Source organism: Microvirga calopogonii (assembly GCF_003347665.1).
Classification (GTDB): Bacteria; Pseudomonadota; Alphaproteobacteria; order Rhizobiales; family Beijerinckiaceae; genus Microvirga; species Microvirga calopogonii.
The window spans coordinates 338883-396553 of record NZ_QDGA01000001.1; the positions used below are offsets into that span (position 1 = coordinate 338883).

Annotated in this window: 45 protein-coding genes (2 of these 45 cut by a window edge); 33 read left to right on the top strand and 12 right to left on the bottom strand. The window is 64.3% G+C overall.

Annotated features, from left to right (window positions below; translation table 11 throughout):
* Positions 1–159, bottom strand: partial view of a LacI family DNA-binding transcriptional regulator gene (locus DDF70_RS01585; protein WP_114943098.1) — the start only. Its footprint begins 900 nt before the window's first position; the window shows 159 of its 1059 coding nt (coding positions 1–159); the start codon lies at positions 157–159; its stop codon lies off the left edge, out of view.
* Positions 160–414: 255 nt separating this feature from the next.
* On the opposite strand from DDF70_RS01585, the gene DDF70_RS01590 reads away from it, so the two are divergent.
* From DDF70_RS01590 to DDF70_RS01620, 7 genes are all read left to right on the top strand, one after another.
* A complete protein-coding gene (locus DDF70_RS01590; RefSeq protein ID WP_114943099.1) occupies positions 415–1935 on the top strand; it encodes a sugar ABC transporter ATP-binding protein in 1521 nt (506 codons plus the stop codon).
* Positions 1932–2930 carry an ABC transporter permease gene (locus DDF70_RS01595; RefSeq protein ID WP_114943100.1) on the top strand — a complete coding sequence of 333 codons (999 nt, stop codon included), beginning with the start codon at positions 1932–1934 and terminating at the stop codon, positions 2928–2930. Before DDF70_RS01590 ends, DDF70_RS01595 begins: the two co-directional genes overlap by 4 nt.
* A 66-nt stretch (positions 2931–2996) precedes the next feature.
* Positions 2997–3947 carry a substrate-binding domain-containing protein gene (locus DDF70_RS01600; protein WP_114943101.1) on the top strand — a complete coding sequence of 317 codons (951 nt, stop codon included), beginning with the start codon at positions 2997–2999 and terminating at the stop codon, positions 3945–3947.
* Positions 3948–4203: 256 nt separating this feature from the next.
* Positions 4204–5265 carry a sugar phosphate isomerase/epimerase family protein gene (locus DDF70_RS01605; RefSeq protein WP_114943102.1) on the top strand — a complete coding sequence of 354 codons (1062 nt, stop codon included), beginning with the start codon at positions 4204–4206 and terminating at the stop codon, positions 5263–5265.
* A gap of 17 nt (positions 5266–5282) precedes the next feature.
* Entirely contained in the window at positions 5283–6458 is a 1176-nt protein-coding gene (locus tag DDF70_RS01610; protein ID WP_114943103.1) for a Gfo/Idh/MocA family protein, read from the top strand.
* A 112-nt stretch (positions 6459–6570) separates the two neighbouring features.
* Positions 6571–6981 carry a Fur family transcriptional regulator gene (locus tag DDF70_RS01615; protein WP_114943104.1) on the top strand — a complete coding sequence of 137 codons (411 nt, stop codon included), beginning with the start codon at positions 6571–6573 and terminating at the stop codon, positions 6979–6981.
* 202 nt (positions 6982–7183) lie between these two features.
* Entirely contained in the window at positions 7184–7636 is a 453-nt protein-coding gene (locus DDF70_RS01620; RefSeq protein WP_114943105.1) for a Fur family transcriptional regulator, read from the top strand.
* Between the two features lie 201 nt (positions 7637–7837).
* Here DDF70_RS01620 and DDF70_RS01625 read toward each other — a convergent pair whose 3' ends face one another.
* The gene (locus DDF70_RS01625; protein ID WP_114943106.1) at positions 7838–10921 is read right to left on the bottom strand and encodes an efflux RND transporter permease subunit; all 3084 of its coding nucleotides are present in this window, start codon (positions 10919–10921) and stop codon (positions 7838–7840) included.
* A gap of 9 nt (positions 10922–10930) precedes the next feature.
* Positions 10931–12064 (bottom strand): efflux RND transporter periplasmic adaptor subunit, encoded by a 1134-nt coding sequence (locus DDF70_RS01630; protein WP_114943107.1) that lies wholly within the window; start codon positions 12062–12064, stop codon positions 10931–10933.
* Between the two features lie 164 nt (positions 12065–12228).
* On the opposite strand from DDF70_RS01630, the gene DDF70_RS01635 reads away from it, so the two are divergent.
* Positions 12229–12801, top strand: a complete 573-nt coding sequence (locus tag DDF70_RS01635; RefSeq protein WP_114943108.1) for a TetR/AcrR family transcriptional regulator — start codon at positions 12229–12231, stop codon at positions 12799–12801.
* A gap of 15 nt (positions 12802–12816) precedes the next feature.
* On the opposite strand, the gene DDF70_RS01640 is transcribed toward DDF70_RS01635, so the two are convergent.
* The 3 genes from DDF70_RS01640 to DDF70_RS01650 are packed head-to-tail and all read right to left on the bottom strand — an operon-like array spanning position 12817 to position 16014.
* Positions 12817–13989, bottom strand: a complete 1173-nt coding sequence (locus DDF70_RS01640; RefSeq protein ID WP_114943109.1) for a CaiB/BaiF CoA transferase family protein — start codon at positions 13987–13989, stop codon at positions 12817–12819.
* 4 nt (positions 13990–13993) lie between these two features.
* Positions 13994–14800, bottom strand: coding sequence for a 4-hydroxy-tetrahydrodipicolinate reductase (gene dapB, locus DDF70_RS01645; protein ID WP_114943110.1), 807 nt, complete (start codon positions 14798–14800; stop codon positions 13994–13996).
* Positions 14801–14817: 17 nt separating this feature from the next.
* Entirely contained in the window at positions 14818–16014 is a 1197-nt protein-coding gene (locus tag DDF70_RS01650) for an acyl-CoA dehydrogenase (RefSeq protein ID WP_114943111.1), read from the bottom strand.
* 134 nt (positions 16015–16148) lie between these two features.
* Here DDF70_RS01650 and DDF70_RS01655 point away from each other — a divergent pair, with 134 nt between their 5' ends.
* Positions 16149–17051, top strand: a complete 903-nt coding sequence (locus DDF70_RS01655) for a LysR family transcriptional regulator (protein WP_170316011.1) — start codon at positions 16149–16151, stop codon at positions 17049–17051.
* On the opposite strand, the gene DDF70_RS01660 is transcribed toward DDF70_RS01655, so the two are convergent.
* Positions 17042–18229: a multidrug effflux MFS transporter gene (locus DDF70_RS01660; RefSeq protein WP_114943112.1), complete on the bottom strand. Its 1188-nt coding sequence runs from the start codon at positions 18227–18229 to the stop codon at positions 17042–17044. The genes DDF70_RS01655 and DDF70_RS01660 overlap by 10 nt on opposite strands.
* Before the next feature lie 489 nt (positions 18230–18718).
* Here DDF70_RS01660 and bcsN point away from each other — a divergent pair, with 489 nt between their 5' ends.
* The 18 genes from bcsN (at position 18719) to DDF70_RS01750 (ending at position 44546) form a co-directional block, all read left to right on the top strand.
* On the top strand, positions 18719–19591 hold the full coding sequence (bcsN, locus tag DDF70_RS01665; RefSeq protein ID WP_162820181.1) for a cellulose biosynthesis protein BcsN: 873 nt from the start codon (positions 18719–18721) through the stop codon (positions 19589–19591).
* Positions 19592–19752: 161 nt separating this feature from the next.
* Positions 19753–21948 carry a UDP-forming cellulose synthase catalytic subunit gene (gene bcsA, locus DDF70_RS01670; protein WP_114943114.1) on the top strand — a complete coding sequence of 732 codons (2196 nt, stop codon included), beginning with the start codon at positions 19753–19755 and terminating at the stop codon, positions 21946–21948.
* A 9-nt stretch (positions 21949–21957) separates the two neighbouring features.
* Positions 21958–24528 carry a cellulose biosynthesis cyclic di-GMP-binding regulatory protein BcsB gene (locus DDF70_RS01675; protein WP_114943115.1) on the top strand — a complete coding sequence of 857 codons (2571 nt, stop codon included), beginning with the start codon at positions 21958–21960 and terminating at the stop codon, positions 24526–24528.
* The gene (locus DDF70_RS01680; RefSeq protein ID WP_425374039.1) at positions 24525–25637 is read left to right on the top strand and encodes a family 8 glycosyl hydrolase; all 1113 of its coding nucleotides are present in this window, start codon (positions 24525–24527) and stop codon (positions 25635–25637) included. The genes DDF70_RS01675 and DDF70_RS01680 overlap by 4 nt, the downstream gene beginning before the upstream one ends.
* A complete protein-coding gene (locus DDF70_RS01685; protein ID WP_114943116.1) occupies positions 25613–27742 on the top strand; it encodes a tetratricopeptide repeat protein in 2130 nt (709 codons plus the stop codon). The genes DDF70_RS01680 and DDF70_RS01685 overlap by 25 nt, the downstream gene beginning before the upstream one ends.
* Before the next feature lie 98 nt (positions 27743–27840).
* Positions 27841–28347 (top strand): chemotaxis protein CheW, encoded by a 507-nt coding sequence (locus DDF70_RS01690; RefSeq protein ID WP_114943117.1) that lies wholly within the window; start codon positions 27841–27843, stop codon positions 28345–28347.
* Positions 28347–29786, top strand: coding sequence for a CheR family methyltransferase (locus DDF70_RS01695; protein WP_114943118.1), 1440 nt, complete (start codon positions 28347–28349; stop codon positions 29784–29786). Before DDF70_RS01690 ends, DDF70_RS01695 begins: the two co-directional genes overlap by 1 nt.
* 2 nt (positions 29787–29788) lie before the next feature.
* On the top strand, positions 29789–30388 hold the full coding sequence (locus tag DDF70_RS01700; protein ID WP_114943119.1) for a chemotaxis protein CheW: 600 nt from the start codon (positions 29789–29791) through the stop codon (positions 30386–30388).
* Between the two features lies 1 nt (position 30389).
* Complete coding sequence (locus DDF70_RS01705; RefSeq protein ID WP_170316012.1) at positions 30390–32066, top strand: methyl-accepting chemotaxis protein; 1677 nt, start codon at positions 30390–30392, stop codon at positions 32064–32066.
* A 24-nt stretch (positions 32067–32090) separates the two neighbouring features.
* Positions 32091–34310, top strand: coding sequence for a hybrid sensor histidine kinase/response regulator (locus DDF70_RS01710; RefSeq protein WP_114943121.1), 2220 nt, complete (start codon positions 32091–32093; stop codon positions 34308–34310).
* Between the two features lie 10 nt (positions 34311–34320).
* The gene (cheB, locus tag DDF70_RS01715; RefSeq protein WP_114943122.1) at positions 34321–35397 is read left to right on the top strand and encodes a chemotaxis-specific protein-glutamate methyltransferase CheB; all 1077 of its coding nucleotides are present in this window, start codon (positions 34321–34323) and stop codon (positions 35395–35397) included.
* Positions 35394–37118: a response regulator gene (locus DDF70_RS01720; protein WP_114943123.1), complete on the top strand. Its 1725-nt coding sequence runs from the start codon at positions 35394–35396 to the stop codon at positions 37116–37118. Before cheB ends, DDF70_RS01720 begins: the two co-directional genes overlap by 4 nt.
* A complete protein-coding gene (locus tag DDF70_RS01725) occupies positions 37115–39031 on the top strand; it encodes a response regulator (RefSeq protein WP_114943124.1) in 1917 nt (638 codons plus the stop codon). Before DDF70_RS01720 ends, DDF70_RS01725 begins: the two co-directional genes overlap by 4 nt.
* 242 nt (positions 39032–39273) lie before the next feature.
* Positions 39274–40875, top strand: a complete 1602-nt coding sequence (locus tag DDF70_RS01730; RefSeq protein WP_114943125.1) for an ABC transporter substrate-binding protein — start codon at positions 39274–39276, stop codon at positions 40873–40875.
* Positions 40876–40940: 65 nt separating this feature from the next.
* Entirely contained in the window at positions 40941–41951 is a 1011-nt protein-coding gene (locus DDF70_RS01735) for an ABC transporter permease subunit (RefSeq protein ID WP_114943126.1), read from the top strand.
* On the top strand, positions 41948–42862 hold the full coding sequence (locus DDF70_RS01740; protein WP_114943127.1) for an ABC transporter permease subunit: 915 nt from the start codon (positions 41948–41950) through the stop codon (positions 42860–42862). The genes DDF70_RS01735 and DDF70_RS01740 overlap by 4 nt, the downstream gene beginning before the upstream one ends.
* A 2-nt stretch (positions 42863–42864) precedes the next feature.
* Entirely contained in the window at positions 42865–43719 is an 855-nt protein-coding gene (locus DDF70_RS01745) for an ABC transporter ATP-binding protein (protein ID WP_114943128.1), read from the top strand.
* Positions 43719–44546, top strand: a complete 828-nt coding sequence (locus DDF70_RS01750) for an ABC transporter ATP-binding protein (RefSeq protein WP_114943288.1) — start codon at positions 43719–43721, stop codon at positions 44544–44546. The genes DDF70_RS01745 and DDF70_RS01750 overlap by 1 nt, the downstream gene beginning before the upstream one ends.
* Before the next feature lie 109 nt (positions 44547–44655).
* Here the strand turns inward: DDF70_RS01750 and DDF70_RS01755 are convergent, their stop codons facing one another.
* Positions 44656–46680 carry an AI-2E family transporter gene (locus tag DDF70_RS01755; protein WP_114943129.1) on the bottom strand — a complete coding sequence of 675 codons (2025 nt, stop codon included), beginning with the start codon at positions 46678–46680 and terminating at the stop codon, positions 44656–44658.
* Between the two features lie 281 nt (positions 46681–46961).
* Here DDF70_RS01755 and DDF70_RS01760 point away from each other — a divergent pair, with 281 nt between their 5' ends.
* Both DDF70_RS01760 and DDF70_RS01765 read left to right on the top strand, forming a co-directional pair.
* Positions 46962–47666, top strand: coding sequence for a dienelactone hydrolase family protein (locus DDF70_RS01760; RefSeq protein ID WP_114943289.1), 705 nt, complete (start codon positions 46962–46964; stop codon positions 47664–47666).
* A 45-nt stretch (positions 47667–47711) separates the two neighbouring features.
* On the top strand, positions 47712–49790 hold the full coding sequence (locus DDF70_RS01765; RefSeq protein WP_114943290.1) for a M3 family metallopeptidase: 2079 nt from the start codon (positions 47712–47714) through the stop codon (positions 49788–49790).
* A 33-nt stretch (positions 49791–49823) separates the two neighbouring features.
* On the opposite strand, the gene DDF70_RS36350 is transcribed toward DDF70_RS01765, so the two are convergent.
* From DDF70_RS36350 to DDF70_RS01780, 4 genes are all read right to left on the bottom strand, one after another.
* On the bottom strand, positions 49824–50000 hold the full coding sequence (locus DDF70_RS36350) for a hypothetical protein (RefSeq protein ID WP_162820183.1): 177 nt from the start codon (positions 49998–50000) through the stop codon (positions 49824–49826).
* An 86-nt stretch (positions 50001–50086) separates the two neighbouring features.
* Positions 50087–51088: an aldose epimerase family protein gene (locus DDF70_RS01770; RefSeq protein WP_114943130.1), complete on the bottom strand. Its 1002-nt coding sequence runs from the start codon at positions 51086–51088 to the stop codon at positions 50087–50089.
* A 6-nt stretch (positions 51089–51094) separates the two neighbouring features.
* Positions 51095–51976, bottom strand: a complete 882-nt coding sequence (locus DDF70_RS01775; RefSeq protein ID WP_114943131.1) for an SMP-30/gluconolactonase/LRE family protein — start codon at positions 51974–51976, stop codon at positions 51095–51097.
* Between the two features lie 76 nt (positions 51977–52052).
* Positions 52053–53246: an amidase gene (locus tag DDF70_RS01780; RefSeq protein ID WP_114943132.1), complete on the bottom strand. Its 1194-nt coding sequence runs from the start codon at positions 53244–53246 to the stop codon at positions 52053–52055.
* A 156-nt stretch (positions 53247–53402) separates the two neighbouring features.
* On the opposite strand from DDF70_RS01780, the gene DDF70_RS01785 reads away from it, so the two are divergent.
* From DDF70_RS01785 to DDF70_RS01800, 4 genes are all read left to right on the top strand, one after another.
* Positions 53403–54608, top strand: a complete 1206-nt coding sequence (locus DDF70_RS01785; RefSeq protein WP_114943291.1) for an ABC transporter substrate-binding protein — start codon at positions 53403–53405, stop codon at positions 54606–54608.
* Positions 54609–54685: 77 nt separating this feature from the next.
* A complete protein-coding gene (locus tag DDF70_RS01790; protein WP_170316013.1) occupies positions 54686–55114 on the top strand; it encodes an endonuclease domain-containing protein in 429 nt (142 codons plus the stop codon).
* Between the two features lie 3 nt (positions 55115–55117).
* Positions 55118–56965, top strand: a complete 1848-nt coding sequence (locus tag DDF70_RS01795; protein ID WP_114943133.1) for an ABC transporter permease — start codon at positions 55118–55120, stop codon at positions 56963–56965.
* A protein-coding gene (locus DDF70_RS01800) for an ABC transporter ATP-binding protein (protein WP_114943134.1) crosses the window boundary here: on the top strand, positions 56962–57671 show its 5' portion. The gene runs 67 nt beyond the window's last position; only the first 710 of its 777 coding nucleotides appear in the window; the start codon lies at positions 56962–56964; its stop codon lies off the right edge, out of view. The genes DDF70_RS01795 and DDF70_RS01800 overlap by 4 nt, the downstream gene beginning before the upstream one ends.

Consider the following 57671-nt stretch of genomic DNA (forward strand, 5'->3'; position numbering starts at 1 on the left):
CCGCGCACGAGCCTCCGGCGAGACCCGCTCCGGGGTCGCAAGGGCCCGGCTGACCGTTGCGGTCGAGACGTCGGCGAGCTTGGCGACATCCTGGATCCGCGCTGCGCGGGCCGAGATGCCCTCACGCTCCGGCCTGTCCTTGTGCCCAATATCGTCCATAGACCTCCCCCTACCATGGTTCTGTTTGACAGAACCCGGCGTTTCGGTAAAGTTTCATGTAATCGATTACATGGGGCCGTTGTCGAGCCCTGCGATAACCCTAGATCGTCAATTGTCCCGGCAGAGGACAAGGCCGATAATCCAGGAGGAAACGAATGCCAGCTCACGCGCCGTCCAGCTGATCTCCACCGCAAAGCCGTTCGATGATCGTCTTCCCATGTGGAAGCGAGCGATGCCGCTCATCTGGAGCCGTTTATGGAATCCGTTCTTCGCGCAGAGAACATCTCCAAATCCTTCGGACCCATCGAGGTCCTGAGTGGTATTTCGCTGGACCTGAAGCCCGGCGAGGTTCATGCGGTCATCGGCGAGAACGGGGCCGGCAAATCGACCCTGATGCGGATTCTCTCCGGCCATATCGCGCCCACGAAGGGCAGCCTGCACCTGAACGGCCAGCCCATCACCTTCTCGGGGCCGGTGGATGCGGAGAGCCACGGCATCGTTCTCGTGCATCAGGAAATTCTCCTCGCGCCCGACCTGACGGTGGCGCAGAACCTCTTCCTCGGCCGCGAGATCAAGCGCTTCGGCTTCGTCGACGACAAGGCGATGCGCGAGCAGACGAGAAAGATCCTGCACGAACTCGGCACCAGGATCGATCCCGACCGGGAGGTCGGCCGCCTGTCCATCGCCGATCGGCAGCTGGTGCAGATCGCCCGCGCTTTGCTGGTGCCGCACAAGGTGGTCGCCTTCGACGAGCCGACCGCAGTGCTCACGCCCATCGAGGCCGAGAGCCTGTTCGAGATCATCCGCAAACTGCGCTCCCAGGGCGTGGCGGTGCTCTACATCTCCCACCGTCTGAACGAGGTGAAGGCGATCGCCGACCGGGTCACCGTGCTGCGCGACGGACGCCACGTGGCGACCCGGGACATCGAAGGCCTGGAGCCTCTCGAGATGGCGCGCCTCATGGTCGGCCGCGACATGTCCAAGCTCTATCCGGAAAAGCCCACGACCGCCTCCGACCAACCCCTTCTGAGCGTCCGCGACATGGCCGTGCCCGGCTATGTGGAGAATGCCTCCTTCACGCTCCATCGGGGTGAGATTCTCGGCTTCGGAGGCCTGATCGGCGCCGGTCGCACCGAACTGTTCGAAGCTCTTGTCGGCCTTCGTCCGGGGCACGGCACGGTCACCCTCGACGGCAGGCCGGTTCATTTCCGCGACGCCCGCGAGGCAATGGCGGCAGGTATCGTCTATCTCTCCGAGGACCGGAAGGGCAAAGGCCTGCTGCTGCAGCAGAACCTTCGCGTCAACCTGACCCTGGCGGCCCTGGAGAAGTTCAGCCGAGGCTCCTTCCTCGACGGGGGCGGCGAAGAGCAGGCGCTCGACAAGGCGATCAAGGATTTCGACATCCGCACCCGGCGCCGCGATCTTCTCGCCGGACAGCTCTCCGGCGGCAACCAGCAGAAGCTGCTGCTCGCCAAGATGATGCTGGTCGAGCCGCGCATCGTCGTCATCGACGAGCCGACGCGCGGCGTCGATATCGGCACCAAGGAGCAGATCTACCGCTTCATCGCCTCGCTCGCCGCCGAAGGCCGCGCCGTCGTCGTCATCTCGTCCGAGATGCAGGAGCTGATCGGCCTCTGCCACCGGGTCGTGGTGATGCGCAACGGACGCGTCGCGGGCGAAGTCGCTCAAGCCGACCTGTCCGAGGATTCCATCGTTTATCTCGCCACCGGCGTCCATGAAGAAAGGGCGGCGGAAATCGCCGCAGGCCACGCATGACGGAAACCGTGCTTCGCTCCACCGCCGAAAAGCGCCGGCTCAATCTCGACATGCGGGCTCTTTCGCCCTTCATCGCGCTGATCGTTCTCATCATCGCGGGCGCGCTGATCAATCCGGATTTCCTCACCGCGTCGAACCTGCTCAACGTGGTGACGCGCTCGGCCTTCATCGCCATCATCGCGGTCGGCGCCACGTTCGTGATCGCCGGCGGCGGGCTCGACCTCTCGGTCGGCTCCATGGCGGCGCTCACGGCAGGCGTCATGATCCTGACACTCAACAATCTCGGCGGCGGGGACGTGGGGACGCTCGCGCTCGGCATGCTGGCCGCCATTGCCTTGAGCGCGGCCTGCGGCCTCGCGAACGGCCTCATCGTCACCTTCGGGCGAATCGAGCCCTTCATCGTGACGCTCGGCACGATGGGGATCTATCGCTCTCTCGTGATCTGGCTGGCGGCGGGCGGCACCATCACCATGCGCAACTACGATCTGCGCGAGCTCTACCGGCCGGTCTATTTCGACAGCATTCTCGGCGTTCCGATTCCGATCATCGCGTTTCTCGTGGTGGCCGCCATCGGTGCGCTGATCCTCTACCGCACCTCCTTCGGCCGGCATGTGGTGGCGCTCGGCTCAAACGAGGATGTGGCGCGCTATTCGGGCGTGCCGATCTGGCGCGTGCGCACGCTCACCTACGTGATCCAGGGGATCTGCGTCGGCATCGCCGTGCTGGTCTACGTGCCGCGCCTCGGCTCTGCCACGCCGACCACGGGCCTCCTGTGGGAGTTGCAGGCCATCACGGCCGTGGTCATCGGCGGCACCGCGCTCAAGGGCGGCGTCGGCCGCGTGTGGGGCACCGTCGTCGGCGCCGTGATCCTCGAACTCGTCGCCAACATCATGGTGCTGTCGAACTTCGTCTCCGAGTTTCTCGTGGGCGCGGTTCAGGGCGCCATCATCATTATCGCCATGCTCGTGCAGCGGTCAGTCCACCGCGGGCGATGAAACCGGGCTTAAGCCCACCGGACAAGGGACAAAGGGCTTAGAATCAACTCTCCAGGGAGGAATGAGATGAAAGCAACGGTACTGAAGATCGCCATGGCGGCGGGCCTTATGGCCGGCGCCGCCACCGGCGCGATGGCCCAGCAGAAGAACGTGACGATCGGCGTCTCGATCCCGGCCGCGACCCATGGCTGGACCGGCGGCGTCGTCTATCACGCCCAGGAGACCGCCAAGCTGCTCGAGAAGGGCTATCCGGGCCTCAAGGTCATCGTGAAGACCTCCCCGGACGGCGCATCGCAGGCGAATGCCCTCGACGACCTGACCTCGCAGAAGGTCGATGCGCTGGTGGTGCTGCCCTTCAACTCCGACGAGTTGACGAACCCCGTCCGCGAGATCAAGAAGCGCGGCACCTTCGTCACCGTGGTCGATCGCGGCCTCAAGGATCCGTCGATCCAGGACATCTACGTCGCCGGCAACAATCCGGAATTCGGCCGTGTGGCCGGCAAGTACTTCGTCGACAACCTGAAGCAGGGCAATGTCGTGGTCTTCCGCGGCATCCCGACGGTGATCGACGAGGAGCGCGTGTCGAACTTCGAGAAGGCACTCGAAGGCTCGGGCGTGAAGGTGATCGACAAGCAATACGCCAACTGGAACCGGGACGATGCCTTCAAGGTGATGCAGGACTTCCTGTCCAAGCACCCGAAGATCGACGCGGTCTGGGCCTCGGACGACGACATGGCGCTGGGCATCATGGAAGCCATCCGTCAGGCCAAGCGCGAGGACATCAAGTTCGTCCTCGGCGGCGCCGGCATGAAGGACATGATCAAGAAGGTGATGGACGGCGACAAGATGATCCCGGCCGACGTCTCCTATCCGCCGTCCATGATCTCCACCGCCATGGGCGTCACGGCAGCGCACTTCTACAGCAACGCCCCCATGCGCGGAACCTACGTGCTCAACGCCCAGCTGATCACGAAGGACAACGCCAAGGACCACTACTTCCCGAACTCGCCGTTCTAATGACGTGCCCCCTTCCCTCCCCCTTGTGGGGAGGGATTGAGGGTGGGGGTGTGAGCGCCAGGATTTCAGAACGTGGCGTTGACACCCCCACCTCCAACTCCTCCCCACCGCAAGTCGGGTGTTCCCGACTTGCGGCAGACAAATACAAGTCTCGGGCAAGCCCGAGGCTTGTGGGGGAGGAGAGCCGTGTGAGCCAGGCTGAGGCGACTACCTCCTCCACCACCCATTTCTTTCACGCCACCTCGGGAGTTCACCCATGAAGACCATGAAGGGCCCCGGCCTCTTCCTTGCACAGTTCGCAGGCGACGAGGCTCCGTTCAACTCGCTCGACGCGATCTGCCGTTGGGCAGCCTCCCTCGGCTACAAGGGCGTTCAGATTCCCACCTGGGATCCGCGCCTCATCGATCTCAAGAAGGCCGCGGAATCGGATGCCTATTGCGACGAGATCGCCGGTGTCGTGCGCTCGCACGGCATGGAGATCACGGAACTCTCCACCCACCTGCAGGGCCAGCTCGTCGCGGTTCATCCGGCCTATGACGAGGCTTTCGATGGATTTGCGGCCCCTGAGGTGCGCGGCAATCCGAAGGCCCGGCAGGAATGGGCGGTGAATCAGATGCTCATGGCGGCGAAGGCCTCGAAGCGTCTAGGCCTGAATGCCAGCGTCACCTTCTCCGGCGCACTGGCTTGGCCCTTCATGTATCCCTGGCCGCAGCGCCCCGCCGGTCTCGTCGAGACCGCCTTCGAGGAGCTGGGCCGCCGGTGGAAGCCGATCCTCGACGCGTACGAGGATGCAGGCTGCGACGTCTGCTACGAGATTCATCCGGGCGAGGACATTCACGACGGCGCCACCTTCGAGCGTTTCGTCGACGCGGTCGGCGAGCATCGGCGCGCCTGCATCAATTACGACCCGAGCCATTTCCTGCTGCAGCAGCTCGATTACGTCGCCTTCATCGATCTCTACCATGAGCGCATCAAGGCGTTCCACGCCAAGGACGCGGAGTTCAACCCATCCGGACGGGTCGGCGTCTATGGCGGCTACGAGAGCTGGATCAACCGCGCGGGCCGCTTCCGCTCGCTCGGCGACGGGCAGGTGGATTTCAACGCCATCTTCTCCAAGCTCGCGCAGTACGACTACGATTCCTGGGCCGTGCTGGAATGGGAATGCGCCCTGAAGCATCCGGAAGACGGCGCGCGCGAAGGCGCCGAGTTCATCAAGGCGCACATCATCCGCGTGACGGAAAAGGCCTTCGACGATTTCGCCGCCGGCGGAACGGATGAGGCGGCGAACCGTCGGATGCTCGGCATCGACGCCGGCTAAGCATAAAGGGGGCACACATGACGATTGCAGGATCACCGGATCAGAAGCTGAACCGCCGCTTGCGCCTGGGCATGGTCGGCGGCGGGCGCGGCGCCTTCATCGGCGCCGTGCACCGCATCGCCGCCCGCCTCGACGACCGCTGGGAACTGGTGGCGGGCGCCCTCTCGTCCGATCCGGAGCGGGCTAGGGCCTCCGGCGAGGACCTGCTCCTGAAGCCGGATCGCATCTATGGCGATTTCAACGAGATGGCCCGCCGCGAACGGCGCCTGAAGGACGGCATCGACGCGGTCGCCATCGTGACGCCGAACCACGCCCACGCGGCGGCTGCGCGCGCCTTCCTCAAGGCCGGCATCCACGTGATCTGCGACAAGCCACTCACGACCACGCGGCGGGAGGCGGACCAGCTCGCGAAACTCGCGCGCGAATCCGGTCTCGTCTTCGCGGTCACGCACAACTACACAGGCTATCCGCTCGTGCGGCAGGCCCGCGCCATGGTGCAGGCCGGCGAGCTCGGGGCGATCCGCGTGGTGCAGGTGGAATACGCGCAGGACTGGCTCGCCACCCGCATGGAGGAGACCGGCAGCAAGCAGGCGGAATGGCGCACGGATCCAGCCCGCTCGGGTCCTGCCGGCGCCGTCGGCGATATCGGCACCCATGCCTTCAACCTCGCCGAGTTCATCGCGGGCGACGAGGTCACGTCTCTGTCGGCGGAGCTGCACACCTTCGTGGAGGGCCGCAGGCTCGACGACAACGCGCACATGATGCTGCGCTTCGCATCGGGCGCCAAAGGCATGCTCTGGTGCAGCCAGGTGGCGGCCGGGCTCGAGAACGGCCTGAAGATCCGCATCTATGGCGAGAAGGCCGGGCTCGAATGGCATCAGGAGAACCCCAACTATCTCGTCTTCTCGCCCCTGGGCGAGCCGCCGCGCACCATCCGCCGCAACGGCTATGGCGCCGACGACGTCTCCCGCGCAGCCTCGCGCATTCCGGGCGGGCATCCGGAAGGCTATCTCGAAGGCTTCGCGCAGCTCTACACGGACGTGGCCGAGCAGATCGCCGCGCGGATGGAGAACCGCGAGCCCAGCCCCTTCTCTCTCCAGGTGCCGACCGTGGAGCACGGCGTGCGCGGCGTGCGCTTCATCGAGGCGGCCGTGCGCTCGTCGCAGCGCAAGGCCGCCTGGGTCGATTTATAGTCTGTCTGGAACAGGGGACCGGCCCTGCCGGTCTCCTGTCCAATTCCCTTGAAATCGCCTCCGCAATCATGACGTATAGGGTCATCGCCCATGCGGATCAGACGATTTCAAGATGGCTTCCACGCATCACCACCACGGCATCGAGGACCTGAACGACACCCAGAAGCGGGTGCACCGGATTCTGTGCTCCGCCGAGAACCCGCTCTCGGCCTATGAAGTTCTCGACAGGATGCGGGCCAAGGGCGCCGTCACGCCGCCGACCGTGTACCGGTCCCTCGACAAGCTGATCGAGAAGGGCCTCGCCCACCGGCTCGAGAGCCTCAACGCCTATGTGGCCTGCAAGCACCCTCATCACGAACACGAAATGGCGGCCTTCGCGATCTGCGAGAGCTGCGGTCTCGTCAAGGAATTCACGGACCCGCATATCAGCGAGCGCCTGTCCCATTGGGGCGACGACCATGCGTTCTGCACCAAGAAGGTGACGGTCGAGATCCGTGGTCTGTGCGAGACCTGTGCAAAGTAAAGCTTTTCCTCAGGAACATCGACCTATTATATATTGTTATATTATTTAATATTCCCTGTAATAAGCCGTGTTTTTGTGGAAACGCCAATTTCCTTTGCGGAATATGCACAGGTGCAAGCGTCTTCAGTAACGATAGCACATTGTCAGCCACACATTTTCCCTATATGAATATGTAGGTTCCGTAATAACAGGAGTGTGGCTCATGAGCACCAAGGCCCTCAGGAAAGAAGAAGAGGACAACCTCCTCCGTCGTGCAGACGATCTGTGCCGCCAGAACAACCTCAGGCTCACGCCGATTCGCGAGCGCGTCTATCGCGAGCTGGTCCAGAGCGGCGGCCCCGTCGGAGCTTACGATCTCGTCGACCGTCTCAGCAGCGAGAAGAAGCGCCTGGCCCCGGTCACGATCTATCGCGCACTCGACTTCCTGCGCGATGCCGGTCTCGTCCATCGTCTGGCGACCCAGAACTCCTATGTGATCTCCCACGGCCAGCCGGACGTGAACGCGATGAAGATCATGTTCGTCGATTCCAAGACGGGCGAGACCATCGAAGTTCACTCGACGGAGGTTGCAGAGGCCGTGAAGAAGGCCGCCGAGCAGGCAGGCTTCAAGTCCGTCTCCCCCTTCATGGAAGTCGAGGGCGAGATCGCCCACTGATTTCTAAGAATGGGGCAGGATCGATATCGGGATCCTGCCTCTCGGGCTCTAGAGCATTTTTCGGCGAAGTGGATCCGGTTCGCCGTCAAAAAATGCGACCCAGCAAAGAAGAGAGACGATTCCACGCAAGTGGAAACGGCTCTAGAAACTTAAAAGGCCGGGCATTGCCCGGCCTTTTCCTTGTTTCGATGAGCGGATGCCTCACTCGGCCGCGAGGGCCTGGCGATGGGGATGCGTGTCCTCGGCCCGGCCGGCCCGCACCGTCTCCTTCGAGATGAAGGTGTAGAACATCGGCACCACGAAGAGCGTGAAGATCGTGCCGATCGACATGCCCGAGGCGATCACGAGACCCATGGAGAAGCGGGCCGCCGCACCCGCGCCGTTGGCATAGAGCAGCGGCGCGACGCCGAGCACCATGGCGGCCGTGGTCATGAGGATCGGACGAAGACGCACGCGAGCAGCCTCCTCGATGGCCTCACGCTTGTTGACGCCGTGCTTAGCCTTCAGGTCGTTGGCGAACTCCACCATCAGGATGCCGTGCTTGGTGATCAGACCCACGAGGGTGATCAGCCCGACCTGCGTGTAGATGTTCAGCGTCGCGAGCCCGAGATTCAGGAAGATCATGGCGCCGAACATGGAGAGCGGCACCGACATCATGATGATGAACGGATCGCGGAAGCTCTCGAACTGCGCCGCCAGCACCAGATAGATCACGATGACCGCGAGACCGAAGGCGAGGAAGATCGAGCTTCCCTCCTGGATCTCCAGGCGCGACTGGCCGGCATAATCCTCGTAGAAGCCCTGAGGCATGACTTCCTTGCCGATCGCACGCAGCGTCGCCAGGCCTTCCGACGTGGTCACGCCGGGCAGCGGCAGCGCCGAGACGGTCGCCGAGTTGAGCTGGTTGAACTGCTCGATGACGGCCGGGGCCGCGTCCGTCTTGATGCTCACGAGCGCCGAGAGCGGAACCATGGACCCGTCGGAGGCGCGGACATAGTACTCGGCCAGGCGTTCCGGATTCAGGCGGTCCTGCTGCCGGACCTGGCTGACCACGTCGTAGCTGCGGCTGTCGCGGTCGAACTTCGAGATCGGCGCGCCGCCCACCAGGGCGCCGAGCGTGTTGCCGATCTCCGAGACCGGCACGCCCAGGGCGGCGGCCCGGTCGCGGTCGACCGTGATGCGGGCGCGCGGCGTCTCGTAGGAGATGGAGTTCTGAACCACGATGAACTTGCCGGACTTCATCGCGCGCTGGCGAATCTGCTCGGCCACCTCGTAGGCCTGGGACGAGTCGCCGATGGTCCGCAGCACGTACTGGACCGGGAGGCCGTCGCCGCCACCAGGGAGTGACGGAGGCGCAAAGGCGAAGGCCTGCACGCCCGCGTTCTCGTTCAGAAGATTCTGGATCTCCTGCTTGGTCACGGCGCCCTTCTTCGCGCGCTCGCTCCACTCCTTCAGCTTGAAGCCGAAGAAGCCGCCGCCGCCACCGTCGATGCCGACGATGAGGAAGCTGTCCTCGATCTCTGGGATCTTCTCGCCCGCATTCGTGAACTGCTTGGAGAAGGCCTGGGTGTATTCGGCCGTGGCGTATTTCGGCACGTTGACGATGCCGAGATAGGCGCCCTGATCCTCTTCCGGCGCGAGCTCGGAGGACGTCTTGGTGAAAAGGAACGCCGTGGTGCCGAGCAGGACGGCGACGATGACCAGCGTCACGCCGCGGTAATCCAGCGAGCCTTTCAGGCGCCGCCCATACCAGTTCTCGAGCTTGGTGAAGGTGCGGTCCACGAAGGCGGCGAACCGTCCCTGCCCACCATGCGCCTTCAGCAGCTTCGAGGACATCATGGGCGAGAGCGTCACCGCGATGATGCCCGAGATGATCACCGCGCCTGCGAGCGTGAAAGCGAACTCGCGGAAGAGCGAGCCGGTCAACCCTTGCGTGAACCCGATCGGCGCATACACGGCGGCCAGCGTGATCGTCATGGACACGATGGGAAGGAAGATCTCCTTCATGCCCACGATGGCGGCCTCGACGGGCTTGAGCCCCTCCTCGATGTGGCGATGGATGTTCTCCAGCACCACGATGGCGTCGTCGACCACGAGACCGATGGCGAGCACCATCGCCAGCAGGGTCAGGAGGTTGATCGAATAGCCCAGCGCATAGAGGAAGAAACACACGCCGACGAGCGAGAGCGGAATCGTCACGATGGGGATCAGCACCGAGCGGAAGGAGCCCAGGAAGAGCAGGATCACCACCACGACGATGAGGGCCGCCTCACCGATGGTCTTGAACACCTCCTCGATGGAGGCCGAGATGAAGTTCGACGCGTCGTAGACGATCTCGACGCTCATGCCTTTCGGCAGAGTCGGGCGGATCTCGTCGATGGCCTTCGTGACTTCGGCCGCCACGGTCAGCGGATTGGCCGAGGGCGTCGGCGTGATGCCGATGAAGGTGCCCTGGCTGCCGTTGAAGCTGACGATGGTGTCCGTGCTCTTGGGTCCAAGCTCCACATCCGCCACGTCGCGCAGGCGCACGACCTGATCGCCCGCCGAGCGGATCGGCAGCATGCCGAAGGTCTCAGGCGTCTGCAGCGTGGTCTGCATGTCGAGCCTATAGGCCACGTACTCGCTCTGCGTCTTGCCGGGCGCCGCGAGGAAGTTGTTGGCGTTGATCGCCTGAACGACGTCGCCCGCCGTGACGCCGCGAGCCGCCAGGCGCACGGGATCGAGCCAGACGCGCATGGAGAAGTCGCGCCCGCCGAGGATTTCGGCATTGCCGACGCCGTCGAGCGTCGCGAAGCGCGGCTGCACCACGCGGGTGAGGAATTCGGAGACCTGCTCCGGATTCATCTCCGTGCTGCCGAAGGTGAGATACATGAGGGCGAAGCTCTGGCCCGTGCCCTTCATGATCACCGGATCCTCGGCCTCCGAGGGAAGCTGCGCGCGCACCTGCTGCACCTTCGCGGTGACTTCGGTGAGGGCCGCGTTCGGATCCGTGTTCAGGCGCATGCGCACCGACACCGTGCTGATGCCGAGGCGGCTCTGCGTCGTCACGTAATCCACGCCTTCCGCGCTGGACACGGACTTGGCGATGGGCGTGCTGATGAAGCCCTGGATCAGGTCGGCACTGGCGCCCGTATAGGTCGTCGTGATCGTGATCGTGGTTTCCTCGACCTCAGGATACTGACGCACCTGAAGGCTCATCAGGCCCTGCGCGCCGAGCAGCAGGATCAGGAGGCTCACCACCATCGACAGGACGGGGCGGCGGATGAAAAGTTCGGTGAAACTCATGGCTTATGCCTATTGCCCGCTCGCGAGCTTCGACGCGTCGAGCTTCGTCACATCAATGGTGTTGTCGATCTTGACCGCCGCACCGGACTGCAGCTTGTTCTGCCCGGAGGCGACCACCTGCTGGCCCGGATTGACGCCGGAGACGATCTCGAGAGCGCCGCCGCGGCGGCGGCCGGTCTTCACGAAGACCTGCTTGGCGATCAGGACCGGCTTGCCGTCCTTCTGCTCCTCGTCGATCGTGTAGACGTAATCGCCGTAGAGGCTGGCGATCACCGCCGTCTGAGGCACGGTCATGACATTGGGCTGCGCCGGCAGGACCACCTCCACATGGAGGAACTGACCGGGAAGGATGGTCCCGTCCTTGTTGTCCTCGACCAGGGCCTGGACCGAGACGAGCCGGGTCTTGGGGTCGACGCGCGGATCCTTGCCGATGACGTGGCCCTTGAACGGCAAGTTACCCTCGGTGGTGCCGAGATGGATCTCCTGACCGAGCCTGACCTCGCTGGCACGCTGCTCCGGCACCGTGAAATCGACCTTCATGGACGACAGGTCCTGGAAGCTCGCAATCACCGTTCCCGGCTGCAGATACTGTCCGACATCGACCCGCGGAATGCCGATCACGCCCGAGAACGGCGCCTTCAGGGCTTTCTGCTCGATGGTCGCCTGCAGGCGTGCGAGGCGGGAGCGCGCCGCTGCGAGCAGGGCGCTGGCCTGATCGAGATTGGCTTCCGTACCGTAGCCGCGGGTCGAGAGCGTCTTGGCGCGCTCGAAGCTGCTCTCGGCGGTCTTGACGTTCGCCTGAACATCCTGGATGTCCGCACGTTCGACCGAGTCGTCGAGCTGGACGAGGACCTCGCCCTGGCGAACGTTCTGGTTCGCCTTGAACTTGATCTCGCTGACGATGCCCGCCGTCTCGAAAGCCAGCTCGACGCCGTTGGCGGCCTTGGCCGTTCCGATGGCGCTGATGCTCGGCGTCCAGGTCTTGGACTCGACCTTGGCGGCCGAGATCACCTGCGGCGGCTGCTGCATGGTGGCGAAGAACTGGGTGATCATCTTGTCGCGGAAGAAGTTGAACCAGATCAGGCCGGCGCAAAGTCCGATTGCAAGAATAAAGACGAGAGCAACTACAATGCGCCGTTTCATAGGCTTTTTCCGAGAGTTAGGGCTCAGTCCTTAGAGCCCTGTACGACTATGGTGGGTGCGGCAACAGCGTACTTTACCTTGACGCCCATGCCGTGAGAGGGAATTTATATACCGGCTGGACGGTTTAGTTGCAAGTGCGTCCGCGCACAAGACAAGAGATGTAGATGCTGTTTCCCTGTACCAGAGGCCGCAAGAGTTCCCGCGAGAAGATCCTCGACGCGGCGGCGGAACTCGTCGCCGAAATCGGCGCCGGCCGGCTCACCCTGGATGCCGTTGCCGAGAAGGCCGGGCTCAGCAAGGGCGGGCTTCTGTATAATTTCCCCACGAAGGAAGCCCTGTTGCAGGGCATGATCCAGCGCATGATCGACCAGGTCACCTCGGAGAAGGACGCCTTGAGGAGAACGGCCGAGCCTGGGCCGAACCTGGAAGCCCGCGTGGTCACGAAGACCCTGCTCAACATCTGCTGCGGCGGCAAGATGCAGGAATTCGCCACCGGCATGATGGCGGCCACGGCCGAGAATCCCGGCCTCCTCGACCCGGTGCGCCAGGTCATCAGCAACACGTTGGATCAGCTGAAGGCGAACTCGGACGATCTGGACGCCGCCCTGCTGGGCTGGCTTGCGACCGAGGGCCTCAGCAATCTCGAGATGCACAATCTCAGCCCGTTCTCGGACGAGGATCGCGAACGGATCGTGCAGGCCATCGACCGGGTCGTGGTCAAGGGCATCGCCGAGTAGAACCGCCCTCCTGTCTCAAGCCATCCAGGATGGATCGCTCAGGACCTCGTCGGTATGCTCGCCGAGACGCGGCGAGGGGCGGTTGGCCGCCATCGCCTGCCCATCCATCACGATAGGCGAGCGGACGGACGGGATGGCCCCTCCCCTTGCGGCCTGCGAGGGCAGGTCGATCCTCATGCCCCGGGCAATCACCTGCGGGTCGGCGAAGACATCCGCCACCGTGTTGATGGGCCCAGCCGGGACGCCCTGCCGTTCCAGGGCCGACAGGAGATCCTCGCGGGTAAATTTGAGCGTCAGCTCGGTCAGCACGGGAACGAGCTCGGCGCGGTGGCCGACGCGGCCCGCATTGGTCCTGAAGCGCTCGTCCTGCGCCAGTTCGGGCTGGCCCAGCACCGACGCGAAGCGGCCGAACTGGCCGTCATTGCCGACCGCCACGATCACATGGCCGTCGGCTACCGGAAACACCTGATAGGGCACGATGTTGGGATGGGCATTGCCCATGCGCCGGGGCGATTTGCCGGACGCCAGGTAGTTCATGGCCTGGTTGGCCAGCACGCTCGTCTGCACGTCGAGGAGCGCCATGTCGAGATGCGCTCCCTGCCCCGTGACGTCGCGCTTGCGCAGCGCCGCCAGGATGCCGACCACGGAATAAACCCCGGTGAAGATGTCCACATAGGCGACACCGATCTTCTGCGGCTCGCCTTCAGGGTCTCCCGTCAGGTCCATGATGCCGCCGAGGCCCTGGATCATGAAGTCGTAGCCGGCCCGGGAGGCATAAGGCCCGTCCTGTCCGAAGCCCGTGATCGAGCAATAGACGAGGCGCGGATTGACGGCTTTGAGGCTCTCGTAGTCGAGCCCGTATTTCTTCAGGCCGCCGACCTTGAAGTTCTCGATCACCACATCCGCCTGGGAAGCGAGCTTGCGCACGAGTTCCTGCCCGTCGGGGGATTCGAAATCAACCGCGATGGAGCGCTTGCCGCGATTGCAGGAATGGAAATAGGCGGCCGAGAGGTGGTCGCCCTCGGCGCCCTCCACGAAGGGCGGCCCCCAGCCGCGGGTGTCGTCCCCGGCGCCGGGCCGCTCCACCTTCACCACATCGGCACCGAGATCGGCGAGAAGCTGACCGACCCAGGGGCCCGCGAGAATGCGCGCGAGCTCCAGGACCTTGAGGCCTTCGAGCGGCTTCATGAGATCAATCCATCACGGCATCGAGGCCGCGCTTCAATCCGATGAAGGACGAAACGCGACGGGCGGCCAGAAGCGTGCCGGCCACATAGGGAGCGGCCGAGGAGCCTGCATCGTGGCGGATCACCAGCCGTTCGTTGTCCGCCCCGAACACGGCCTCGCAGGACAGGACGAAGGACGGCATGCGCAGGGAGTGGACCTGCACCGGCTCCTTCGCGCCCAACGCGCCGCCGCGTGTTTCCTGCACGCCGGCCAGTTCACCGACCGCCTTCGACGTTGCGGGCTGGCGCACCTCGCTGAGAAGCTCCGCCAGTTCCCGGGCCGTGCCGGAGGGCGTGTCGGGCTTCTTGGCGGACGCGTAATCGATGACCTCCACGTCCGGCACGTAGCGGGCCGCTTCCAGAGCGAAGCGGCGAAGGAGCGTCGCCGTGATCGAGAAGTTGCCGGCCGCAAGCACCCCACGCTCGGCCGCGAGCGCATACCGGTCGAGTTCCGCATAGTCCTCGGCCGAGAGACCGGACGTGCCGATGACCATATGCCGCCCCTGTGTCAGCGCCGTCAGGGCATGCGCCTTCACGGCTCCGGGCTTGGTGTAGTCGATCACCACGTCGGACGGCACGGTGAGCGCCTCCTCGAGGGTGGCGCTGACCGGAACACCGAGGCGTGACAGCCCGGCGGCCTCGCCCGCATCCTGGCCGGCGGCGCTGCGGCTGACCGCCGCCACGAGCGCGAGATCGTCAGCGGCGGCGATCGCCGCCACGAGGGCCTTGCCGACCCAACCGGTCGATCCCGCCAACGTGATCCGAAGTGACATGAGCTACCAGCCTTCTCTCAAAAGAACGCCTGCAGGCCCGTCTGCGCCCGGCCCAGAATAAGGGCGTGCACGTCATGTGTGCCTTCATAGGTGTTCACGGTTTCCAGGTTCTGCGCATGGCGCATGACATGATATTCCTCTTGGATACCATTTCCGCCGTGCATGTCGCGGGCCTGGCGGGCGATATCCAGGGCCTTGCCGCAATTGTTGCGCTTGACCAGCGAAATCATCTCAGGCGCCACCCGGCCCTCGTCGAAGAGGCGGCCGACCCGCAGGGAGGCGTGAAGACCGAGGGTGATCTCGGTCATCATGTCGGCGAGCTTCTTCTGCACGAGCTGAGTCGCGGCAAGCGGCCGGTCGAACTGCTTGCGGTCGAGCGTATATTGGCGCGCCCGGTGCCAGCAATCCTCCGCGGCCCCCAGGGAGCCCCAGGAAATGCCGTAGCGTGCCCGGTTGAGGCAGCCGAACGGACCCTTCAAGCCGGACACGTTGGGGAGCAGCGCATCCTCGCCCACCTCGACATTGTCCATGACGATCTCGCCGGTGATCGAGGCGCGGAGCGAAAGCTTGCCGCCGATCTTCGGCGCGGAAAGGCCCTTCATGCCCTTCTCCAGCACGAAGCCCCGGATCTGATTGTCGTGCGCCTCGGACTTCGCCCAGACCACGAACACGTCCGCGATGGGGGAATTGGAGATCCACATCTTGGAGCCGATCAGGCGATAGCCGCCATCGGTCTTCACGGCACGGGTCTTCATGCCGGCCGGATCGGAGCCCGCATCCGGCTCGGTGAGGCCGAAACAACCGACGAACTCGCCCGAGGCGAGCTTGGGCAGGTACTTCCGGCGCTGCTCTTCGGAGCCGTAGGCATAGATCGGGTACATGACCAGGGAGGACTGCACGCTCATCATGGAGCGGTAGCCGGAATCGACCCGCTCCACCTCGCGGGCCACGAGGCCGTAGGCCACGTAGGAGGCGCCTGCACAGCCGTAATCCTCCGGCAGGGTCACGCCGAGGAGGCCCAGCTCGCCCATCTCGTTGAAGATGCCACGGTCGGTCTTCTCCTCGCGATAGGCCTCGATCACGCGCGGCAGGAGCTTGTCCTGGGCATAGGCGCGGGCCGTGTCGCGGATCATGCGCTCGTCGTCGGTGAGGAGCTCATCGAGGAGGAACGGATCATCCCATTTGAACTTCGCATATTCCTGAGCACCGGCCATGACGGTCATCCTTCCCGAAAGAGTGCGCGGCCAGCCGTTCGGGCCGACCAAAGCCATTGAATTTGAGCGGCAAAATCGCGCTGGACAGGGAAAATGTAAATCGACATCTTCGCAGCAGGTTATTCTCAAATGGAATGAATGTGTTTCGTCGCGGCTTCCTGCCCAATGTGGGCAACCTTCTGGCCTTCGAGGCCACCGCCCGTCATGGCAGCGTATCGAGAGCCGCCGAGGAGCTGAACCTGACGCAGAGCGCCGTCTCGCGCCAGATCCAGCAGCTGGAGGAATCCCTCGGCGTCTCCCTGTTCAGCCGCTCCCGGCAACGGGTCGTGCTCACCGATGTGGGGCGCATGTATGCGTCCCAGGTCCGCACCACCCTGTCCGAGCTCTCGGACGCGACCCATCAGGCCATTGCGCTCTCGGGCACGAGCGGGGTCCTGAACCTCGCCACCCTGCCGACTTTCGGCACCCGCTGGCTCATTCCGCGCATTCCGGACTTCTTCGCCCGGCACCCCGGGGCGACGGTGAATTTCGGCGTACGCCTCGTGCCCTTCGATTTCGCAGCCGATCCCTTCGATGCGGCCATCCATTTCGGTGAGCCGCATTGGCCGGGCGCAGTCTGCGAATTGCTGCGGAACGAAGAGGTCGTGCCGGTCTGCAGCCCTGCCTATCGGGAGCGGGAGAACCTGCGCGCCCCGCAGGATCTCACCCGTGCCACCCTGCTCCAGCAGAGCACCCGCCCGACGGCCTGGGCGGAGTGGTTCGCCAGCGTCGGCGTGAGCGTCGGCAATCCGCTGCGCGGCCCGCGCTTCGAGCAATTCGCCATGGTGGCCCAGGCGGCCGCCGCCGGGCTTGGCGCCGCCCTCATCCCGCACTTCCTTATCGCCGACGAGCTGGCTTCCGGTCGTCTCGAGATCCTGTTCCCGCACAGCCTCGTCAGCGGCGGCGCCTATTACCTCGTCTATCCGGAGCACAAGGCGGAGACGCCGCTCCTGCGCTCGTTCCGTGACTGGATCCTGAGCGAGATTCGTCAGGGATAGACGCGCTTCGGCTTCATGATGCGACGGCTCAAGGTAAACGCGACGATCCCACAGACCACGATGGCGCTGACCATCGAGATCGGGGTGCCGTTGTAGAAGGCACTGACGAGCACGATCACCACCGCCCCCGTGCTGAGCTGCAGGGTGCCCATGAGCGCCGAAGCGGTCCCGGCCACCGGGCCATGCTCCTCGAGTGCCAGCACGGCCGTCGAGGGTATGACATAGCCCAGGCAGCCGAAGGAGACGAAGAGCAGCCCCCAGAGAACATAGACGTTGTCGACGCCGAGGACGGTCAGCACGAACAGCAGAGTCACCAGCACGGCAAAGCAGGAGATCGCGGTTCTCACGACCCGCTCGGCATCGAAGCGGCGCATGAAGAAACTGTTGAACTGCGCGCTGCCGATGAACGCGATGGCATTGGACGCGAAGACCATGCTGTAGGCGGACGGCGTGAGGCCGAAATGCTCGATGAAGATGACCGATGAGCCGGCGAGATAGGCAAAGAAGCTCGCCTGGCTGAAGCCGCCGATGAAGGCGAGACCCAGGAAGCGACGATCCTTCAGAAGACTTCTGTATGTCGAAAAGGCATGTCCGATGCCTTTGCGCTCCGCATTGGGCTTGTGGGTCTCCGGCAGGAGGAAGAGAACGACGGCAAGGCCGGCAAGACCGATCACGGCAATGGCCCAGAAGATCGCGCGCCAGCTGAAGAAGGCCGTCAGGGTGCTGCCGGCGAGCGGCGCCAGGATGGGAGAGACGCTGAAAACCAGCATGGTCGTGGCCATCAGCCGGGCCGCCTCATGGCCGGTATGCAGATCCCGGATGATGGCCCGAGGGATGACCATGGCCGCGCAGGATCCGACACCCTGCAGGAAGCGGAAGGCGATGAGGGTTTCCACATTGGGCGCGAAGCTGCAGCCGATGCCTGCTAGAATGAAAAGGCCGAGGCCGAAATAGAGCGGCGGCTTGCGGCCGAACCGGTCCGACAGCGGCCCATAGACGATCTGGCAGACCGCCACCGCCAGGAAGAAGCTCATCAGGCTCATCTGCACGGCGCTGACATCCACCTGGAACTCGCGGGCGATGGCTGGGAACGACGGCAGGTACATGTCGATGGCGAAGGGCCCGACAGCCGAGAGCATGCCGAGAACGAGCGCGTTGCGCAAAAAGGCGGACTTCATGGAAAACGGCTTTCGTAGCCCCGGCCGGCGCGCCGGGATTGAGAAAACGGCCTGTTCATCGGAGGAACAGGTCAAGCAATGTGGACTGAGAATGGCCCCGGCTCACTTAGCGCATCGTGCGGAAAAGTGGACCCGGTTTTCCGCACGATGCGCCAGCCGAAACGAGGAGCATCGTAGGATACGCGATGTTTTTAGGCCTTCCGGTGCCGAGGTTCAAGACGGCGGCCGCCTGTCATTGGATTATAGTCCGCTCTGGCTATAATCCTTACGGTTCGTTAACCATGAATGGTCATAGCTGATTAACCATCCTGCCGGGTGGGCCGATCCGCGAAGACCCGTCCCTCCTTCACGGCAGCCAGTTCAGCCGCCTGGCCAGTCCCAGAGATTTCACAATTCTTCATGACCGCCTCGATGCCTCCGAATCAGACGTGTCTCAGCATTCCGCATTGCGCATTGCGCACTGGTTCGATCCACGCGAGACCGGCCGGCGTGCGTAAGGCGCTGCACAGCCTTGCTGCCGGAGCCGTCCTGATGGCCTTGTCCGCCTGTGCGGGGCGCTCGGACCTGGGCTATGCGAGCCTCATGTCCGAAGTTCCGGCGACGCGGGCGATCGTCGTTCCTTCGCCCGGAGGCCCATCCGTGGTCGCCGTTCTGCAACAACAATACCAGGATGGCCTTTCGCAGGAGATCGCTCTCTCGACGGCCTCCCTGACCTCAGGACAGAACGCCTTTTACGTGAGCCTGCTCAACAACACCGCAGGCAACACGGAACTCCCGAACGCCCTGTCCTTGCCCTCCATGACTCCGGACCGCCTCCAGCGAGAGATGGAGGAACGGATGCCGGGCGTCGAGATGGAGACGTCTCTGGTCTATGTACAGAACCGGTTCGGGCCTTTCGGCTTTGCCACAGGGCGCTCCTCCGCGGGCGATCTGTGCCTGTACGCTTGGCAGCAGATCGAGCCGGGCGAACCCGCCGTCTTCGTTCCAGGCGGAGCGGTTTCCGTCCGTCTGCGCCTCTGCGATGCGGATGCCAATGTAGATCAACTGCTGCGTGTCTTCTACGGCTATACGATAGCTGCCTATTACCGTCAGGAGTCTTGGAATCCATACGGGGATCCGCCCTCCCCGCCCAAACAGCTCGGGGAGAAGGACGCCCCGATTTATCCGCGCGGCCTCGGCGACAGCAGAGGAAGCGCAACGATCGTCCGCCGGCGCAACGTCACCGAGCGAGACCGGCAGGTCACGAGTCCCGTGCAGGCTCCACGCCGCACCATCGACAAGGATATGATCGTCCCAGCCGTGCCGCTTGAAACCGCTCCGCCGAGCGGCTACCCGGTCGTGCCGCCGCCGCCCAGCCAATAACCGCACGAGTCTCAACGTAATGCTATTTCATATAAATAACATTACGTTTACCGCTGTGACATTAGGCCTAAGCTACACTATAGATATATTAATAGACCCGACTTTAGTCTTGAACTAAGCGTGGAATTCCCGCGCCAACTTTCGAGCCGAGAACCCAGACGATGCGAGCAGGTCTTATCGTGGCCTTTTGGGCTGTGGCGGCGGTATTGATCATCTCGATCGTTGCTCTTCCGATCAGCATCCAGGCACACCTCGTGGCAGGCCTCACGGTCGTAGCCTGCATGATCATCCTGAAGTTCTTCCGCGCCCAGGGCATCTGGCGGCTGATCGCACTGGCTCTCGGCACCGCCATCGTCCTGCGCTATGTCTTCTGGCGCACCACCAGCACGATCCCGCCGATCACCGAGGTCGCGAGTTTCATTCCGGGATTCCTGCTTTATCTGGCCGAGATGTACAGCGTCATGATGCTGTTCCTGAGCCTGTTCGTGGTGTCGAGCCCCCTGAAATCCCGCAAAGCGCCCCAGATCGACCCTCAGAACCTGCCGAGCGTCGACGTCTTCGTCCCAAGCTACAACGAGGGCGCCGACCTGCTGGCAACGACCCTGGCCGCAGCGAAGGCCATGACTTACCCCGCGGACAAGGTCACGGTCTGGCTTCTGGACGACGGCGGCACGGACGAAAAGTGCAATTCGAGCAACGCCAAGGCCGCCCAGGAGGCCCGCGAGCGCCGCGCAGAGCTGCAGGCACTCTGCGACGTCATGGAGGTGAAATACCTGACCCGGGCGCGCAATCTGCACGCCAAGGCGGGCAATCTCAACAACGGCCTCGAGAATTCGACCGGCGATCTTGTCGCCGTCTTCGATGCCGACCATGCTCCCGCGCGCAGCTTCCTCATGGAGACCGTCGGCTATTTCACCAAGGACAAGAACCTGTTTCTGGTTCAGACGCCCCACTTCTTCATCAATCCCGACCCGCTGGAGCGCAATCTCGGCACGTTTCAGACCATGCCGTCGGAGAACGAGATGTTCTACGGCGTCATTCAGCGCGGCCTCGACAAGTGGGACGCGGCGTTCTTCTGCGGCTCGGCCGCCGTGCTCCGGCGCGAGGCCCTTCAGGAAACCAACGGCTTCAGCGGCGTCAGCATCACCGAGGATTGCGAGACTGCGCTCGAGCTCCATTCGCGCGGCTGGACGAGCGTCTACGTGGACAAGCCCCTGATCGCCGGCCTGCAGCCGGACAGCTTCGCAAGCTTCATCGGCCAGCGTTCCCGCTGGGCGCAAGGGATGATGCAGATCCTGCGCTACAAGTTTCCGCCCCTGAAGCGCGGCCTGAAGATCTCGCAGCGCCTGTGCTACATGTCGAGCAGCATGTTCTGGCTGTTCCCGTTCTCGCGGTTCTGCTTCCTCATTTCGCCGCTCTGCTATCTCTTCTTCTCGCTCGAGATCTTCACCGCATCGGGCGGCGAGTTCCTCGCCTACACGTTCACCTACATGATGGTGAACTTCATGATGCAGAACTATCTCTACGGCCGCTACCGCTGGCCGTGGATCTCGGATCTCTACGAATACATCCAGACGATTTACCTGCTGCCGGCCGTGCTTTCGGTGATCGCCAATCCCAGCAAGCCCACCTTCAAGGTCACGGCGAAGAACGAATCCATGGAGGAGAGCCGCGTCTCGGAGCTGGGAACGCCGTATTTCATCATTTTCGGCATCCTGATCCTCGGCGTCATTGCCACCGGAATCCGCGTCTGGGCGGAGCCCTACAAGGCGGATCTCACCCTCGTGACCGGCGCCTGGAACGTCCTCAACCTCATCATCGCAGGCTGCGCCCTGGGCGTGGTGTCCGAGCGGGCCACGAGGCGCCATAGCCATCGTGTCCGGGTCGAGCGCCCCTGCCGCTTCATCATGGGCGACGAGACCATCGACGCAGTCCTGAGGGACGTCTCGGTCGGAGGCGCAAGGGTTCACGTTCCACCGTCGGCCGAGCCGAAGCTGAAGAAGGGGACCTCCGGCACTCTCGAGTTCCAGCCCTTCTCCAGCCTTCCCGTCCAGCACCTGCCCATGGAGATCCGCAAGGTCGGCATGGACGAAAAGGGCCTGCTGCTCGGTTGCCGTTTCCTGATCGAGCAGCCGGGGCATCGCCGGATGATCGCCGATCTGGTCTTCGCGAATGCCGATCAGTGGAGCGAATTCCAGAAGAACCGACACCACGATATCGGTGTTCTCCGGGGAACGCTCTGGTTCTTCATGGTCGCGTTCTACCAGACGGGACGAGGCCTCTCCTACTTCTTCGGTCTGCAGAAGATCGGCGCCTCGAAGCCTTCGGCGCCGTCCGTCGCTTCGGCTGCCAAATAGAGGTCTATCGTGCGTCGGGTCCTGATCTTCTCTCTGCTGGCCATTCAGGCGCTTGGCGCGCAGAGCGCTGTTGCGCAGACGCCATTCAGCATGTCGCCCGGCGCACCAAGCACGCCTCCGGCAGCCCGGCCCGCACCACAACAGGAACCGACGCAGCAGGCCCCCTCCACCGCTCCCTTCGAGATGCGTCAGCAAGGTGCGCCCCCCTCGGACCCGGCCACGGCACAGTCGGCCCCTCCGGGTCAATCCGCACCTCCTCTCGGTGGGACGTCACCGTTCACCATTGCGCCTCAACGCCCGGCTCCGGCAGCGCCTCCGGCTCAGGCCGCCTCCCCCGCCCCTGCCAGATCGCCCGCCACGGGGGCCCGTAACGCGACGCGGATCGAGCGCCCCATTCTTCCCTTCGAGACGATCCGCCTGGAGGGCGAGACCGATGCACGGTCGTGGACCGTCCACCTCACCCAGGATGAGGCCTCCAGCGGCGCCAGCATCGCGCTCGGATACAAGAATGCCGTCGTGGTCATGCCCGAAGGCTCGCGCCTGCGGATTGCGATCAATGGCGAATCCGTCGTCGATGCGCCGATCTCGTCGCCCGACGACATCAAGCGCCTGACGGCTTCCATCCGTCCCGGCCTCCTGCGGGCGGGACAGAACATCGTCCGCATGGAAGCCTTCCAGCGCCACCGGACAGACTGCACGATCGATGCCACCTACGAGCTTTGGACCGATGTGGACTCGGCCTCCACGAAGCTCGTCTTCGCCGAAGGCGCCACCAAGACGCTGCGCGGCCTGGACGATCTGCCTGCCGTCGGCGTTGACAATGCGGGAGTGACGACGATCCGCGTGGTCGCCCCCAAGATCTACCGCCCCGAAATCCGTGACCGACTGCTGCGTCTCGTGCAGCTCGTCGCCCTGCGCGGACGCTATGCCCATCCGGTGATCCAGGTGGTGGAGTCGGATCCGGGCCCCTCCCCGATCGGCACGATCAAGGTGGCCTTGGGCCTTTCCAGCGAGTTGCGCGGCCTGGTCGCGGGCGTGCCGGATGCCGCCTCGATCCAGCCGCTGACGATGATGATGCAGGAGCCGGGCTCCCTGGGCTCGACCCTGGTGGTCTCCGGACCGACCTGGCAGGATCTCGATACCGCCATCGGCATCGTCGGAACCCGCGGCCTGGGTGTCTCCCAGACCGAGCGCGGCATGATCGACACCGCCTCATGGCAGTGGCCGGAAGTGCCGACCGCCTTCGGCGCCCAGAACTTCCGCTTCGCCGATCTCGGCGTCCCGACGCAGGAATTCTCCGGCCGGCGGTTCAAGGTAGGGTTTTCCATCAACCTGCCACCAGATTTCTACGCCACCGAGTATGGCGAGACCGTCCTGCATCTCGATGCGGCCTATACATCCGCCGTTAAGCCGGGCAGTCACGTCAATGTGTTCGTCAACGGCATGATCAGCACGCAGATGACGATCACCTCGCAAGGGGACATCGTCCGTCGGCATAACATCCGCGTACCGCTCAAGAACTTCAAATCCGGGCTCAACCACGTCACCATCGAGGCTGCGCTGCTGACGGACGCCGATGAGCGCTGCACTCCAGGCGAGACCCTTTCCGAGACGAAACGCTTCGTCCTGTTCGATACCACCACGCTCGAATTTCCGACCTATGGGCGCATCGGGCGCCTGCCGGATCTCGCGGTCCTGAGTTCGGGCCGCTTTCCGGACGAGGATCTTCCGACGACCGTGGTGCTGGCCCGGCCCGATCCGCTGAACTATTCCGCAGCCGGAACCCTGCTCGCCCGCATGGCGCGCAGCGCCGGCACGCCGGTGCGCGCGCAGTTTGCCAATGCAGCCTCGGCGGACGACGAATCGGTGCTCTTCATTGGCGCAGTCGATCAGATTCCCCCGGGCCTGCTCAATCGGGTGAAGGTGTCGGAGCATCTGCGCATGATCTGGCCGTCGACGCCGACCGCGGGCGACCGGCCTGGACAACAGGCCGCCAGCACGGATTTCAGCATCCCTGCGCCCCAGACTTCTCCGGACCGGATGACGGCCGCCTCGACCGACGAAGTCCGCAAGCGATGGTCGGAGACGTTCCAGAGACGCGGCGTTCTTCAACAGACGATCGGCACGGTGCAGGACTGGATGGAAAGGACCTTCAGCCTTTCCCTCAATTCCCTGTCGCTGAATGAACGCATCGATGCGCCCTATGAGCCGCCGCAGAGGGCGTCCCTGCTCCTGGCGCAGAGCCGCACCGAATCGTCCGGTGTCTGGACTCTCGTGACGGCCCGCTCGGACAAGGCGCTGGCGGATGAAACGGCCCGGCTGGCGAATCCGATAATCTGGTCCCAGATCGCGGGCCGCGCCGTCGCGCTCGATCCCAGGGAGATGAAGCTGCAGGTCGAGCCCATCAAGGAATACCGCTTCGTGCAGACGCAGCCCCCGTCCCTGTCGAACCTGCGCCTGGTTGCGGCGAACTGGATGTCGGCCAACATCCTTCCCTATGCTCTTCTCATGCTGGCGTGCTGTACCTTCCTGGGCGTCGCGACCTCGCTGCTCCTGAACCGCCTGGGACGCCGCTCATGACGATCCGGATGCTTCGGCCTCTCCCGCTTCTACCCGGGCTCCTTGCCGCCTTCTTCCTTCTCACGGCGCCAATGGCATCCTCCCAAACTCTCTCTGTTCAGCCCTTGAACATGATTGGCAGCATCTCCCAGGCAGACTGGGAGGCCTACCGCTCGCGGTTCGTGGAGGACAACGGACGCGTGGTCGATACCGCCAACGGCAATATCAGCCACAGCGAGGGTCAGGGATACGGACTGCTGCTCGCCCTGGCCGCCGCCGACAGGAGCTCCTTCGAGAAGATCTGGAATTTCACCTTCACGGAGCTCCTCATTCGGGATGATGGTCTGGCCGCCTGGAAGTGGGATCCGGCCTCGAAACCGCGGGTGACGGACCGCAACAATGCCACCGACGGCGACCTGCTCATCGCCTATGCCCTGGCCAAGGCCGGAGCGGCCTGGCAGGAGTCCCGCTACACGAATGCCGCGCAGAAGCTCGCGAAGGCCATCGGCAGGACCACGTTCAGCCGCAATGGACAATCCCTGACTCTCCTGCCGGGTGCCCATGGCTTCGGGGCGTCCGACCGTCCCGACGGCCCGGTGGTCAATCTCTCCTATTGGGTCTTCGAGGCTTTTCCGGTGATGGCGGCCCTGGCGCCCGAGTATGAATGGAACCGCGTCTGGCGAGACGGCGTGATGCTGCTGCAGCAGGCGACCTCGGGCCGCGTCAGGCTCCCGGCCGATTGGATCTCGCTTCACAACGGACTGCAGCCGCAACCGGCGGATGGCTTTCCTCCCGAGTTTGGTTACAACTCGTTAAGGATACCGCTTTACCTGTTGAGAGCAGGAATGACTGATATGGAGTGGCTCAGGGCTCTCAGACAGCGCTGGTCTGCGGAGAACAAAGGAGTTGCCGTGGTCAATGTGGTGACCGGACACGTCCGGGAGCGGCTGACCGACCAGGGCTACGCCATCCTGCCCGCTGCTTTGGCCTGTGCTCTCGATGGAACGCCTATTCCCGAGACGTTGAAGACCTTCGAGCCGACCCTCTACTATCCGTCGACCCTGTACCTTTTGGCGAAATCCGTGCTTGGTGAAAAATATCCGCAATGCGTCTCGTCGGCAGTGCCATAACGATTGCGGTTGCAATCCTGGGCTTCGCGGCCATCGCGCAGCAAACGGGCACCGGCACTAATCAGCCGCCCGCCGGATCGCCGCCAACCCCGACACCGCCTGCGAACGGGTCTCAGCCTCAGGTCGACGAATCCGCCCTGCGCTATTTCGCATCCCAAGGCGATACCCGCCGCGTGAATGCGGAAATCGCACGGTTGCGCGCGCTCTACCCCAACTGGACGCCGCCCAGCGACCTCTCGCAGCTCTCGGGCGCCGCAGCCGCTGCGCCGGACCCGCTCATCGAGCGTCTGTGGAATCTCTATCGCGAAGACCGGATCGCCGAGGTCCGCGCCGCCATCACGGAGCGCCAGACCTCCGACCCGAACTGGAAACCGCCGGAGGAGCTCGTCACGGCCCTCGACATGGTCGAGGCGCGCCGCCGCCTGACCAATGCGTCCGATACGGGCCAATGGCGAACGGTCCTGCAGGTGGCGACGGAAACCCCGGGTCTTCTGACCTGCACGAACGTGGACGTGATGTGGCGGGTGGCGGAGGCTTTTGCCCGGACGGACCAGCCGAACCGGACGCGGGACGTCTACACGTATCTCCTGCAGAACTGCGCCAATCCGGGCGAGCGTCTCGCCACCCTTCAGAAGGCGCTCACCCTGCTGCCTGAGCCGCAGGTCACCGCCCTGCTCCAATTCGAACGCAAGACCGGTGAAACCCCGGACGATTTCACGTCCATCCGGGACGAACTGGCCCGTCGCCGCGTCGAGCGCGCCTCCCTCGACAGCAAGATGACGGCCTCGGCCGAGGATCTCGCCGTCGTCGAGCGGATGGTCCAGAACACGAATGAAGCGGGCCCTGTGCTGATCCTCGGATGGTACAATTATCATCACGGCAATCCGGCGCGGGCGCTCGAACTGTTCAAGACGGCCCTCGACCGCGACGGCGGAACGAAGGCGGCGGAAGGCTATGCCATGGCGCTGCGTGCCCTCGAGCGCCTCGCGGATGCGGAAGCCTTTGCCTATGAATGGCGAGAACGCGCCCCTGAGAACATGAAGATCTATCTCGACGTGGCGACCGCGCTCCTCAGCCAGGATCCGCCGCCACGCCTCGAACCGCAGGTGCTTGCCCGGATCGTTCCCGTCGTCACCGCGCAACGCTTCTCGGATGCGGGCCAAGCGCTCGGCTGGTACTCCTACAACACGGAGCAGATCCGCACGGCGCGCGATTGGTTCCGCACGGCACTGACCTGGAAGGCCGACGACGAAGCCTCGGCCTATGGGCTCGCCCTGACCACCCAGCGCCTGAACGATCGGGCAGGCTTCAACGCCGTGGTCGCTCAGTGGCGCGGTCGCTCGCAGCGCATCGCCGAGCTGGCGGATGGCACCAACGCGGCTATCAGGCGTCAGCCTGCCGCCACGCCGGCCATTGTCGCACAGGTCCCCATGGCTCAGCCTGCCGAAAGCGCTCCCGTGCCGCTACAGCCTCGCCCGGCCTCCCGCCAAGTCACGGCGGAGCGTGTCGAGACCGAGCAGACGTTCGCCAGGACGGAAGCCAATGTGCGGAGCAGGCAGACCCAGGCCCGGTCCACTCTCGGGCGCAGCTGCGCCATGACGCGCAATCCGGCCGGGCTGTCCGGCGACAGCGCCCTCACCCGGGGCTGGTGCCTGATGGAGATCAACCGCCCCATGGAAGCCGTGGCAGCCTTCGATCAGGCCATCGCCACCGGCAGCAGCCGCACCCGCGAGGAAGCGGCCTACGGCAAGTCCCTTGCCTACCTGCGCAAGAACCTGACCTCCGAGGCGGCCATCGCGGCCGCGGAGGCGCCGCAGACCCGCGAGCGCCGGGTGGAACTCGGCGCCTCGATCCTGACGCAGCGGGCGCTGGCCGCCTACCGGGACGGGCGCTACGTGGAAACCCTCCTCGCCCTGACCGAGCGGGCCCGGCTCGTCCCGGAGCAGAACGATCTTCTGCTCATCCGCGGCTGGTCTTATGTCAAGCTCGGCCGCTACGACGATGCCGAGAAGGTTTTCCGCGCCGTTCAGCAGACGGGATATTCCGAGGAAGCCGCCGGCGGCTTGAACGCCATTCGCGAAATCACAGGCCAGATACGGTATTAGCGCCCGATTCCGGGGCGGTTGCCAGGGCCGGCCCTGCCCCTATCTAATGGCCGAATGGGCTTTTGCCCAGATCCGGTTTCTCCCCTCGATTCGACCTCATGGCCAGCTTGCAGATCATAGTGTTCGACGTGTGCGGCACCGCCTGTGCCCTGCACAGAAGCGCCGCGCGCGAATTTCTGCCCCTGCCCCATCTGTGGCGCCCCCCGGCGCTGCCTCGCCCGGTGGCGGGATTTTTCAACCTGGGCGGCCATGCGGTTCCGGTGCTTCGGCTCGATGTGCTGTTCGGCCTTCAGCGAACGGACGACGGCGCCGAGGCGAACCTCTACCGGCACCTGATCCTCATCGAACGGTTCAACACGTCCGGAACGACGGCGCTTCTCGTCGACAGGGTTCTCGATGTTGCGAGCGTGGCTCCGTCGCAGCTGTCACCCGTCAGCCAAGAGGGCACCTTGAACGGCTGCGTCGAGGCGGAGGTTACGTGGGGCGGACGGCTCGTCCACCTGCTCTCGGTCGAGCGCATTCTCCTTGCCGAAGAGCAGCAGGCTCTGACGGAACTCGGGCGCAAGGCGCAGAGCCGACTCAGCGAATGGGCGGTCGAGGCCTGATGGCCACACGTGCCATCGCTGTCCCGCTGATCGATGCCGGCTTTCCAGACCTGAAAAACCGCATCATCGAGCGCACCGGACATTTCTATTACCAGGATAAGGACGATCTGCTCTGGGAGCGGGTGCGCAAGCGCCTGCGGGCCACGGGCCTTGCCGGTTCGACGCAGTATCTGAACCTCCTGGACGATGCGATTTCGGGCCCGGCCGAATGGGGAAAGCTGGAAGCCGAGATCACCATCGGCGAGACCTTCTTCTTCCGCTATGTGGAGCAGTTTGCGGCCCTGCGCGAGACGATCCTGCCGGAGATCATCGACAGGAAGTGCAACACGCAGCGGCTGCGTATCTGGAGCGCCGGATGCTCGACCGGAGCAGAGCCCTACTCCCTAGCGATTCTCGTCAAGGAAATCCTCGGTGAGCGACTGGGCACATGGCGCGTCAGCATCGTCGGCACGGACATCAACGACAGCTTCCTCAGCATGGCCAGGCAGGCGCGGTTCGGGAAATGGGCGCTTCGCTCCATGCCGGCCATGGAGCGGGATCGCTATTTCCTAGATGCCGGAAAGGACCAGTGGCAGGTCAGGCCTGAATTCCGCTCCCTTGTCCGTTTCGAGAAGCATAATCTCCTGAGCCTTCTCGATGGCACTTCTCCCCTCGAGTTAACCGATTTCGACCTGATCCTCTGCCGTAACGTCCTGATCTATTTTCATCCGGACACCGTGGTCCGGATCGTCGAGGCCCTGCGCGACCGCCTCACGGAAGACGGGTGGATGCTGCTGGGACATGCGGAGCCCAATCCTGCCTTTTCCGCCATGATGCAGACCTTGAACCTGCCCGGGACCGTGGCCTATCGACCGGGCACGGGGACGACATCGGCGATCTCTCCCGTCGAGCAAGCCAGCTCCGTCCCCGCGCATTGGGTGCCGCTTCTTCCCCCACCGAAGCCTGTCGAGCCGGTCAAGTCACCGCGTCTCGCTCCGCCTGCAGCGAAACCGTCCCGGGCAGAGGCCCCCCGCTCTTCCCAAGCATCGGGCTCCTTGCTGGAGGAGGTCCGGGTGAGCGCCGATACGGGGGATTTCGCTGCGGCCGATGCTCTCTGCCGAAAGGCCCTGGTCGCCGAGCCTCTGAGCGCCGCCCTTCACTTTTACCATGGCCTCATCCTGCATGGTCTCAGACGGCCCGACGATGCCGAGAAAAGCTTCCTTAAGAGCATCTATCTCGATAAAAGCTTTGCCATGGCCCATTACCACCTTGGATTGCTGTTGCTCGCGGAAGGTCGCTCGACTCCCGGACGGCGCGCCCTGACCAATGCGGCCCGCATTGCAGCCGCAATGCCCGACGATGGCCCCCTCGACGAGGCCGACGGACTGACCGCCAGGGATCTGCGCAATCTCATTCGTATCCATCTCGAAGCGGCAACGCCGTCCAAGCGCAGGAGTTGATCGTGGCGAGATCTGCGCGCCGGAAGCTGAAACTGATGGAACGTGTCCGCGTCCGCTCCGCCGAGGAGCGCATGCAGCACATCCTCGACGAGCGCACGGAACGCCTCGCGGCGCGAAGGGACACGACAACGTCTCCGGCGGAAGCCCTTCTTCGCGCCTTGGTTTGCGGCACGGGCGGTGAGCGCTTCGGCCTCCCGGTCGAAACCGTGGCGGAGGTTCTGCCGCCCCAGAAATGCATGCCTGTTCCAGATGGGCCGCCGGCGCTGATCGGCCTGTTCGGTCGGGGCGGGCGACTGGTGAGCGTGATCGATCTCGCCCTTGCCCTGGGGCTCGAGCCGTCCTCTGCGGAAAATGAGAACCAGCACTTCGTCCTGCTGCGGCGAGAGCAGCCGCAGGTCGCGCTGAGGGTCGAGCGTGCCTATGCCGTCGAGGACATCCTCCCCCTGACCGGCGACGATGCGACCGGCTTCCGCAACGATGCAGTTACCGGATACGGCAAACTTCCATCCGGCCCTGACGGGCAGGACGAAACGCTCTCTCTTCTCGATACCGAGCGCCTTCTGCGCCCCTTCCTGCCAACATCTCTTGTTCCCGGAGTCTGACGTGACGATCTCGATCGCCAACCGCATTCTTCTCGGCTTCGCCGTCATCATCGCATTGATGGTCGGCCTTGGCGTCTATGCCATCAACCAGCTGGACGACGTCCGCCAGTCCACCGAGACGATCGTGACACGCGATCTGGCGCTGATGCGCCAGATCGAGGATCTCGGCGACCTGCAGAACAACATGCGGGGCCTGCGGGAGGAAATTCTCTCTCGCTTCTACCTGCGCTCCCTGGGCCAGCAGCAATCATCCGGAGAAGACCTGACCCGCGCCTGGGAACAGCAGGCCGTTGCGACCGAATCTGCGATGGCGCAGGCCATCGCGACGGTGAACGATTTCGTTACCCGATCGGTCACCGCGCAGAGAGCGGATGCCTGGCGGCGCATTGCCGAAATTTTCAACCGCGCCAGTGGAGATCTGCGCCAGATCCGCACCTTGACGGAGAGGCAGTTTGCCGCCGAGCAGAGCAATGACCTTGCAACCGTCGCCGCGACCCAGAACGGCCTCAATGCCAGCCGCGAGTCCTGGAACAGGAATCTCGTTCAATCCCGCAGCGTTCTGGGCGAGGCCATCACGATCGGGCAGCGGCGAATCGGCGAAGTCTATGAGCAGAGCCGGATGTCGATCATCCTGGCCGTAGCGGTTGCAGCGCTCCTGAGCGTCCTGATCACCTACGCTCTGCGCTCCTCCATCACCGGACCTCTCGGCAATTTCATGAGCTTCGTCGAGCGGGTCGGGCGCGGGGAACTCGGCGGCCAGAAGGCCGTAGCCGGCAAGGACGAGATCGGGCATCTCGGCGCGACGCTCAACACCATGGTCGACGGTCTGCGCCAGCTTGCGCAACAGAGCCGCGAGGCAACGGAAAACCTGAACGCTGCGGCGGCGGAAATCCGTGCATCGACCCAGGAACAGGCGGCCTCCGTCGAGGAACAACTGGCGGCCGTCCAGGAAACCGCCGCAACGGTCGACGAGATCACCCATTCGGGAACCCAGATCGGAAAGCGCGCGCAGGAGGTCATCGCATCCGCCCAAGCCGCGGCACAGACCAGCGTCTCGGGATTGCAGGCGGTCGAGGAAACGGCCCGCGCCATGGATGCCATTCGCGAACAGGCGGAAGCGGTGGCGGAGAACATCGTCGCCCTGAGTGAGAAGACGCAGGCCGTCGGCGAGATCATCACGTCCGTCAACGACATTTCCGAGCGCACGCATCTTCTTGCCCTCAACGCCGCCATCGAAGCGGCGGCGGCCGGCGAGAACGGGCGAAGCTTCGCGGTGGTGGCCTCCGAGATGAAGACTCTCGCCGACCAGGCGAAAGATGCGACGCTGCAGGTCCGCTCGATCCTGGGCGACATTCAGCGCGGCATCAATTCGTCCGTGATGCTGACGGAAGAGGCTGTGAAACGCGTTGCTGCCGGCAAGGAGCGCACCGACATCACTCAGCAGACCATCACGGGCATCTCCGGCCAGATCCAGGAAAGCGTCCAGACCTTCCAGCAGATCATCGCGTCGACCAACCAGCAGCAGCTCGGCATCGAGCAGGTGATGGGAGCCCTTCAGAACATCCGCCAGGCAAGTCAGCAGACGGCCGCAGGCACCCGCCAGCTCGATACGGCGGCGGCCAACCTGTCGTCCCTCGCGCAACAGCTTCTCGGCTTTGCCGAGCGCTACCGCCTGTAATCGGCCCATGGGGACGCGCGTGTCGTGACGGATATACGCAAGCAGCTTTTGGCGGCCTTCGAGGCGGAGCACCGGGAGCATCTTCAGGCGATCCGGGCCGCGCTCGATCACGCGGGTGGGGGCGAGATCGACCTGACCGACGTCTTTCGCCGGGCGCATAGCCTCAAGGGAGCGGCCCGCGCCGTCGACCTGCCGGCCGTGGAGGAAGTGGCCCATCAGCTCGAAGCGCTCTTCTCCCAGGTGCTCGAGGGCCAGCAGGCCCTGGACGAGCCCACCGTCGCCACGGTCAGGCAGAACCTCGACCTCATCGAGGATCTTGTCGCGGATGTCCTGAAGCTGCCGGAACGCCAGATGGCTCCGGCACCGGTCTTGAAGCCCGAGCCGATCGAGCCGGAACCGGCAGCCCCAAAGGCGGACGCGCCCGCCCCTGCCGATGCCGGCGCGGGGGCCTATCTCCGCGTCGCCGCCGATCAGATGGAGGAACTGTCCGATTCCATGCATCAGCTCCTGGCCGAGCTGCAGGCCGATGAGGGGATCGACGACGCGCTGCGGCAGATCGAGTTGGAGGTTAGGGGCCTCCGGCGAAGCTGGGATCAGCTTCACGCACAGGTCAACACGCTCAGTTCCGCAACACAGCGCGTTCCTGAAGGCTTCGGTTCCCGCAACAATCCATCCTTCGCCCCGCGCCTGCGCGATTTCGATCAGGGACTGAAGGCGCTGTTCCGCAGGCTGTCCGCCTTGTCTCGCGACAGGAGGCAGTCGAGCTGGTCCATCGAACAGGCGGCGCGTCAGGTTCGCGACAACATCGACCGTGTCTCCCTCGTCTCGGCCGAGACGGTTTTCGGCGGTTTCGGCCACATGGTCCGCGAGATCGCGCGCAAGGCCGGGCGTGACGTGAATGTGCGCAGCATCGGCCTCGACATCCAGGCGGACCGCCAGGTGCTTCAGGCTCTCAAGGATCCCGTGATGCACCTCCTGCGCAATGCGGTGAGCCACGGAATCGAACCGCCGGAGGAGCGCGTTGCCAAGGGTAAGGCCGAGCGGGCCGAGGTAATCCTGGAACTGGCTTCCCGCGGCGGGCGCCTGGTCATCAGCGTTCGCGACGATGGACGGGGCCCGAACTTGGCTCGGATCGAGGAGGTCGCCGTCGAACGTGGGCTGCTGCAGCCACGGGATGCCAGCCATCCGCCGCCGATGATGGACCAGCTCCTGTCCCTCGTCTTCGCCCCCGGTTTCTCGACGGCAGGCGAAGTCGACCGGCTGTCTGGCCGGGGCATAGGCCTGTCCGTGGTCGCGGAGGCCGTCCGCAAATTGCAAGGCTCCGTCCTGATGAGGCCGCGCTACCCACATGGGACGGAGATTCTTCTGAACGTGCCCTTCACGGCGGCGCGCCAGCCTCTGCTGCTCCTGGAAGCGGAGGAGCGGACGTTCGGCCTGCCGTCCCACGCGGTGGTGCGCCTCCTGCGGCTGCCTGCCGACGCGCTGGAAAGTGTGGAAGGTCGCCCCACGGCACGGATCGAGATCGGGGGACAGGACGTTATCGTCCCAGTCGTCGCCCTCGCAGCCCTGACAGGATCGCCCAATGCCCCCCTCCCCACCGAGGCTGGACACGTGAAGGCCGTGCTCGTCCGTCACGGCTCCCGCACCTGCGCGCTCGCCGTCAATACGTTCCACGATGTCCGGACAATGCTGGTCAGCGACATCCAGGCGGTCGGGCTCAACGAGCTGGTCTCGGGCACCGTTCTTTTGGAGAACGAAATGCCGGCCCTCGTGCTGAGCCCCGACAAACTGGTCGAGCACTGGGTGAAGAACGAGGGCAGTCTCGCGGCTGGGGGCCTCGGGCTTGCCCGGTGGGCGCCCGAGGAAGAGCGGCGGGCGCGGACGATCCTCGTGGTCGACGACTCCATCACCACCCGCACTCTCGAGAAGAGCATTCTGGAGGCGCAGGGCTACGAAGTCCTCCTCAGCGTCGACGGTATCGATGCCCTTCACGTCCTGCGTTCGGGCGAAGCCATCGTCGATCTCGTCATCGCCGACGTCGAAATGCCGCGCATGGACGGTTTCGGATTGCTGCAGGCGGTCAAGAACGATCCGCGGCTTTCCACTCTTCCGGTCATCCTCATGACGTCGCGGGCCGACCCGGAGGACGTGCGCAAGGGTCTCGATCTTGGCGCGAGCGCCTATATTACCAAGCAGAAGTTCGATCAACGCGAACTCTTGGCGACGATCGGGCAGGTGCTGTGAGTATCCGGCGATGAGTATGGCGTCTCAGCCACGGGTCCGTGTGATGGTCGTCGAGGATTCCCTCGTCGTCCGTCAGCTGCTCGTCCATATCATCGCCAGCGACCCCCGCCTCGTGGTCGCCGCCGCCGTCAGCTCGGCCGAGGAGGCCCTCCAGGAAATCGGCCGCGTGCAGCCGGATGTGGTGTCCATGGATATCCGCCTCCCGGGAATGGACGGTCTCGAAGCCACGCGCCGGATCATGTCGCAACACCCGACGCCCATCGTCGTCATCGCCGACAGCATCGAGGATTCCTCTCTCAAGATCTCCATGAATGCGCTGCGGGCCGGTGCGCTCACGGTGGTGGAAAAGCCCGTCGGTCTCTCCAGCGCCAATTATTCGGGGATTGCCAGCACCATCTGCACCCAGCTCTACATCATGAGCCAGGTACCGGTGGTCCGGCAGCGCTCGTTCGCGCCGTGGCGCGAGAGAACGGCCACCACGCCTCCCAGGCGCGATCCGGAATGGAGTGCGGCACGGCCGAGCATCATGGGGATTGCCGCTTCCACGGGTGGGCCGCCCGCCCTCTCCAAAGTCCTGGGCGCGCTGCCGGTGGACTTTCCGCTGCCGGTTCTCCTCGTCCAGCATATGGGCGCCCCGTTCATGGAGGGTTTCGCCTCCTGGCTGAACGGACTGCTGCCTTTGAATGTCCGTCTGGCACAGGATCAGGAGATCCCGGCCGCAGGCAATGTCTACGTGGCGCCCGGCGACCGGCACCTGCTGCTTTCCCCCGCGGGCACCCTGAAGGTGAGCGCCGAACCTCCCCTGGGCAACCAGCGGCCCTCCGCCACCATGCTGTTCCAGTCCATGGCCCGGTCCGTCGGCCGGAGGGGCCTCGGGGTCATCCTCACGGGCATGGGCGAGGATGGCGCGCAGGGCCTCGTCGAGCTGCGCCAAGCGGGAGGCTACGGGCTGGCCGAGGACGAAAGCACCGCCGTCGTCTATGGCATGCCCGCCGCTGCGGCCCGCCTGGGCGGCGTCAATGTCAGCCTGCCCCTCGACCTGATCGCTCCCCGGATCGTGAGGCTAGCGCGGGGAGAGGGCGAATGAGCGCCGGTTCCGTTGCGCAGGCCGCCGAGATCCTTCTGGTCGAGGATTCGGAAACCCAGGCCCTCCAGTTGCGCCATATGCTCGAGACGAACGGGTTCAACGTCTCCTGGCGCTCCACGGCGGAAGCGGCCCTCGACAGCCTGAACGAAAAGCTGCCCGACCTCGTCATCGCCGATTACCATCTGCCCGGCATGAACGGGGACGAACTGACCCGTCAGATGCGCCTCAACGTACGGACGCGGGCGATCCCGGTCATCATGCTGACGGAAGCCAGGGAGCGCACGGTCGAGCGCCAGGGCTTGGAAAGCGGCGCGGATGCTTACATCTCCAAATCCGCCGAGCAGGAACTGATCGTTCTACGGATCAAGGCCCTGCTGCGCCGGCGCTCGTCTCCCATCGGGGATTCACGGGAAGAGCGGCAATCCCCGAGTTTCGGAACATTCCGGCGGGCCTGCGTCCTGATCGTGGACGACAGCCCGACGCACCGCACCTACCTCCAGAACCTGCTGGCCCATGAGGGCTATGCGGTAACGCCGGCTTCAGAACCGGCCGAGGCCCTCCGGCTCGTCCGCAGGCTGGACGCCACCTGGGACTGCATTCTGGTCAACCTGCTCAGCCCGAGCTTCGACGGGGTCGAACTCTGCCGTCAGCTGAACCTCTATCGCGGCCTTGCGCCGCTTCCGGGCACCGACGCCCCCACCTTTGCCATCGTGGGCCTTGGCAACGAGGAGGGTGGAGACATCCTTTCGCGTGCTTTTGCTGCTGGCGTGGACGACATCGTCCCCTCCTCGGTGGAGGCGGACGTGATGCGCGTGCGCATCCGCGCCCTCGTCCGTCGAAAGCTCATGCAGGACGAGAACTGGCGCATTGAGGCGGAGCTGCGCGAACGGGAGCTGGCCCTCGCCAAGGCCCGGGCAGAAGCTGCCTCGGCGGAGGCGCTCGCCAATGCAAACCGCGAGCTGGCGGAAGCGAACGACCTACTCAAGGGTACCCAAGCCCAACTCGTCCAAGCCGCCAAGATGGCGTCCCTCGGTGAACTGGTGGCGGGTATCGCCCATGAGATCAACAATCCTCTCGCCTTCATCCAGGCGCATCAGGGGACCGTGGAGAGGCTGCTGACCGAAATCGCCGCGAAGCTCCCGCCGGAGGCCGGCCTCGAGCGGCAGGTGCAGAAATCGCGCGATCGTGTCGGCGCCATGAAGCTGGGCCTTGCCCGGATCCAGGAGCTCGTCCTCAACCTGAGACGCTTCTCCCGCCTGGACGAGGGCGACTTCCAGACGGTCAACGTGCCGGAATCGATCGAAACCGTCCTGGCCCTTTTGGGCCACAAGCTCGGCACCCGGATCGACGTGCGCCGCCATTACAACGCGGTTCCCGACCTCTACTGCTCGCCTGCGCTTCTGAACCAGGTGGTCATGAACATCGTCGGCAATGCCGCGGATGCGATCAAGGGAACAGGCGGCATAGACATTGAAACTGAGAGCGACGAGACAACCTATACCATCAAGATCAGCGATACAGGGCCGGGAATCCCAGGCGAATTGCGGGAGCGCATCTTCGAACCGTTCTTCACCACCAAGCCCGTAGGGTCTGGAACTGGACTTGGCCTCGCCATCGCTTATAGCGTCGTCCAAGCCCATAAGGGATCGATCGCGGTGGATAAGGGCCCCCAGGGGGGTGCCCGATTCACGATCACGATCCCGAGGCATATTGTTTCATGACCTTGACGAGCGAGATGAATTCACCCCATGGCACGATCCTGGTCGTCGATGACGAACCGGACATCCTGATTGCGCTCGAGGATCTGTTCGAGAACGACTATCGTGTGCTGACGGCCTCGTCGCCCATTCAGGCGCTCGACATCATCCGGCACGAGCCTGACATTGCCATCATCATCTCAGACCAGCGGATGCCCGAGATGCAGGGCGACGAGTTCCTGGCCCAGGCCCGTCATGAGACTGATGCCGATGCGATCCTTCTCACGGGATATGCGGATCTCAAGGCCGTTATCGGGGCGGTCAACAAGGGCCGCATCATGGCCTATGTGCCCAAACCCTGGGATCCGGCCGCTCTCGCCAACATGGTGGCTGCGGCCTACCAGCGGCGTATGCTGGCCCGAAAGCTCGACACGGAACGCGCGCTTCTGCGCGGGCTGATGGAAAGCACCGGCGACCTGATCTCGTTCAAGGACCTGGAGGGCCGCTTCGTCCGCCTGAACGCCAGCAAGGCGCGGAGCCTCGGCTGCAACACCGAGGATTGCCTGGGCCGCAAGGAGCGGGATTATGTCTCGCCGGAACGTGCCACCATGATCGAGGAGGCGGAACGCCGGGCCGTCGCGGCGCGCGCGCCCGACGAAGTGATCGAGGAGCGGACCGCTCCCGACGGCACGACCCAGTGGATCCTCATCAACCACATTCCCATCCTGGACGAGGCGGGAATCGTCACCAATCTGGCCACCATCGAGCGAGACATCACCGAGCGCAAGCTCATGGAAATGCGCCTGCGGCAGGCGGACAAGATGCAGGCTCTCGGCACGCTCGCGGGCGGCGTCGCCCACGACTTCAACAACCTGCTGATGGCCGTCCTCGGCAGCCTGGATCTCGCCTCCCGCCGGGCTCCCGACGATCCCCGGCTGAACCGGCTTCTGCAGAATGCCACTTACGCAGCGGAGCGGGGTGCCTCCCTGACCCAGCGGCTCCTTAGCTTCAGCCGCCAGCGCGACCTGCGGCTTCAGGCCGTGGACGTGAACCAGGTCATCACGGGCATGAACGATCTGCTGACCCGTACCCTCGGCGGCGTGATCCGGATCGAACGGCATCTGAGCGAGGCCCTGTGGACGGCAATGGTCGATCCGGACCAGCTCGAACTCGCGATCCTCAATCTGTGCATCAATGCCCGCGACGCCATGGCCGAGAATGGCGTTCTGACCCTCTCGACCCGTAACGAGATGGTGGAAGAAGGCAGGATTCCCGACTTGAGCGATGGCGAATACGTGGTGATCTCGGTCGCGGACACCGGCAGCGGTATTCCACCGGAGGTTCTGACCAGAGTGCTCGAGCCCTTCTTCACCACCAAGGAGGTGGGCAAGGGAACAGGGCTCGGATTGCCGATGGTCTATGGGCTGGCGCAGCAATCCGGCGGCACCGTAACCATCCACAGCACGGTTGGATCGGGAACGACGGTGGAGCTCTACCTGTCGCGCGCCGCCACGGAACAGAAGGAGGGGCCGCAGGAGAAGCCGGCGATTGCGCCCAATGCGCCCAAGGTGCGGATTCTTCTCGTCGACGACGACCCGGACGTTCGGACGGTCACGGCTGCCTACCTGACCGAAATGGGCCACCGGGTCGTGGAGGCCGCGGACGGATCGTCGGCCCTCGACATCCTGAAGGCGGACAATCAGCTGGATCTCCTCATTGCCGATTTCGCGATGCCCGGCATGACGGGAACCGACCTTGCCGGAAAGGCGCGGGAAATCCGGCCCGGTCTCGGAATCCTGCTCGTGACGGGATATGCCGATCCGAAGCGACTGCCGGACGACTATCTGATGCTCCACAAGCCCTTCAGCCGCGCCGATCTGGCCGCAAAGGTAACCCAGGCGGCTCGCCTGGATCAGGAGCACGGCTCCTCCATCTGACCTGTCCTCGGGAGCCGCAGATTATGGACAAAAGGTGTCCAGGGGGTTTTGGCTCAAAACCGCTCGAAATCGCGGAAAATTGACTATTAGCCTGCCGATTCCCTCTGCCCCAACGGCAGAAAATGGTAAATTTCCTTTAAAAATTATCCATTGTTTCATGGACAGATTGACATTATCGGGGCTTCGCACCTTAACTCCGTCACAGAACGGCCATGAGTAGAGCCGTCTCAGAGGACTAGGTAATGAAAAAATCAGCCCTTTTCGCAGCCATCTGCGTTCCGGCCTTCTTGGCCGCCGCTCCGCTGGCCGCCAAGACTCTCGTGTACTGCTCCGAGGGCAGCCCGGAGAACTTCTATCCAGGCGTGAACACCACCGGCACATCCTTCGATGCCAGCACGCAGGTTTACAGCCGCATCGTGGAATTCGAGCGCGGCGGCACGAAGGTGACCCCCGGCCTCGCCGAGAAGTGGGACGTGTCCGCTGACGGCACGGTTTACACCTTCCACCTGCGCAAGGGCGTGAAGTGGCACAACACGAACAAGAACTTCAAGCCGACCCGCGACATGAACGCCGACGACATCGTGTTCATGTTCGAGCGCCAGTGGAAGCAGGACAACCCCTACTTCAAGGTGACGAGCCCGAACCACTCCTACTTCGACGATATGGGCATGCCGAAGCTGCTCAAGTCGGTTGAGAAGGTGGACGACTACACCGTGAAGGTGACGCTGAACCAGCCGGAAGCTCCGTTCCTGGCCGACCTCGCCATGGAATTCGCCGCTGTTCAGTCCAAGGAATATGCCGATGCCATGCTGAAGGCTGGCACCCCGGAGAAGATCGACCAAGAGCCGATCGGCACGGGCCCGTTCTACCTGGTCCAGTACCAGAAGGACGCCATCATTCGTTATAAGGCCTTCCCGGAATATTATGGCGGCAAGGCGAAGATCGATGACCTCGTGTTCTCGATCACCCCGGACGCTTCCGTCCGCTGGGCCAAGCTCCAGAAGGGCGAATGCCATGTCATGCCGTATCCGAACCCGGCTGACCTCGAGGCCATGGGCAAGGATCCGAACGTCACAATCCTCGACCAACCCGGCCTGAACATCGGCTACCTCGCCTACAACACCACGAAGAAGCCCTTCGACGACGTGCGCGTCCGTAAGGCTCTGAACATGGCCATCAACAAGAAGGCCATCGTCGACGCGGTGTTCCTCACGAGCGGCGTTCCGGCCAAGAACCCGATCCCGCCGTCCATGTGGTCGTACAACGACTCGATCAAGGACGACCCGTTCGATCCGGAAGCAGCCAAGAAGCTCCTGGCCGAGGCAGGCTACCCCAACGGTCTTGAGACCGACCTGTGGGCCATGCCGGTTCAGCGTCCCTATAACCCGAATGCGAAGCGTATCGCCGAGCTCATGCAGGCCGACCTCGCCAAGATCGGCGTGAAGGCTGAGATCAAGAGCTTCGAGTGGGGCGAGTACCGCAAGCGCATGCAGGCTGGAGAGCACCAGATGGGCATGCTCGGTTGGACGGGCGACAACGGCGACCCGGACAACTTCCTGCACACCCTGCTCGGCTGCGCCTCGGCGCAGGGCAACGGCTCGAACGTGGCGAAGTTCTGCTACAAGCCGTTCGATGATCTCGTCACGAAGGCGAAGATCACGACCGATCAGGCCGAGCGTACGAAGCTCTATCAGCAGGCTCAGGTGATCTTCAAGGAGCAGGCTCCCTGGTTCACGATCGCTCACGCTGTGCAGCTGAAGCCGGTTCGCAAGGAAGTCGTGGACTTCAAGCTTTCGCCCTTCGGCCGCCATACCTTCTATGGCGTGGACATTAAGGGCAAGTAAGCTTTCTTTCCCGCAACCCGGCGGAGCGGCCTTGGCGGCCGCTCCGCCTTTTTTCCATTTTGGCTATGCTTCGATTCATCCTTACCCGCGTCAGCCTGATCATTCCGACCTTCATCGGAATCACGCTGCTCGCCTTCTTCCTCATCCGCCTCGTCCCCGGCGATCCGATCGAGACCATGGCCGGCGAGCGCGGCATCGATGCCGCTCGCCACGAGCAGCTCCGCAAGGAATTCGGCTTCGACCGGCCGCTCATGGTTCAGTACGGCATCTACATCTCGCACGTGCTGCAGGGCGATCTGGGCAAGTCCATCGTGACACGGGCATCCGTGCTCGAGGAATTCAAGTCCCTGTTCCCGGCTACCGTGGAGCTCGCTGTCTGCGCCATTCTGTTCGCGCTGATCATCGGCATTCCGGCAGGCATCATTGCGGCGGTCCGACGAAATTCGATCTTCGATCATGGCGTAATGGGAATATCGCTCGCAGGATATTCCATGCCCATCTTCTGGTGGGGCCTGATCCTGATCCTTCTTTTCTCGGTGCAGCTCGGCATCACGCCCGTTTCAGGTCGCATCGATGTGCTCTATTACATCGAGCCAGTCACTGGTTTCCTCCTGATAGATACCCTTCTCTCCGACGAGCCGGAAGCCTTCTGGTCGGCGGTGAACCACCTGATCCTTCCCACCATCGTCCTCGGCACGGTACCCCTGGCGGTGATCGCCCGTATGACGCGCTCGGCCATGCTCGAGGTCCTGGGCGAGGATTACATCCGCACCGCCAAGGCCAAGGGTCTGCCCCGGTTCAGGATCATCGCCCTGCACGCCCTGCGCAATGCGCTTATCCCCGTCGTGACGGTGATCGGCCTGCAGGTCGGCGTGCTGTTCACCGGCGCCATCCTCACCGAGACGATCTTCTCCTGGCCCGGCGTCGGCAAATGGCTCATCGAGGCGATCTTCCGCCGTGACTATCCCGTGCTCCAGGGCGGCGCCCTGCTGCTCGGCGTTGTCGTGATGAGCGTGAACCTTCTCGTCGACCTTGCCTACGGCCTTATCAATCCTCGCATCAGGCATACGCGATGACCACAGAAATCATGGAAGCTCCGGCTGTCGCTGCTCCGACAGCCACCCCGCCCCACCCGCTGCGCGAGTTCTGGAGCTATTTCAGCGCCAACCACGGCGCCGTTGCCGGGCTCGTCGTGATCGTCGCGGTGGTGCTCGTGGCGCTGCTCGCCGACGTGATCGCTCCGCACTCGCCCTATCTCACCGACACTACCATCGCCCTGAAGCCGCCGTTCTGGCAGAGCGGCGGCTCGTTCGCCTATCCGCTCGGAACCGACCCGATCGGCCGCGACATCCTTTCGCGCATGATCTACGGCGCGCGCCTGTCGCTCCTGATCGGCATCGTGGTGGTGACGATCTCCATCATCATCGGCACCGTGCTCGGTCTCGTCGCGGGCTTCTTCCGCGGCCTGATCGAGATCTTCATCATGCGCCTGATGGACATCGTCCTCACCATGCCGAGCCTTCTGCTCGCCATCGTGATCGTGGCAGTGCTCGGGCCCGGCCTGATGAACGCCATGCTGGCGGTCGCACTGGTAATCCTGCCGCATTACGTGCGCCTTGCCCGTGCGGCGGTGATCACGGAAACCTCGAAGGATTACGTGACGGCGGCCCGCGTGAGCGGCGCCGGCACGATGCGCCTGATGTTCAAGGAAGTGCTGCCGAACTGCACGGCTCCGCTGATCGTTCAGGCTTCTCTCGGCATCTCGACCGCCATCCTGGATGCCGCAGCGCTCGGCTTCCTCGGTCTCGGCGCGCAACCGCCGTCGCCCGAATGGGGCACCATGCTGGCCGATGCCCGTGAATTCGTGCTCCGCGCCTGGTGGGTCGTGACCTTCCCTGGTCTCGCCATCCTGATCACGGTGCTCGCCTTCAATCTTCTGGGCGACGGTCTTCGCGATGCCCTCGATCCGAAACTGAAGAGGTCCTGATCATGGCGCTTCTTGAAATCGAGAACCTCGTCGTCGAATTTCAGACCTCGGCCGGCATGTTCCGGGCGGTGGATGGCGTGTCGCTCAGGGTCGACGAGCGCGAGGTCCTGGCGATCGTCGGCGAATCCGGCTCGGGCAAATCCGTCTCGATGCTCGCCGTGATGGGCCTCCTGCCGTGGACCGCGAAGGTGACGGCCGACAAGATGGCCTTCAACGGGCGCGACCTTCTCACCTTGTCCGATTCAGAGCGGCGCAAGATCGTCGGCAAGGATATCGCGATGATCTTCCAGGAGCCGATCGCAAGCCTCAATCCGTGCTACACGATCGGCTTCCAGATCGAGGAAGTGCTGCGTTTCCATCTCGGTCTCGGGCGCCGGGAGCGGCGCGCGCGCGCCATCGAGCTTCTGACCTTGGTCGGCATTCCCAATCCCGACGAGCGCCTGAGTTCGTTCCCGCACCAGATGTCCGGTGGCCAGTGCCAGCGCGTGATGATCGCCATGGCCATCGCGTGCAATCCGAAGCTCCTGATCGCCGACGAGCCGACGACTGCGCTCGACGTCACGATTCAGAAGCAGATCCTGGATCTTCTCGTGAAGCTTCAGGCCGAGCACGGGATGGGCATGATCATGATCACCCACAACATGGGCGTGGTCGCAGAGACCGCCGATCGGGTCGTGGTCCAATACAAGGGCCGCAAAATGGAAGAGGCGGATGTTCTGACGCTGTTCGAGAGCCCGCGCAGCAACTACACGAAGGCTCTCCTGGCCGCGTTGCCCGACAACGCGACGGGCGACCGACTGCCTACCATCGCCGATTATTTCAAGGACGGAAGCGAGATCGCCGGAGCGGCCGTATGATGAGTGTTGTTCTCGAAGCCCGAAACATCGTCCGGGATTACCATGTTCCTGGAGGCCTGTTCTCCAAGGGCCGAACCGTTCATGCCGTCAAAGGCGTGAGCTTCACGGTCGAAAAGGGGAAAACCCTCGCCATCGTCGGCGAGAGCGGCTGCGGCAAGTCCACGCTCGCGCGCATCCTCACGCTGATCGACCCCGCGACATCCGGTGACCTTCTCATCCAGGGCAACAAGGTCGACATCGCCAAGGGAGACCTCACGAAAGATCTCCGGCGCGAAGTGCAGATCGTGTTCCAGAACCCCTATGGCTCGCTCAATCCCCGCCAAAAGATCGGCGACGTGCTTGGCGCGCCGCTGATGATCCATGGCAACGTGCCGGCGGCCGAGCGCCGCGAGCGTGCCATGGCGATGCTGAAGAAGGTCGGCCTCGGCGAGGAGCATTACAACCGCTATCCCCATATGTTCTCCGGCGGTCAGCGCCAGCGCATCGCGATTGCCCGCGCGCTGATGCTCAATCCGAGCCTGCTCGTTCTCGACGAGCCGGTTTCCGCACTCGACCTTTCGGTCCAGGCGCAGGTGTTGAACCTGCTGGCCGATCTCCAGGACGAGTTCAACCTGACTTACGTCTTCATCAGCCATGACCTGTCGGTGGTGCGCTACATCGCCGACGACGTGATGGTGATGTATTTCGGCGAAGCCGTGGAATACGGAACCCGCGACGAAGTGTTCTCGAGCCCGAAGCACGACTATACCAAGACGCTCTTCGCCGCGACGCCGCGCGCGGATCCCGCGAGCATCAAGGCTCGTCTGGCACGCAAGAACGCGGCCTAAAGCATCGAACGCAAAAGTGGGAACCGGTTTTGCGTGGAGAGATGCGACACAACAAAAACTTAGCACATCGGACGTGAATTCGAATTCACGCCCGATGTGCTAACAGCCATCAGGCCGGCAACGGCAGTCGCTTGACTGCCGTTGCCTCTTCGACAGCCGGCGTGTTGGCCGGCTCCGGCAGATTTTCCTCGCCGGTCGCCGTTTTCAGGCACTGCACCACGGCATCCCTTAAGGATGAGACGTAGAAATTGGCGCCGAGCGTCGCACGCATCGTCTCGCTTTTCAGGACCGCATCCTCAGCCGGCCAGAGACCGACCAGGGCAGGCGCCTTCGCCTTCTGCTTGAGACGGCGCAGCAGATAGCGCAGGTGCGCCGGCGTGCCGCTGATCTCCAGGTAGCTGATGCACACCATCTGCACGCCGGTCATGTCGAGATTGAAGATCTCCCGGCGCGACACGGCCGAATGCGGAATGACGCGGGTACCGAGGCCGTGCTTGTTCAGGAGTTGCGACAGCATCTCCGATGCGGCTTCATCGAGCGGCCCGCGGCCGGCGACACAGAGGATCGCGCCATCTGCGCGCCAGGCCTCGGGGATGTCGCTTTCTGGCGGCATCGGCTGCGCGATCGCCGGCTCCTTGTTGTCGGGCTTCTCGCTCGCGGGAGACGCAACCGGCTCGTCCTTGGTCTCGTGCGGATGCGGCTCCACGTCGTTATGGGCACTAAGATCCTGCACCAGTGCTCGGATCACATCCTTGACCTGATCGAGCTGACGCTGGGTGAGAACGCCGCGCGTCGCATCGTTGGCCGCGAGCTGAAGACCTTTGAGTGCGACTTCGTCGTAATAGGATGTGAGCGAGCGTTCCTTGAGCAGGAGTTCCGCCGAATCCAGCGCCTCGTCCGGGTCCCCGGCCAGCATGCGCTGGTAGAGGTTCTCGGCCGGCGTCAATGCGGGCCTGTCGCCGAGAAGAACGTCGAGAAATTCGAGCCGCTCCACATGCCGGCCCAGCACCACGAGGCAAAGGGTCAAGGGGGTGGCGATGAGAAGGCCGACAGGGCCCCAGAGCCAGGTCCAAAAGATGGCCGAGATGACCACCGAGAAGGGCGAAAGGCCCGTGCTCTGTCCATAGACGATCGGCTCGATCACATGGCCCATGAGCGGCTCGCCGATCAGGAACAGCGCCATGGCCATGAGTGCCATGGACCAGCCGGGATCGACGGCAGCGGCCAACAGGATCGGCGGCAGGGCGGCGAGAAACGAGCCGATATAGGGCACGAAGCGCATCAGCGCGGCAAAGACGCCCCACAGCACGGGGCTGGGCACGCCGATCAGCCACAGCCCGATGCCGGCGACGACGCCGAATGCGGCGTTCAGGGCAAGTTGGGTCAGGAAGTACCGGCTGAGCCGGCGCGCCGCATCGTCCATGGCGACCGTGGTGCGATGGAGATCGCTCGCCCCGAACAGGCGAATCATCCGGTCGCGCAGGTCTTCCCGCTGCATGAGGATGAAGACGAGCACCACGAACACGATGCCCATGGTGGCAAGCGGCCCGAGCACCGGCAGCAGCACGTCCCGAGCCATCTGGAACGGGGTCGGCTCCGGTTCGTGGACTTCGACCGGCAATGGGCCAGGCGCCTCTGCCGGCGTCGATGCCGGGGCCGCCGATGCGGCAGGCCTCGCGGGCGCCTGGTCCGGCGGCGGCTCCGCGACGGCGCGGTCGAAGCGGCGGCCGAAATCCTTCAGGAGCGCCGGCAGCTTCCCGAGAGTTCCCTCACGAAGCGAGCCGACCTTCGTTTCGATGGTGGTCTGGTAGCGCGGCAGGTCGCTCGCCAGGCCTGCCAGCTGGAAGCCGATGACCGTTCCGAGAGAACCGATGATCCCGAGTGCAACCAGCACGGCAACGATGACGGACGGAACCCGCCCGAGACGCCACCGGCGCAGCACCTCGACGAAGGGAGCCAGTACGAAAGCCAGCAGAATCGCCATCACGACGGGCAGGAAGACTTCCCGGCCCACATAGAGGCCTGCGAGCACCACGACCCCAACGGCCAAGGTCATAAGTCCGGAGAGCCCAGGAACGGCGGGCGGCTCGATCTCCGTTTCCGAAGGAGGCAAGGTGGGAGGGCCAGGACGCATTTAAGGGATCTCTGCTGGGCCGGGAGACTCTCTCGCCGACCTGCGAACAACGCCCTCGGCGGCCAAACGATCCTTGAGCGTGGCAATATGGTCGGCCAGCCTGAGAGGAGCTGGGACCTTTTGCCATCTATATGCCCGGGAAGCGCATCCCATCTCATGAGAATCCCGAGCCCTACCCTCAAGTCCCAACCTTCATGCCGCTCACCAGACGCAATCTCCTGATCGGGGCAGTCTTGGCTGCCTCTTCGACAGCTCACGCCCAACAGGACAAGCCGAACGCAATGCCCGTCACGACCCAGCGAAACAGCTTTAACAGCGGCGGCAAGGCCATTGCCGTCGAGACCTTCCAGGCCGCAGGCTCCTCGCCCCGCCCTGCGGTGCTGATGCTGCACGGGGCCGATGGCCTGAGCTACAACACGCAATATCGCGAGGGCGCTCGCAATGTGGCGGCGGCGGGCTACCAGGTTCACCTCGTCCACTACCTCGACCGGACCGGCGAGAAGCGGGCTTCCTTCGGCACTCTATTCCAGAACTTCATGCCCTGGATGGACACGGTCCGGGATGCCCTCGCCTTCGCGTCGAGCCAACCTTATGCCGACCCGCATCGCATCGGCATCGTCGGCATCTCTCTCGGGGCGGCCCTCGGCCTTGCCGTGGCGAGCACGGATCCCCGCGTAAAGGCGCTGGTGAACTATTTCGGACCGCTGCCGCAGGGGGCGATCGCCACCACGTCCACGCTGCCGCCGACCTTGGTCCTGCACGGCGCGGCCGATCCCATTGTGCCGGTGGCGAACGCCTATGCGGTCGAGGCCCTGCTGCGCCAACAGAACGTGCCGCATGAGATCAAGGTTTATCCCGGTCAAGGCCATGGCTTCAGGGGCAAGGCGGAGGACGATGCGTCCGCCCGGTCCCTGGCCTTCCTGCAGCGATATCTGGCCGGCGCGGATGCCTCCCCAGGTTCGCGGGCCCTTCCCGTAGGCGGTTGAGACGACTAGAACTTGCAGCTCGACGATCATCAGGCAGGAGCGACCATGACGGCTTCAGACACGGCTCTCGCAGGCAATCCCCTTCTCGCGCAGTGGACCACCCCGTTCGGGATCCCGCCCTTCGAGAGCATCATGCCGGAGCATTACAAGCCTGCCTTCGATGCGGCGCTCGCCGAGCAGCAGGCGCAGATCGCGGCCATCGCCGACAGCGCCGAGGAGCCCAGCTTCGCCAACACCCTCGAAGCGCTGGAAAAGAGCGGACAGGCCCTGAAGAAGGTCGGCGGCGTGTTCTTCAATCTGGCCGGTTCGCATACCAACGATGCGATCCAGGGGGTGGAACGCGAAATGGCGCCGGTCCTCGCCAAGCACCGCAACAGCATCTTCATGAACGAAGCGCTCTACAAGCGCGTAGCGGCTCTCTACGACAAGCGCGCCAGCCTCGGCCTCACACCCGAGCAGGCCCGCGTTCTCGACCGCTACCACACCATTTTCGTGCGCGCCGGCGCGAAGCTCGGACCGGACGAGAAGAAGCGTCTCGCCGCCATTACCGAGCGGCTGGCAAGCCTCGGCACCCAATTCTCGCAGAACGTGCTGGCGGACGAGAAGTCCTATCAGCTCGTTCTCGACGGCGAGGCGGATCTCGAAGGCCTTCCCTCTTTCCTGCGCGAAGCGGCCGCACAGGCCGCCGAGGAGCGCGGGCTGCCGGGCAAGCATGTGATCACCCTTTCACGTTCCAGCATCGAGCCCTTCCTGCAATTCTCCAAGCGTCGCGATCTGCGCGAGCAGGCCTTCAAGGCCTGGGCAGCGCGTGGAGACAACGGCAATGCGACCGACAACAAGGCCATCATCGCCGAGACGGCGGCTTTGCGTGCGGAGCGCGCGAAGCTTCTCGGCTACGAGACGTTCGCCGATTTCAAGCTCGCCGACACCATGGCCAAGACGCCCGACAACGTGCAGAAGCTCCTGACCGACGTCTGGACGCCGGCCATTGCCCGAGCCAAGGGAGAACGGGACGACCTGCAGGCGCAGGCTCAGTCCATCGGCGACAACATCGCGATCGAGCCGTGGGACTGGCGCTACTATGCCGATCAGGTCCGCATGGCGCGGCACAACCTCGATGAAGCAACCATCAAGCCGTACTTTCAGCTCGACCGGATCATCGAGGCCTCGTTCGAGACGGCCAACCGGCTCTTCGGCCTCAGCTTCAAGGAGCTGAAGGACTTCCCCCGCTATCACCCCGACATCCGCGCCTGGGAGGTGGTGGATGCGGACGGCAATCCTGTCGGCACCTTCATCGGCGATTACTTCGCACGTCCGTCCAAGCGAAGCGGCGCATGGATGAGTGCCTTCCGGTCGCAGGAGAAACTCACCGGCGACGTTCGGCCGATCATCGTCAACGTGATGAACTTCGCCAGGGGCGCCGCGGGCGAACCGTCGCTCCTGAGCTTCGACGATGCGCGGACCCTGTTCCACGAGTTCGGCCACGGCCTGCACGGCCTGCTCTCGAACGTGACCTATCCGCTGCTCGCAGGCACGGCCGTGTCGACGGACTTCGTGGAGCTTCCCTCGCAGCTCTATGAGCACTGGCTGTCGCAGCCTGACATTCTGCGCCGTTACGCGACCCACTACCGGACCGGCGAACCGATTCCGGAAGAGCTTCTTGCCCGCCTGATGGCTGCGCGCAACTTCAATCAGGGCTTCGCGACGGTCGAATACCTGTCATCCGCTTTCGTCGATCTGGAACTCCATCGCCGCAAGGATCTCAAGAACCTCGACGTATCGGCCTTCGAGGCGCAAACGCTTGAGAAGATCGGCATGCCGCGCGAGATCATCATGCGCCACCGCACGCCGCACTTCACGCATGTCTTCTCAGGCGACGGCTATTCATCGGGCTATTACAGCTATCTCTGGTCGGAGGTGCTGGACGCGGACGCGTTCACGGCCTTCGAGGAAACGGGCGATGCCTTCGACAAGGACATGGCAGACAGGCTGAAGCGCTTCATCTATTCCGCCGGCAACCTTCGCGATCCGGCCGAAGCCTATACGGCCTTCCGTGGACGCCTGCCCACGGCCGACGCGCTTCTCGCCAAGCGCGGCTTGGCGACGATCGTCGAAGACGCGTGAGAAAAGCAGACGATGGGCCGCGAAAGCGGCCCGTCACGCAGTGCCGGTCGCAAGCTCCCTCGACCGCTTGAGCGCGTAGAAGCGAATCTTGACGATTCGCGATGTTTCCTTGGGAGGTGTCTGGGGCACGGGCATGGGACGCAATACGCTCTTCAGGAAAGCCGCTCCCTTCGGATCGATCTCCAGGGCTTTCGCATCGAGCACCGGCATGGGGACTGTCCCTTCTTGGTTCGTGTCTGACCGGGAACGCAACGCCTACAAAGAAGAACAACCCCACTACGGCAAAGTTCCCTCCGTCAGCGAGAGAACCGGAGTTCGCTGATCTGCCGGGAAACCTGTCCGGGCGGCAGGATAGACGATGGAAAATGGGCATTATTGGGGCTGTCTGGAAAACGCTGCGGTTCCAGGCAGAGTCCGGCATGCCGCCCATACTGGACGCCACCTAAACCTCTGACAGGGAGATCGATCAGATGCCCGTCGTAGAACTGGACTCCGGGCTCCGTGGTCCACAGCTCCATGGCGAGGCCGTTCCGGCGTGACGCCAGTGTTGCCGCGTGGCGAAGATCGCCATAGGGGCCGCGCAGGACATAGTTGATGTCGTAGAGCGTATGCGCCGTACCATGGATCGGTCGTGACGTCGTGAAGTCGTAATCGGTACCCGCCACTGCCGTGATCTCGCCTGTGGGAATGAGATCGGGCCGGGTCGGCGTGATGTAATCGCCTGCGATCGTCAGCTCGTGCGAGGAAATGTCGGGGCTGCCGTCGAGGTTGAAATAACCGTGGGTGGTGAGGTTGACCGGCGTCGGCTTGTCGCTCGTCGCCTCAAGCTCGATCCGCAGGCGTGACGACGGCAGGAGCGTGTAGGTGCAGGTCGCCAGGAGACGGCCCGGATAGCCCATGTCGCCGTCTTCCGACACGAGGCTCAAGGTCACGCTGAAGGGCGTCTGGTCGACGATGCTCCAAACTCGCGATCCGAAGCCCTTGGTGCCGCCGTGGAGCTGGTTCTCGCCCTCGTTGGCATCGAGCTGGTAGGTCCTGCCATTCAGGTTGAAACGCGCCCTGCCAATTCGGTTGCCATAGCGTCCGACGATGGCGCCGAAATACGGGGAATGGGCGACGTAGTCCTCGATGGAGTTCAGCCCCAGCACGACCCGCTGGGAACCGCCCGCGACCTGCACGCTCAGGTCCCGCACCACGGCCCCCCAGGTGAGAACCTTCGCCTCCATGCCGTCGGGTCCTTGCAGCGAGACCTGCAGCACGTCCTGCCCGTCGAGGGAGCCGAAACGCTCGATGGTCATGTTTCCTTACCCCTCGAAAATGTGAGCCTGCAGGCCCCGGATACCGCCGGTCTCGACCTTGAAGAGATGGCCTGCCATCGGATCGATATGAGGATCGTGGCCGATGGCGGCCGTGGTGATGTAGAGCGTGGTGAGATCGGGGCCGCCGAAGGCGCACTTCGTCACCTGGGCCGTGGGAACAGGCACGATGCGCTCCACCGAACCGTCCGGCGCGAATCGGGTGATCCGCGAAGCCCCCCAGTGGCAGACCCATATATAGCCCTCCGCATCGACCGCCATGCCGTCGGGATGGGCCCATCCCTCGCCGAAACGGACGAAGGGGCGAGGCTCGCCGATCCGGCCGCCTTGGACGTCGAGGACGTAGACCGTGCCGTCGACCGTATCGGTCGCGTAGAGCTTTTGCCCGTCCGGGCTGAAGGCCGGGCCGTTGGTGACGATGATGCCGGAATGGAACTGGGTCAGCTCCTTGCCGTCCCAACGCCAGAAGGCCCCGGAGCCCTCCTTCTCCTCGTCGTCCATGGTGCCGAAATAGACGGCGCCGTCCGGCCCCACATGGCCGTCATTGATCCGGTTGTTCGGCTTGTCGCTGTCGGGCGACACGATCGGCTGCACTTCGCCAGTCTTGAGATTGAAGCGGGCGAGACCCGACTTGAAGCCGGCGATGACCACATCCTGGTCGGGCGTCAGGGCAATGAAGCCGATCCGCTCAGGCGCATCGACGCGGAAATGCTCCTTGGTGTCCGGGTGATACCGCCAGATTCCGGGATTCTTGATGTCGACCCAGAACAGGGTGTCGGACCGGTAGTCCCAGACAGGCCCCTCGCCCAGGATACAGGCACTTGCCACCGCCACATGGGGCGTTTCCGGATGCACGGCTGGATGTGTCATGTTTTTTCCCCTTGTAAGGCGGATTGTATGCTTCCGCGCTCCTGCCGGTAACTCCGGGCGCTTGCGATGGGTCCCGTCAGGCCGCCGCGCTTCCGGTGATTCGATCCGCTAGGGCGACGAGGCTCAGGTCGGACCCGGCGGGTCCCATGATCGACAGCCCAAGCGGTGCCCCGGACCGGGAGGCGAGCGGGATCGAGACCTGAGGCAGGCCCGACAGCACCGACAGGCAGAGCAGGTTGAGGGCGTTGTTGCGGTAGTCGTTCAAGGATTCGTCGCTCTCCGAGAGCAGCGGCGCGATGTCCGGCATGGTCGGCAGGATCAGGACCGCATCGTCGGCCAGAAGCGCGCTGAACCGCTTGCGGAAGGCCGCCCTTATCACCTGGGCCTCCGCAACTTGAGCATCGGTCACCGCTTTCGAGAAATCGAACCGGTCGGCCACGCCGGGACCGAGAGGCGGGTGGTAGCGCTCGATCATCGGCCCGTCGACATTCCAGGCCTCCCGGCTCTGGATGTAGCGCATGGCCCAGTAGAGGGCCGTGAAGCCTTCCGATGCCACGTCGGTCGGCTCGGGCCGCCCCAGCACCGTCTCGGCTTGACGCAGGGCCGGCGCGAGCGCGTCCCGAACCTCTCGCTTGAGCAGGGCAAATGCATCCTGCGCCAGGAGCACCCTGGGGCTCTGCGGCAAGGGAGCGCTGTCCGGTCCGAGCAGGACCTCGCCGACGCGCACGAAGGTAGCGCCGTCACGGGTGAAGTACCCGCAGGTGTCGAAGGAGGGCGCCAGGTCATGGCAGCCTTCGAGGCTCACCCGGCCATGCGTGGGACGGATGCCGAAGAGCCCGCAATGATTGGCCGGCGCCCGGACGGAGCCGCCCGTATCGGTGCCGAGGGCGAAATCGCACATTCCGTTCGAGACAGCCGCCGCCGAGCCCGAGGACGAGCCGCCCGGAATGCGATCGGGCGCACCGCCGTTCACCGGCGTGCCGAAATGGGCGTTCTTGCCGCTCATGGAGAAGGCCAGCTCGTCCGTGATCGTCTTGCCGACGAGCCGCGCGCCCGAATCGAGAAGCTTCTGGACCGTGGGCGCCGTCCGGGACTTGATGCCCGACATGGCGAGCATGTGGGGCGATCCCGCACTGGTCGGATAGCCCGCCACGTCGAACAGGTCCTTGGCCGCGAAGGTCAGGCCCGAGAGCGGGCCGCTCGGAGCATGGGGGACTGGAACGGCCGGGTAAGGCATGAAAGCATGGGCGGGGTCGCGGTCGAGGAACATGGGGCCCGTCTGGCTCTGAGGAACGAAGGCGGCGAATGTGTCATTGCCTCCATGCTTCAAGCAAGCCAGGAAATCGCGAAGCGCGGCAGTTTGGACTTTCTTCGAACCTGGAATGGCCCTAAATCCAGGCAGGCTCTCGATGGCAAGGAACGCGCAATGGCGAAGATTTCAACGATCCGCTGGCTGGCTCTGGGAGCGGCGCTCGCGCTCGGAGCACCATCGGTTCACGCGCAGCAGGCCCCGATCAAGATCGGCGAGCTGAATTCCTACGCCCGGCAGGCGGCTTTCACCGTACCTTACCGGAACGGCTGGCAGCTGGCCCTCGACGAGATCAACGCCAAGGGCGGGGTTCTCGGCCGCAAGATCGAGATCGTATCCCGCGAGGACGGCGCCACCACGGGCGACGCCACCCGCGTGGCGGACGAGCTCGTGAGCCGTGAAGGCGTGTCGCTGCTCTTCGGCTCGTTCCTGTCGAATGTGGGCGTGGCCATGGCGGATTTCGCCAACCAGAAGAAGATCGTCTACATCGCCGCCGAGCCCCTGACCGACGCCATCACCATGGCGCAGGGCAACCGCTACACGTTCCGCATCCGGCCCAACAACACCATGCAGGTCGGCATGCTGGTCGATCAGGCCAAGGCCTCGGGGGCGAAGCGCTGGGCCATCGTGGCGCCCAACTACGAATACGGCCAGTCGGCCGCGCAAGCGTTCAAGCGCCTGATCCAGGAGCGCGTGCCCGGCGCCGAGATCGTCGCCGAGCAGTATCCGGCCCTCGGCAAGATCGAGGCCGGCGCCACCGTGTCGGCCCTCGAACAGGCCAAGCCGGAAGGCATCTTCAACGTGCTCTTCGGTCCCGATCTCACGCAGTTCGTGCGCGAGGGCAACACGCGTGGCCTCTTCGAGGGCGCGACGGTGCTGTCACTCCTCACCGGCGAGCCCGAATGGCTCCTGCCCCTGAAGGACGAGGTGCCCGAGGGCTGGACGGTGACGGGCTATCCCTGGGACCAGATCACCGAGCCCAAGCACAAGGCCTTCGTCGACGCCTACCGGGCCAAGTACAACGACACGCCGCGTCTCGGCTCGCTCCTCGGCTACATGGTCGTCTACATGATCCGCGACACCCTCGAGCGCGCAGGCTCCACGGACACGGAAGCCGTCATCAAGGCGCTCGAGGACGCGAAGTTCGACACCGTCATCGGCCCCGTCACCATGCGCGGCATCGACAACCAGTCCACCATGGGCGCCTGGGTCGGCAAGCTCGCGCTCAAGGGCGCCGCGGGCGGCATGACGGACTGGACCTACAAGGACGGCACGTCGTTCATGCCGACCGAGGCCGAGGTGAAGGCGGTGCGGAAGGATTGACGCGCCTTCACCCTCCCCTTGAGGGGGAGGGTCGACCGAAGGTCGGGGTGGGGTGGCACCACAACAGAAGACCAGTCATGTCGAACATCGACCGCTTTAGACGCGAAAGAGCAAGGAAGCTTCGCTCGAATGCCACCGAGCCGGAGCAGAACCTCTGGCGCGCCTTGAAGGCCATCCCCGTCTACGGCAGTCACTTCCGGCGGCAGGTTTCCATTGGCCCCTATGTGGCGGATTTCGCCTGTTTGAAGGCGCGTCTCGTCATCGAACTCGACGGCGGTCATCATTCGCAGGACGATGTCGCCGCGAAAGATGAGGCCAGAACGCAATGGCTTGAGAAGGAAGGCTATCGTGTCGTTCGGTTCTGGAATGCCGAATTGAGCCAGAACATGCCCGGCGTTCTCGACAGCATATACGCGGCCTTGTATGGCTCGCCTCAAGCGGAAGCCGTCGCGCTTCCCACCCCACCCCGGCCTGTCGGCCGACCCTCCCCCTCAAGGGGAGGGTGAATAGTGGATCCCTCCTTCCTGGCCGTTCAGGCCCTGAGCGGCCTCTCCAGCGCATCGTCGCTCTTCATCACGGCCTGCGGCCTGACCATCGTGTTCGGCGTCACGCGGATCGTGAACTTCGCGCATGGCTCGCTCTACATGATCGGCGCCTATACGGCCGCGACCCTGGTGCCGCGCCTGCTCGAACTCTCCTTCGGGTCCCTCACCTTCTGGGCCGGAATCCTGGCCTCGGCCGTGATCGTCGGCCTCATCGGCGTCATCATCGAGGTGCTGCTCCTGCGCCGCATCTACGGCGCACCGGAACTGTTTCAGCTGCTCGCCACCTTCGGGGTCGTGCTGGTGGTGCAGGATCTCGTGGTGCAGGTGTTCGGGCCGGAGGACATTCTCGGCCCCCGGGCTCCGGGACTGCGCGCGCCGGTCGACATTCTCGGACGGCGCTTTCCATCCTATGAACTCGTGCTGATCGCCGCCGGCCCCGTGGTGCTGGGGCTCGTATGGCTTCTCCTGCGCAGGACACGCTTCGGCGTGCTGGTGCGCGCGGCCACGCAGGACCGCGACATGGTGGCGTCGCTCGGCGTCAATCAGGCGATGCTGTTCACCGGCACCCTCTTTCTCGGCGCCTTTCTCGCCGGGCTCGGCGGCGCGCTCCAGATCCCGCGCGTCTCCGCGAATACCGGCATGGACCTCTCCATCATCGCGGAAGCCTTCGTGGTCACGGTGGTCGGCGGCATGGGGAGCGTGCCCGGCGCGTTCCTCGCGGCCCTCGTCATCGGGCAATTGCAGGCCTTCGGCATCCTGATCTTTCCGAAGAGCACCCTCGTGGTGGTGTTCCTGCTTATGGCGGTGGTGCTGGCGATCAGGCCCTACGGTTTCTTCGGACGCGCCGAAATCATCGGCGGAACCCACGCGGTGGGGATCGCCAGCCGCAAGCCCCTGCCCGGCCGTCCGTTCATCCTCCTCACCGTCATCGCCCTTCTCGCCTTTTTTCCGCTTGTGGCCGATGCCTATCTGCTCAAGGTCGCGACCGAGATCCTGATCTTCGCGCTCTTCGCCTTCAGCCTGCAGCTCCTCATCGGGGTCGGCGGGCTCGTGAGCTTCGGCCATGCGGCCTTCTTCGGCCTCGGCGCCTATGGCTCGGCCCTGGCGGTCAAATGGTTCGGCACCTCGATGGAGGCGGCCCTTCCGCTCGGGCTTGCGCTCGCCGCCCTGGGGGCAGCGCTGATAGGCGCCTTCGTAGTGCGCCTGTCCGGCATCTACCTCGCCATGATGACGCTCGCGGCGGCCCAGATCCTCTATGCGGTCGCCTTCCAGTGGGTCGACGTGACCGGCGGCGACAACGGCATCGTCGGCGTATGGCCCTCGTCCTGGGTCTCCGGGCCCGTGCCCTATTACCTCCTGACCGCCGCGCTCACGCTCATGGCGGTGCTGCTGCTGAAGCGCATCATCGACGCCCCCTTCGGCTATGCCCTGCGTGCAGCCCGCGACTCGGAACCCCGGGCCGAAGCGATCGGCCTGAGGATCCGGCAGCACCGTTGGCTCGCCTTCGTCCTGTCCGGCGCGGCGGCGGGGCTTGCGGGTGGGCTCTATGCCTTCTCCCGCGGCTCGGTGGATCCGAGCCTGCTCGGGATCTCGACCTCCGTCGATGCGCTGACCATGCTGCTCCTCGGCGGCATTCAGACCGTGACGGGGCCGCTCGTCGGCGCCGCTGTCCTGCATTTCCTGCGCGACCTCATCATGCCGCTCACATCGCACTGGCGCCTGATGCTGGGCCTGAGCATTATCGCCATGGTGCTGATCTTCCCGCGTGGCCTTGCCGGCACGATCCAACATTGGCACGAGGAGCGGGCATGACGCTTCTGGCCGTGAAAGACCTGCAGAAATCCTTCGGCGGCGTCGTGGCGGCTCGCGGCGTGACGTTCAGCGTCGAGCGCGGCGAGATGCTCGCCCTCATCGGTCCCAACGGTGCGGGCAAGTCCACCGTGTTCAACATGGTCGGCGGCCAGCTGAGGCCCGATCACGGCCAGGTTCTGCTCGACGGACAGGACATCACCCATGCGGCGCCGCAGAAGCGTTTTCGCCGCGGCGTGGGGCGCACCTTCCAGGTGGCCCAGACCTTCCTGTCCATGAATGCCGCCGAGAACGTGCAGATGGCGCTGATCAGCGGCCATCGGCGAAGCCTCGGCCTCTGGGCGCCGGCCCGGGAGCGGTATCGCGAGAAAGCCGTCGAACTGCTCTCGCAGGTGGGCATGGCGGAGGCGGCGGACATGCCCTGCTCGGCGCTCGCCTATGGCGACGTGAAGCGCGTGGAGCTCGCCATCGCGCTGGCCGGGGAGCCCAAGCTTCTCCTCATGGACGAGCCCACGGCCGGTATGGCGCCCCGCGAGCGGGCGGAGCTGATGGACCTCACGGCCTCCATCGCGGCCTCGCGGGGGATCGGCGTCCTGTTCACCGAGCACGACATGGACGTGGTCTTCGGCCATGCGGACCGGGTTCTCGTGCTCCTGCGGGGCCAGATCATCGCTGCCGGGACGCCCGACGAGATCCGCCGGGACGAGCA

What these genes read in the sequence shown, in the direction of transcription:
- DDF70_RS01760 (WP_114943289.1), top strand. Translation starts at nt 46,962, where the DNA reads ATGCCCGTCACGACCCAGCGAAACAGCTTTAACAGCGGCGGCAAGGCC.
- DDF70_RS01605 (WP_114943102.1), top strand. Translation starts at nt 4,204, where the DNA reads ATGAAGACCATGAAGGGCCCCGGCCTCTTCCTTGCACAGTTCGCAGGC.
- DDF70_RS01775 (WP_114943131.1), bottom strand. Translation starts at nt 51,976, where the DNA reads ATGACACATCCAGCCGTGCATCCGGAAACGCCCCATGTGGCGGTGGCA.
- DDF70_RS01620 (WP_114943105.1), top strand. Translation starts at nt 7,184, where the DNA reads ATGAGCACCAAGGCCCTCAGGAAAGAAGAAGAGGACAACCTCCTCCGT.
- DDF70_RS01735 (WP_114943126.1), top strand. Translation starts at nt 40,941, where the DNA reads ATGCTTCGATTCATCCTTACCCGCGTCAGCCTGATCATTCCGACCTTC.
- DDF70_RS01740 (WP_114943127.1), top strand. Translation starts at nt 41,948, where the DNA reads ATGACCACAGAAATCATGGAAGCTCCGGCTGTCGCTGCTCCGACAGCC.
- DDF70_RS01660 (WP_114943112.1), bottom strand. Translation starts at nt 18,229, where the DNA reads ATGAAGTCCGCCTTTTTGCGCAACGCGCTCGTTCTCGGCATGCTCTCG.
- DDF70_RS36350 (WP_162820183.1), bottom strand. Translation starts at nt 50,000, where the DNA reads ATGCCGGTGCTCGATGCGAAAGCCCTGGAGATCGATCCGAAGGGAGCG.
- dapB (WP_114943110.1), bottom strand. Translation starts at nt 14,800, where the DNA reads ATGTCACTTCGGATCACGTTGGCGGGATCGACCGGTTGGGTCGGCAAG.
- DDF70_RS01630 (WP_114943107.1), bottom strand. Translation starts at nt 12,064, where the DNA reads ATGAAACGGCGCATTGTAGTTGCTCTCGTCTTTATTCTTGCAATCGGA.
- DDF70_RS01680 (WP_425374039.1), top strand. Translation starts at nt 24,525, where the DNA reads ATGACGATCCGGATGCTTCGGCCTCTCCCGCTTCTACCCGGGCTCCTT.
- DDF70_RS01655 (WP_170316011.1), top strand. Translation starts at nt 16,149, where the DNA reads ATGAATGTGTTTCGTCGCGGCTTCCTGCCCAATGTGGGCAACCTTCTG.
- DDF70_RS01785 (WP_114943291.1), top strand. Translation starts at nt 53,403, where the DNA reads ATGGCGAAGATTTCAACGATCCGCTGGCTGGCTCTGGGAGCGGCGCTC.
- DDF70_RS01595 (WP_114943100.1), top strand. Translation starts at nt 1,932, where the DNA reads ATGACGGAAACCGTGCTTCGCTCCACCGCCGAAAAGCGCCGGCTCAAT.
- DDF70_RS01755 (WP_114943129.1), bottom strand. Translation starts at nt 46,680, where the DNA reads ATGCGTCCTGGCCCTCCCACCTTGCCTCCTTCGGAAACGGAGATCGAG.
- DDF70_RS01635 (WP_114943108.1), top strand. Translation starts at nt 12,229, where the DNA reads ATGCTGTTTCCCTGTACCAGAGGCCGCAAGAGTTCCCGCGAGAAGATC.
- DDF70_RS01685 (WP_114943116.1), top strand. Translation starts at nt 25,613, where the DNA reads ATGCGTCTCGTCGGCAGTGCCATAACGATTGCGGTTGCAATCCTGGGC.
- DDF70_RS01615 (WP_114943104.1), top strand. Translation starts at nt 6,571, where the DNA reads ATGGCTTCCACGCATCACCACCACGGCATCGAGGACCTGAACGACACC.
- bcsA (WP_114943114.1), top strand. Translation starts at nt 19,753, where the DNA reads ATGCGAGCAGGTCTTATCGTGGCCTTTTGGGCTGTGGCGGCGGTATTG.
- DDF70_RS01790 (WP_170316013.1), top strand. Translation starts at nt 54,686, where the DNA reads ATGTCGAACATCGACCGCTTTAGACGCGAAAGAGCAAGGAAGCTTCGC.
- DDF70_RS01770 (WP_114943130.1), bottom strand. Translation starts at nt 51,088, where the DNA reads ATGACCATCGAGCGTTTCGGCTCCCTCGACGGGCAGGACGTGCTGCAG.
- DDF70_RS01590 (WP_114943099.1), top strand. Translation starts at nt 415, where the DNA reads ATGGAATCCGTTCTTCGCGCAGAGAACATCTCCAAATCCTTCGGACCC.
- DDF70_RS01765 (WP_114943290.1), top strand. Translation starts at nt 47,712, where the DNA reads ATGACGGCTTCAGACACGGCTCTCGCAGGCAATCCCCTTCTCGCGCAG.
- DDF70_RS01720 (WP_114943123.1), top strand. Translation starts at nt 35,394, where the DNA reads ATGAGCGCCGGTTCCGTTGCGCAGGCCGCCGAGATCCTTCTGGTCGAG.
- DDF70_RS01750 (WP_114943288.1), top strand. Translation starts at nt 43,719, where the DNA reads ATGAGTGTTGTTCTCGAAGCCCGAAACATCGTCCGGGATTACCATGTT.
- DDF70_RS01610 (WP_114943103.1), top strand. Translation starts at nt 5,283, where the DNA reads ATGACGATTGCAGGATCACCGGATCAGAAGCTGAACCGCCGCTTGCGC.
- DDF70_RS01650 (WP_114943111.1), bottom strand. Translation starts at nt 16,014, where the DNA reads ATGGCCGGTGCTCAGGAATATGCGAAGTTCAAATGGGATGATCCGTTC.
- DDF70_RS01640 (WP_114943109.1), bottom strand. Translation starts at nt 13,989, where the DNA reads ATGAAGCCGCTCGAAGGCCTCAAGGTCCTGGAGCTCGCGCGCATTCTC.
- DDF70_RS01695 (WP_114943118.1), top strand. Translation starts at nt 28,347, where the DNA reads ATGGCCACACGTGCCATCGCTGTCCCGCTGATCGATGCCGGCTTTCCA.
- cheB (WP_114943122.1), top strand. Translation starts at nt 34,321, where the DNA reads ATGAGTATGGCGTCTCAGCCACGGGTCCGTGTGATGGTCGTCGAGGAT.
- DDF70_RS01725 (WP_114943124.1), top strand. Translation starts at nt 37,115, where the DNA reads ATGACCTTGACGAGCGAGATGAATTCACCCCATGGCACGATCCTGGTC.
- DDF70_RS01690 (WP_114943117.1), top strand. Translation starts at nt 27,841, where the DNA reads ATGGCCAGCTTGCAGATCATAGTGTTCGACGTGTGCGGCACCGCCTGT.
- DDF70_RS01745 (WP_114943128.1), top strand. Translation starts at nt 42,865, where the DNA reads ATGGCGCTTCTTGAAATCGAGAACCTCGTCGTCGAATTTCAGACCTCG.
- DDF70_RS01780 (WP_114943132.1), bottom strand. Translation starts at nt 53,246, where the DNA reads ATGTTCCTCGACCGCGACCCCGCCCATGCTTTCATGCCTTACCCGGCC.
- DDF70_RS01625 (WP_114943106.1), bottom strand. Translation starts at nt 10,921, where the DNA reads ATGAGTTTCACCGAACTTTTCATCCGCCGCCCCGTCCTGTCGATGGTG.
- DDF70_RS01600 (WP_114943101.1), top strand. Translation starts at nt 2,997, where the DNA reads ATGAAAGCAACGGTACTGAAGATCGCCATGGCGGCGGGCCTTATGGCC.
- DDF70_RS01730 (WP_114943125.1), top strand. Translation starts at nt 39,274, where the DNA reads ATGAAAAAATCAGCCCTTTTCGCAGCCATCTGCGTTCCGGCCTTCTTG.